Consider the following 56,526-nt stretch of genomic DNA (forward strand, 5'->3'; position numbering starts at 1 on the left):
GGCCCCGCACAGCGCCCGTACGCCGTCCATGGGGTCGGCATCGCCGGCCGCCACCTGCTCGACCGCCAACGCGCCCCCGCCCGCCGAGGCCCGCCACGCCCCGCACACGAACCCGCCGTCCCCGTCGGCGACCACCTCGGGCTGGCCCGTGAGCAGCCCCCGCAGATCGGCCGCCACATAGGTCGGCCGGTGCTCGGGCGCGGCCGCGAGCAGCTGCGGCACGTCCGTCACCCCGGTCAGGACGAGCAGCGAGTCGACACCGCCGTTGAACGCGCCCTCGATGTCCGTGTCGAGCCGGTCCCCCACCACGAGCGGCCGCTCCGCCCCGGTCCGCAGCACCGTCTCCCGGTGCATCGGCGGCAGCGGCTTTCCCGCCACCTTCGGCGCGAAGCGCCCGCCGGTGGCGATCCGCACGACCTCCACGGCCGCCCCGTTCCCCGGCCCGATCCCGCGCGCCCCCGGAATCGTCAGGTCCGTGTTGGAGGCGTACCACGGCACGCCCCGCCCGACCGCGTACGCGGCCTCGGCGAACCGCTTCCACGGCAGCTCCGGCCCCCCGTACCCCTGCACGACCGCCACCGGGTCGTCGTCCGCCGACTCCACCGGCACCAGGCCCCGCTCGCGCAGCGCCACCGCGAGCCCCTCGCCGCCGACGAGCAGCACCCGGGACCCGGCCGGCACCTCGTCCGCGATCAGCCGGGCGACGGCCTGCGCCGAGGTGACCACGTCCCCGGCCTCCGCCGGCACCCCGAGCTCCGTGAGGTGCTCCGCGACCGCCTCCGGCGTCCGCAGCGCGTTGTTGGTGACGTACGCGAGGCGCATCCCGCCGTCCCGGGCCGCCCCGAGCGACTCGACGGCGTACGGGACGGCGAGCCCTCCCGCGTACACGACCCCGTCCAGATCGAGGAGGGCCGTGTCGTACGCCCCGCTCAGCGGCTCCGCGCTGCCCTCCGGCCGCGTCCTGCCGCCGTCCTGCCGTCCCCGGCCACCGTGCACCGTCACGCTCGCTCCTCGCCTCACCGGTCGTGGTCCCCCGCTCCCCGATCATCGCTCATGCCCCGGCCCACATACGATGTCGAGATGAACACCTCAGGTCACGCGGCCACCGACGTCCGCGACGACACCGCCGGGCTGCGTCTGGTCCCGTTCCGCGGGCTCCGGTACGTCCCCGAGCGGGTCGGCAGCCTCGCCGCCGTGACGTCCCCTCCCTACGACGTCGTCGTACGACCTGACGGACTCCTCCACCTGGAGTCGGCGGACCCGCACAACATCGTCCGGTTGATCCTCCCGCAGGCGATCACCGCCGGCACCCGCCACCGCAAGGCCGCCGTCACCCTCGACCGCTGGCTCGCGGACGGCGTCCTGGCCCCCGACCCGGTGCCCGCGCTCTACGTGTACGAACAGCGGGGCGACGGGATCCTCCAGCGCGGGATCATCGGGGCCCTGGAGCTCTCCGCCCCCGAGGCGGGCGTCGTCCTCCCCCACGAGGACGTGATGCCGCACGTGGTCGAGGACCGCGCCGCCCTGATGCGGACGACCGCGGCCAACCTCGAACCGCTGCTCCTCACCTACGTCGGGGAGGAGGACGGCGGGGGCGCGGACGCGGTGATCGAGCGGGCCACGGAGCGCGAGCCGCTCCTCTCCACCACCACCGAGGACGGCTTCTGCCACCGCCTGTGGGCGGTGACCGACCCGGCCGAGCAGGCCGCCGTCGCCGCGGACCTCGGCCGCCACCAGGCCCTCATCGCCGACGGGCACCACCGCTGGGCGACGTACCTGCGCCTGCGCGAGGAGCACGTCGCGCCGGGCCCCTGGAACTACGGCCTGGTCCTCCTGGTCGACACCGCCCGCCATCCGCTGCGGGTCCGCGCCATCCACCGCCTCCTCAACCGCCTGCCGGTCGCCGACGCCCTCGCGGCCGTCGAGGGCTCCTTCCGGGTGCGCCGCCTCGGCGGGTCCCTCCCGGAGGCCCTGGAGGCCCTCGCGTCGGCCGCGGCCGACGGCAACGCCTTCCTCCTCGCGGGCGACGGCGCCTTCCACCTCCTGGACCGCCCGGATCCGGCCCTCCTGGACCGCACGATCCGCGCGGACCGCCCCGAGGCCTGGCGCACGCTGGACGCGACCGTCCTGCACTCCACTCTCCTGGAGCACGTCTGGCACGTCCCGGACGCCCCCGAGGACATCGCCTACATCCACGACACCGAGGCCGCCGTGGACCAGGCGGAGCGCCGCGGCGGTACGGCGGTCCTCATGCACCCGGTACGCGAGGAGGTCGTCCGGGACCTGGCCCGCCAGGGCGTCACGATGCCCCGCAAGTCGACCTCCTTCGGCCCTAAGCCGGCGACGGGCCTGGTCCTGAGAAGCCTCGCGCTGGACTGAGGAACACCGCGGACGCAGAAGGGCGGCACCCCTTGAGGGGTGCCGCCCTTCTCACTCACCGACCGGGATCAGCCCTTGTCACGGTCCTCGCGGTCGAGCGCGACGTCACCGCCGCCGTCCGTCTCCTCTCCGGAGTCCTCGTCGGAGTCGTCGAACGCGTCGACGAACTCGATGCCGTCCAGCTCGGCGAGCCGGTCGGAGGCGTCCGTGGCGCCGTCCTTGTCGGCCTCCAGGGCCTTCCCGAACCAGTCCCGGGCCTCCTGCTCACGCCCGGCGGCGAGGAGCGCGTCGGCGTACGCGTAGCGCAGGCGCGCGGTCCACGGGTGAACGGCGCCGGAGGCGAGCTCGGGGCTCTGCAGCGTCACGATGGCCGCGTCGAGCTGCCCCATGTCCCGGCGGGCGCCGGCGGCCACGAGCCGCATCTCGACCTGACCGGCCTTGTCGAGCTTCTGCACCTCGGGCTCACCGGCCATCGCGAGCGCCCGCTCGGGCCGGCCGAGGCCGCGCTCGCAGTCGGCCATGACGGGCCACAGCTCGACACCGCCGCTCATCCGCCGCGCGGCCCGGAACTCGGCCAGCGCCTCGGAGTACTTCTGCGTGGCGTACGCGGCGAAGCCGGCGGCCTCGCGGACGGCGGCGACGCGGGAGGCGAGCCGCAGGGCGACCCTGGAGTACCCGTACGCCTTCTCCGGGTCCTCGTCGATCAGCTGGGCGACCATGACGAGGTTGCGCGAGACGTCCTCGGCGAGCCCCTTGGGCAGGCTCATCAGCTCCTGGCGCACGTCCGGGTCGATCTCCTCGCCGGTGACCTCCGGCGGGATCGGCAGCCGCTTGATGGGCGCGCGGTCACCACGGTCCCGGTCGCGGTCCCGACCGCCCCGGTCGTCACGGCGCCCGTACCCGCCACGGCTGTCACCACCCCGGTCGTCCCGCCCACGGAACCCGCCACGGTTGTCGTCCCGCCCACGGAACCCGCCGCCGCCCCGGTTGTCGTCACGCCGGAACCCACCGCCACGGTTGTCCCCGCCACGGTCGTCGCGCCGGAACCCACCACCACGGTTGTCGTCACGACGGTCATCGCGCCGGTCGTCACGCTGGTACGAGGGCCGGTCATCGCGCCGGAACGACGGACGCTCGTCACGCCGATCGTCCCGACGGAACGGGGGCCGGTCGTCCCGGCGCTCGTCACGCCGATCGTCCCGGCGGAAACCGCCACCCCGGTTGTCATCGCGCCGGTCATCGCGCCGGTCGTCACGCTGGTACGAGGGCCGGTCGTCCCGCCGGAACGACGGACGCTCGTCACGCCGATCGTCCCGACGGAAGCCGCCGCCGCCCCGGTTGTCATCACGCCGGAACCCACCGCCACGGTTGTCCCCGCCACGGTCGTCACGCCGGAACCCACCACCGCGGTTGTCGTCGCGCCGGTCGTCACGCTGGTACGAGGGCCGGTCGTCCCGCCGGAACGACGGACGGTCATCGCGCCGGTCGTCGCGACGGAACCCGCCGCCACGGTTGTCCCCACCGCGATCGTCGCGACGGAAGCCACCACCACGGTTGTCGTCACGACGGTCGTCCCGGCGGAAACCACCACCACGGTTGTCGTCACGACGGTCGTCCCGCTGGTACGAGGGCCGGTCGTCGCGCCGGAACGACGGACGCTCGTCACGCCGATCGTCCCGACGGAAGCCGCCGCCGCCCCGGTTGTCGTCACGACGGAAACCGCCGCCACGGTTGTCCCCGCCACGGTCGTCACGACGGAAACCACCACCGCGGTTGTCACCGCCCCGGTCGTCCCGGCGGTCGTCACGCCGGTCATCGCGGCGGAAGCCGCCACCGCCGCGGTGGTCGCCACCACGGTCGTCACGGCGCGGGCCGCGGAAGCCGCCCCGGTCGCCACCAGCACCGTCCCTGCGACGCGGCTCGCGCTCCGGACGGTCGTCGGGAGAGTTGGTGGGCATGGTCGTGACTCCTGTCTTCGGGTACTGCAGTCATTCTCGCGCAGCCGGCACCCCGCCGCGCAGTGGAGAAAAATCAAGGAAAAACAAAAGGACCCCTGGTCCCAGCATGAACGCTGGGACCAGGGGTCCTGAAGAATTGTTCGGCGGTGTCCTACTCTCCCACAGGGTCCCCCCTGCAGTACCATCGGCGCTGAAAGGCTTAGCTTCCGGGTTCGGAATGTAACCGGGCGTTTCCCTAACGCTATGACCACCGAAACCCTATCGGTTTCGAGCGAACAAGCACACTCTGTAGTTGTGTTCTAGCTCAAGAAACCAGCAACTGTTCGTTGCTTCAGAACTAACACAGTGGACGCGAGCAACTGAGGACAAGCCCTCGGCCTATTAGTACCGGTCAGCTCCACCCCTTACGGGGCTTCCACATCCGGCCTATCAACCCAGTCGTCTACTGGGAGCCTTACCCTCTCAAGGAGGTGGGAATACTCATCTCGAAGCAGGCTTCCCGCTTAGATGCTTTCAGCGGTTATCCCTCCCGAACGTAGCCAACCAGCCATGCCCTTGGCAGGACAACTGGCACACCAGAGGTTCGTCCGTCCCGGTCCTCTCGTACTAGGGACAGCCCTTCTCAATATTCCTACGCGCACAGCGGATAGGGACCGAACTGTCTCACGACGTTCTAAACCCAGCTCGCGTACCGCTTTAATGGGCGAACAGCCCAACCCTTGGGACCGACTCCAGCCCCAGGATGCGACGAGCCGACATCGAGGTGCCAAACCATCCCGTCGATATGGACTCTTGGGGAAGATCAGCCTGTTATCCCCGGGGTACCTTTTATCCGTTGAGCGACGGCGCTTCCACAAGCCACCGCCGGATCACTAGTCCCGACTTTCGTCCCTGCTCGACCCGTCGGTCTCACAGTCAAGCTCCCTTGTGCACTTACACTCAACACCTGATTGCCAACCAGGCTGAGGGAACCTTTGGGCGCCTCCGTTACCCTTTGGGAGGCAACCGCCCCAGTTAAACTACCCATCAGACACTGTCCCTGATCCGGATCACGGACCGAGGTTAGACATCCAGCACGACCAGAGTGGTATTTCAACGACGACTCCACCATGACTGGCGTCACGGTTTCACAGTCTCCCACCTATCCTACACAAGCCGAACCGAACACCAATATCAAACTGTAGTAAAGGTCCCGGGGTCTTTCCGTCCTGCTGCGCGAAACGAGCATCTTTACTCGTAGTGCAATTTCACCGGGCCTATGGTTGAGACAGTCGAGAAGTCGTTACGCCATTCGTGCAGGTCGGAACTTACCCGACAAGGAATTTCGCTACCTTAGGATGGTTATAGTTACCACCGCCGTTTACTGGCGCTTAAGTTCTCAGCTTCGCAACCCCGAAAGGTCACTAACCGGTCCCCTTAACGTTCCAGCACCGGGCAGGCGTCAGTCCGTATACATCGCCTTACGGCTTCGCACGGACCTGTGTTTTTAGTAAACAGTCGCTTCTCGCTGGTCTCTGCGGCCACCCCCAGCTCAGGAAGCAAGTTCCTTCACCAGTGATGGCCCCCCTTCTCCCGAAGTTACGGGGGCATTTTGCCGAGTTCCTTAACCATAGTTCACCCGAACGCCTCGGTATTCTCTACCTGACCACCTGAGTCGGTTTAGGGTACGGGCCGCCATGAAACTCGCTAGAGGCTTTTCTCGACAGCATAGGATCATCCACTTCACCACAATCGGCTCGGCATCAGGTCTCAGCCTTGATGTGTGACGGATTTGCCTATCACACGGCCTACACCCTTACCCCGGGACAACCACCGCCCGGGCTGGACTACCTTCCTGCGTCACCCCATCGCTTACCTACTACCACCTTGGGTCAGCGGCTCCACCACTCCCCTTTGCCCGAAGGCTCCGGGGCGGCTTCACGGCCTTAGCATTAATGGGCTCGATATTGGGCGTTTCAAAGCGGGTACCGGAATATCAACCGGTTGTCCATCGACTACGCCTGTCGGCCTCGCCTTAGGTCCCGACTTACCCTGGGCAGATCAGCTTGACCCAGGAACCCTTAGTCAATCGGCGCACACGTTTCTCACGTGTGTATCGCTACTCATGCCTGCATTCTCACTCGTGAACCGTCCACAACTCGCTTCCGCGGCTGCTTCACCCGGCACACGACGCTCCCCTACCCATCACAGCCTCCGTTGGGAGTACATGCTGCAATGACACGACTTCGGCGGTACGCTTGAGCCCCGCTACATTGTCGGCGCGGAATCACTTGACCAGTGAGCTATTACGCACTCTTTCAAGGGTGGCTGCTTCTAAGCCAACCTCCTGGTTGTCTCTGCGACTCCACATCCTTTCCCACTTAGCGTACGCTTAGGGGCCTTAGTCGATGCTCTGGGCTGTTTCCCTCTCGACCATGGAGCTTATCCCCCACAGTCTCACTGCCGTGCTCTCACTTACCGGCATTCGGAGTTTGGCTAAGGTCAGTAACCCGGTAGGGCCCATCGCCTATCCAGTGCTCTACCTCCGGCAAGAAACACACGACGCTGCACCTAAATGCATTTCGGGGAGAACCAGCTATCACGGAGTTTGATTGGCCTTTCACCCCTAACCACAGGTCATCCCCCAGGTTTTCAACCCTGGTGGGTTCGGTCCTCCACGAAGTCTTACCTCCGCTTCAACCTGCCCATGGCTAGATCACTCCGCTTCGGGTCTTGAGCGTGCTACTAAAATCGCCCTGTTCGGACTCGCTTTCGCTACGGCTTCCCCACACGGGTTAACCTCGCAACACACCGCAAACTCGCAGGCTCATTCTTCAAAAGGCACGCAGTCACGAGACACAAGCAAGCTTGTGTCCGACGCTCCCACGGCTTGTAGGCACACGGTTTCAGGTACTATTTCACTCCGCTCCCGCGGTACTTTTCACCATTCCCTCACGGTACTATCCGCTATCGGTCACCAGGGAATATTTAGGCTTAGCGGGTGGTCCCGCCAGATTCACACGGGATTTCTCGGGCCCCGTGCTACTTGGGTGTCTCTCAAACGAGCCGCATGAATTTCAGCTACGGGGGTCTTACCCTCTACGCCGGACCTTTCGCATGTCCTTCGCCTATCCATACGGTTTCTGACTCGCCTCACAGCCGGCAGACTGTGAAAGAGAGATCCCACAACCCCGCATGCGCAACCCCTGCCGGGTCTCACACGCATACGGTTTGGCCTCATCCGGTTTCGCTCGCCACTACTCCCGGAATCACGGTTGTTTTCTCTTCCTGAGGGTACTGAGATGTTTCACTTCCCCTCGTTCCCTCCACATGCCCTATGTGTTCAGGCATGGGTGACAGCCCATGACGACTGCCGGGTTTCCCCATTCGGAAACCCCCGGATCAAAGCCTGGTTGACGGCTCCCCGGGGACTATCGTGGCCTCCCACGTCCTTCATCGGTTCCTGGTGCCAAGGCATCCACCGTGCGCCCTTAAAAACTTGGCCACAGATGCTCGCGTCCACTGTGTAGTTCTCAAACAACGACCAGCCACCCACCACCTCACCGCACGCGGTGAGTTCACTGGGGCCGGCATCCACGAAGGTGACGACCAGACGGCCGTACCCTCAGACACCCAACAACGTGCCAGGCACAGTCCGTTCCTCGAATCCCGTGTTCCACGCCGAAGCAGTACTAGCGGTTTCTCGTCCCTGACTGTGCCAACTAATCAACGTTCCACCCATGAGCTGACCGTGCAGAACGTTCGTCTGCATCCGGTGCTGTGCTCCTTAGAAAGGAGGTGATCCAGCCGCACCTTCCGGTACGGCTACCTTGTTACGACTTCGTCCCAATCGCCAGTCCCACCTTCGACAGCTCCCTCCCACAAGGGGTTGGGCCACCGGCTTCGGGTGTTACCGACTTTCGTGACGTGACGGGCGGTGTGTACAAGGCCCGGGAACGTATTCACCGCAGCAATGCTGATCTGCGATTACTAGCAACTCCGACTTCATGGGGTCGAGTTGCAGACCCCAATCCGAACTGAGACCGGCTTTTTGAGATTCGCTCCGCCTCGCGGCATCGCAGCTCTTTGTACCGGCCATTGTAGCACGTGTGCAGCCCAAGACATAAGGGGCATGATGACTTGACGTCGTCCCCACCTTCCTCCGAGTTGACCCCGGCGGTCTCCTGTGAGTCCCCATCACCCCGAAGGGCATGCTGGCAACACAGGACAAGGGTTGCGCTCGTTGCGGGACTTAACCCAACATCTCACGACACGAGCTGACGACAGCCATGCACCACCTGTATACCGACCACAAGGGGGGCACCATCTCTGATGCTTTCCGGTATATGTCAAGCCTTGGTAAGGTTCTTCGCGTTGCGTCGAATTAAGCCACATGCTCCGCTGCTTGTGCGGGCCCCCGTCAATTCCTTTGAGTTTTAGCCTTGCGGCCGTACTCCCCAGGCGGGGAACTTAATGCGTTAGCTGCGGCACCGACGACGTGGAATGTCGCCAACACCTAGTTCCCAACGTTTACGGCGTGGACTACCAGGGTATCTAATCCTGTTCGCTCCCCACGCTTTCGCTCCTCAGCGTCAGTAATGGCCCAGAGATCCGCCTTCGCCACCGGTGTTCCTCCTGATATCTGCGCATTTCACCGCTACACCAGGAATTCCGATCTCCCCTACCACACTCTAGCCTGCCCGTATCGGATGCAGACCCGGGGTTAAGCCCCGGGCTTTCACACCCGACGTGACAAGCCGCCTACGAGCTCTTTACGCCCAATAATTCCGGACAACGCTTGCGCCCTACGTATTACCGCGGCTGCTGGCACGTAGTTAGCCGGCGCTTCTTCTGCAGGTACCGTCACTTTCGCTTCTTCCCTGCTGAAAGAGGTTTACAACCCGAAGGCCGTCATCCCTCACGCGGCGTCGCTGCATCAGGCTTGCGCCCATTGTGCAATATTCCCCACTGCTGCCTCCCGTAGGAGTCTGGGCCGTGTCTCAGTCCCAGTGTGGCCGGTCGCCCTCTCAGGCCGGCTACCCGTCGTCGCCTTGGTAGGCCATTACCCCACCAACAAGCTGATAGGCCGCGGGCTCATCCTTCACCGCCGGAGCTTTCCACCCGCCGAGATGCCTCGGCAGGTCGTATCCGGTATTAGACCCCGTTTCCAGGGCTTGTCCCAGAGTGAAGGGCAGATTGCCCACGTGTTACTCACCCGTTCGCCACTAATCCACCCCGAAGGGCTTCATCGTTCGACTTGCATGTGTTAAGCACGCCGCCAGCGTTCGTCCTGAGCCAGGATCAAACTCTCCGTGAATGTTTACCCGTAATCGGGTGAGACACTCGCGTTGAGCGGGACAGCCAGACCGGAATAAGGCCGGCTGTCCACAGCGTCCTCGCTGTGTGTGCCACCCCGAAGGGGTGGACTTTTTCAAAGGAACCTCGACCAACCGGAACCGGCTGGACGGGGTATCAACTAATCTGGCGTTGATTTTTGGCACGCTGTTGAGTTCTCAAGGAACGGACGCTTCCTTCGTACTCACCCTCTCGGGCTTTCCTCCGGGCTTTTCCCTTCGGTCTTGCGTTTCCGACTCTATCAGATCTTTCCGACCCGATTTCCTCGGTGCTTTCCAGTCCCTTTCGCTTTCGCTCCGGGCCCTTCCGGCGTGGTCACTACTTTAGCGGATTTCCCCGGTGACTCATAATCGAGTCATTCGAAACGCATTACGGCACGCCGAAATACGCCCTCGCCGAGGGGATCTTCTTGAGTAGTGGGTGGCCACTGCAGGGGGTGCTCGAACAAGCAGGCCCTGATCCAGCGGCTCGGGCCACATTACGCACTTCGTCGGCCCGAGTCAAGGCCCCCCTTGTTCCTCTTGCGGGGGGTGTGGGCGCGGTACGGGCTCACCGTCGGGTCGCCGTCGATCCAGAAGCGCCAGGGGTGCGGGGCGCCCTCGCCACCGACGCCCGTGCGGGGGCCGCTGCGGATCAGGGCCGGGGCCGGCGGGGTGCCGGTGAGGACGGCGAGCGGGGCGGCCGGGCCGGCGCAGGCGTCCTCGCCGTTCAGGGAGAGTGCGACGTCGAGGGCGGTGGCCAGGCGCGCCGGGCCCTTGGCCAGCTCGTCGTCCTTGCGGGCCGAGCGGCGGCGGGGGCGGGCCTGCTCCGCGCCGCTGACGACCTCGCCCGCGCGCAGCAGGACCCCGCTCGCGCTGCCCACGGGGCCGCACACCAGGTTGAGGCAGTGCCACATGCCGTACGTGAAGTACACGTAAGCGTGCCCGGGCGGGCCGAACATGACGGCATTGCGTGCCGTCTGCCCCCGGAAGGCGTGCGAGCCCGGGTCGATCGCGCCGGCGTACGCCTCCACCTCCGTGAGGCGCAGTTCGATCCGTCCTTCCTCCGTGGTGCGGACGAGGGTGCGCCCGAGGAGGTCCGGGGCCACCTCCAGGACGGGGCGGTCGAAGAAGGACCGCGGGAGCGGCGTACGGTCGGGGCTCTCGTTCATGGCGTCCGAGCCTAGTGGGGACCCGGTCCGGAACCGGTTACCGTCTTCGCGCGTATGTAGGGGTCAGGACCAGAAGGAGTGAAAGCCATGGGATTCAAGAAGCTGCTCGCGAGCCTGGGTGCCGGCGGGGCCAGCGTGGAGACGGTGCTCACCGAGGAGAACGTCGTCCCCGGTGGGGTCGTCCAGGGTGAGGTGCGGATCCAGGGCGGAAGCGTCGACCAGCAGATCGAGGGGCTGTCCGTCGGGCTCCAGGCGCGCGTGGAGGTCGAGGGCGGCGACCAGGAGCACAAGCAGGACATCGAGTTCGTGAAGTCGCGCCTCGGCGGGGCCTTCCAGGTGCAGGCCGGCGCGGTGCACGTGGTGCCGTTCGGGCTGGAGATCCCGTGGGAGACGCCGATCACCGCCGTGTCGGGGCAGCAGCTGCGCGGCATGTACATCGGCGTGACCACGGAGCTGGAGATCGCGCGCGCCGTGGACTCCGGTGACCTGGACCCGATCAACGTGCACCCGCTGCCGGCGCAGCAGGCGATCCTGGACGCCTTCCTCCAGCTGGGCTTCCGCTTCAAGAGCGCGGACATGGAGCGGGGGCACATCCGGGGGACGCGGCAGAAGCTGCCCTTCTACCAGGAGATCGAGTTCTTCGCGCCGCAGCAGTACCACGGCCTGAACCAGGTCGAGGTCAGCTTCGTCGCCGACGACCGCGAGATGGACGTCGTCCTGGAGATGGACAAGAAGCCGGGTCTGTTCACCGAGGGCAGCGACTCCTACCGGTCCTTCAAGGTGGGTCTGCACGACTTCCACACCACCGATTGGGCGGCTTACCTGAACCAGTGGCTCGCCGAGGTCGGCGGCCGTCGCAACTGGCTCTAGGCTCGGGTCCGTAAGGCCGCCGGGGCGATCGGGCCGCGAGGCAGGACCCGTCCCGGCGGCGACGGGCGATACGGAGGGTTTCTACGTGTCCGAGGGCAAGAGGGCGCCGCTCCCCCACGACTTCCATCCGCCGGTGGCGGCGTTCACGGTGGTGAGCGACGACATCGCGCCGGGCGGGGTCCTGAAGGACGCTCAGGTGTACGCGGAGGGGAACACCTCGCCGCAGCTGCGGTGGGAGGGTTTCCCGGCGGAGACCAGGAGCTTCGCCGTCACCTGCTTCGACCCGGACGCCCCGACGGGCAGCGGGTTCTGGCACTGGGTGCTGTTCGACATCCCGGCGTCGGTGACGGAGCTGCCGGCCGGGGCCGGGTCGGGTGCGTTCGAGGGGCTGCCGGCCGGTGCCGTGCACGCCCGGAACGACTACGGCGCGCAGGAGTTCGGCGGTGCGGCTCCCCCGGCCGGGGACCCGGCGCACCGGTACGTCTTCACGGTGTACGCGGTGGACAGCGAGAAGCTGGGGCCGGACGCCGACGCCTCGCCGGCGGCGGTCGGGTTCAACCTGCGGTTCCACACGCTGGGCCGTGCGCAGTTGATCGGTGAGTACGCGGCTCCCGCGGCAGGCTGATCGTTCGTTTGTTGTTTGCCCGCTTCTGGTCTTGGAGAGATCAGAAGCGGGCACCTTTTGTTTCGCGGGAAATTGCGTTGTCCGACCCGGCCGGCCCGGCCATCGTTGATCCAAGCCCGCCAGGGGGCGGGCCGGCATACGGGAGGTGGGCAGCATGCGGGACACGCTGGTACTCAATGCGAGCTTCGAGCCGCTTTCGACGGTCACTCTGAACCGTGCGGTGGTGCTCGTGCTGCAGGCCAAGGCCGTCGTCGAGCAGGCCCATCCCGAGCTGCGGGTGCGCGGTGCCGCCGTCGATCTGCCGGTGCCCCGGGTGATCAGACTCTGCCGGTACGTCCGGGTGCCCTTCCGAAGACAGGCTCCGTGGTCGAGACGGGGGGTGCTGGTACGGGACCAGCACCGGTGCGCGTACTGCGGGAAGCGGGCGACGACGGTGGACCACGTCGTGCCGCGGGCGCAGGGCGGCCAGGACACCTGGCTGAACACGGTGGCGTCCTGTGCCGAGGACAATCACCGCAAGGCCGACCGGACGCCGGAGCAGGCGGGGATGCCGCTGCTGCACCAGCCGTTCGAGCCGACCCCGGCGGACGCGATGCTGCTCACGCTGCGGGCGAGCGAGCGGTCCGCGCTGCCGGAGTGGCTGGCGAACTCGGCCGCGTAGTCCGCGTACCCGCGGATGCCGCGTGTATGCGAAGGGTCCGCCTCCCGGTGGGGGGCGGACCCTTCCGCGTCATTTGAGGGTCAGTTGGAGGATGGCGACGACGCCGACGGCGATGATCACCCCGCGCAGGACGGCGGGTGAGAGCTTGCGGCCGACCTTGGCGCCGAGCTGGCCGCCGATCGTGGAGCCGACGGCGATGAGCAGGACGGCCGTCCAGTCGAAGTCCGCGACGAAGAGGAAGAAGACGGCGGCGACGCCGTTGACGAGGGCTCCGAGGATGTTCTTGACGGCGTTGATGCGCTGGAGGTCGTCGTGGAGCAGCAGGCCCATGAGGGAGAGGTAGAGCACGCCCTGGGCGGCGCCGAAGTATCCGCCGTACATGCTGGCGAGGAGGAGGCCGACGAGGAGGGCGGGGCCGCCGTCGGGGTGCGCCTCGGACCCGGTCTGCTCGCGCCGGCGCTTCACGGCCGCCGCGATGCGGGGCTGGAGGAGGACCAGGACGAGGGCGAGTCCGATGAGGACGGGGACGATCGCGTCGAAGGCGTCGGACGGGAGGGCGAGGAGCAGGATCGCGCCGACGAGACCGCCGACGAGGGCGGCGGCGCCGAGGCGGAGGACGCGCTTCTTCTGGCCCTTGAGTTCGCGGCGGTAGCCGATGGCGCCGCTGACGGAGCCGGGCACGAGGCCGAGGGCGTTGGAGACGTTGGCGGTGATCGGTGGCAGTCCGGTCGCGAGGAGGACCGGGAACGTGATCAGCGTCCCCGATCCCACGATCGTGTTGATGGTGCCGGCGCCGATGCCGGCGGCGAAGACCGCCAGGGCTTCCCAGAGGGACAACGCCTTCTCCTTACAGGGTCGGTGAGTCGCCTCCCCGCTCCGGGACCGCCGGGGTCGAGGGGCTCGTACCGATCATGCACGAGAATTACGTGTACGTGTCAGTCAACCGACGGTTCGTCTCGCCTTTCGGGCGCTCCGGTCTTGGTGTTGAAACCGGGGGCGCCGGAGCCGATGTTGCCGAAGGCGCCGGAGAGGCCCTTGAGGGCGTCGCCGATCTCGCTGGGCACGATCCAGAGCTTGTTGGCGTCGCCCTCGGCGATCTTCGGGAGCATCTGGAGGTACTGGTAGGAGAGGAGCTTCTGGTCGGGATCGCCGGCGTGGATGGCCTCGAAGACCGTGCGGACGGCCTGGGCCTCGCCCTCGGCGCGCAGAGCGGCGGCCTTGGCCTCGCCCTCGGCGCGGAGGATCTGCGACTGCTTCTCGCCCTCGGCGGTGAGGATCGCGGACTGGCGGGTGCCCTCGGCGGTGAGGATGGCGGCGCGCTTGTCGCGCTCGGCGCGCATCTGCTTCTCCATCGAGTCCTGGATGGAGGTCGGGGGCTCGATCGCCTTGAGCTCGACGCGGTTGACGCGGATGCCCCACTTGCCGGTGGCCTCGTCGAGGACGCCGCGCAGGGCCGCGTTGATCTCCTCGCGGGAGGTGAGGGTCCGCTCCAGGTCCATGCCGCCGATGATGTTGCGGAGGGTGGTGACGGTGAGCTGCTCGATGGCCTGGATGTAGCTGGCGACCTCGTAGGTGGCGGCCCGGGCGTCGGTGACCTGGTAGTAGATGACCGTGTCGATGTTCACGACCAGGTTGTCCTGGGTGATGACCGGCTGCGGCGGGAAGGGGACGACCTGTTCGCGCAGGTCGATCCGGTTGCGGATGGAGTCGATGAACGGGACGACGATGTTCAGTCCGGCGTTGAGCGTGCGGGTGTAGCGGCCGAAGCGCTCGACGATCGCCGCGCTCGCCTGCGGGATGACCTGGATCGTCTTGATCAGGGCGATGAAGACGAGCACCACCAGAATGATCAGGACGATGATGACTGCTGACATCGTGTTCCCCGTGCCCTTCGCTGCCGGTTGACTGCCGGTTTGCTTTCGATGATCGAGTCTCGCAGACGCCGGAACGTCATGGGCGAGGTTCGGTCACATGACCACGGCTGTAGCGCCGTCGATCTCGACGACGTCGACCTGTTCGCCCGGTTCGAAGGTCTGTCCGGCGTCGAGCGCGCGGGCGGACCAGATCTCTCCGGCGAGTTTGATGCGGCCCCCGCCGGTGCCGTCGATCCGTTCCAGGACGACGGCCTGACGTCCCTTCAGGGCGTCGACCCCGCTGGAGAGTCCGGGTCCGTCACCCCGGTGGCGGGCGGCGAGGGGGCGTACCACCGCGATGAGCGCCACGGAGACGGCGGCGAAGACGAGTACTTGGGGAACGATGCCGAAGCCGAGGGCGGCGGTCACCGCTCCCGCGACCGCCCCCACGGAGAACATGCCGAACTCCGGCATCGCGGTGAGGACCAGGGGAATGCCGAGTCCCACCGCGACGATCAGCCACCACACCCACGCGTCGATGTCCACCCGTTCATGGTAGGGCGGCGGGTGCTTCCGGGACAGGGCGCGGTGCTGTGCGGTCACGGCGCCCGGCCGGTCTACTTCAGCGGCAGGCCGCGGGCGGTCCAGCGGTCCTCCAGGCGCTCGACGACGAGCGGGAGGCCGAAGCAGAGGGAGAGGTTGCGGGAGGTGAGCTCGGTCTCGACGGGTCCGGCGGCGAGGACCTTGCCCTGACGGATCATCAGGACGTGGGTGAAGCCGGGGGCGATCTCCTCGACGTGGTGGGTGACCATGATCATGGAGGGGGCGTACGGGTCGCGGGCGAGGCGGCCGAGGCGGCGGACCAGGTCCTCGCGGCCGCCGAGGTCGAGGCCGGCGGCGGGCTCGTCGAGGAGGAGGAGCTCGGGGTCGGTCATCATGGCGCGGGCGATCAGGGTGCGCTTGCGCTCGCCCTCGGAGAGGGTGCCGAACCGGCGGTCCAGGTAGTCGTTCATGCCGAGGCGGTCGAGGAAGGCCTTGGCGCGGTCCTCGTCGACCGGGTCGTAGTCCTCGTTCCAGGTGGCCGTCATGCCGTACGCGGCGGTGAGGACGGTCTGGAGGACGGTCTGGCGCTTGGGCAGCTTCTCGGCCATGGCGATGCCGGCCATGCCGATGCGGGGGCGGAGTTCGAAGACGTCGGTGCCGACGCCGCCGAGCTGCTCGCCCAGGATGCGGGCGGTGCCCTTGGTGGGGAAGAGGTAGCTGGAGGCGACGTTCAGGAGGGTGGTCTTGCCGGCGCCGTTGGGGCCGAGGATCACCCAGCGTTCGCCCTCCTTGACCGACCAGGAGACGTCGTCCACCAGAGCCCGTCCGTCGCGGACCACGGATACGTCCACCAGCTCCAGTACATCGCTCATGAGCGCGTTGTCTCCCCTTGCGGTCGAGTGTCGTCGCCTTGCGCCGGCGGGCGCGGCGTCCAGGGGAAAACCTACGTTATCGCCGGAGCGGGCCGGACAGGCCCTGCTGTTTCCCCCGAGTCCTTAGTCTGGGGGGATGCTTTCGGAACCACGCTCAGGACGTCTGGCCGCCTGGGGCAATGCCCTGCTGGCCGGGGCGGTGTCGCCGGACGAGGCGGCCATGGCCATTGTCGGGGAGGACGCGGTGCACCGCGTGGAGGGGCTGCCGGGTGAGGCGGGTCCGGTGGGGCTGACGCTGGCCCTGGGGCGGCTGCGGCGGCTCGGGGTGACCGGGTGGCGGGTGGCGCTGCCCGCGCCGGGTCATCCGCTGGGGCTGAGCGGGCCGCCGGACTTCAACGCGCGCGCGTTGGAGGCGGAGGAGGCGGTGGTGGGCTTCGGCGCGCCGTACGGCCTGGTGCCGGAGGTCTCGGAGGCGGGTCCGGCGGGGGACGTGCACGTGGAGGTGGTGTGGCGCTGCCTCGCGGTGCGGGAGGCGCCGCCGGCGGACGTGCCGTCGCTCGGCGAGGCGGAACGGGAGCTGGCGGAGGCGCTGCGGGACGCGACGACGGTGCTGACCCGGCTCGACGTGGCGGCCTCGGGCCCGGCGGCGGAGGTGGCGCGTGAGGCGTACCGGGCGCGGGCGGAGGTCGGCCGCGAGGTCCTGGCCCCGGGCTATCCGCCGCGCGCGGTGCGGGTCCTGGAACTGGCGCAGCGGATCGGCCTCCTCGTGGACCTGGCGTACGACCACGGCCACGGGGGCGCGGTGAGCGCGTCGGAAATGGCGGCGCGGGGGGAGGCGCTGCGGCCGGTGGAGCGGGTGGCACGGCGGGCGCAGGTCGCCGCGTACAACGCGTACGTGGAGGAGAGGGAGCGGGAGCGGGGGTTCTGAGGGTCGGGGTGGAACGTGCGGCAAAGGGAAACCCCCGGCCCCCGGGGGGATCGTCCGGGGGTCGGGGGCGTGCGGTGGCGGGTCAGTCGTTGACGGCGCCGTTGCCGAAGGCCGGGTTGAGCAGGCCGATCACGTTGACCGTGTTGCCGGAGACGTTCACGGGGACGTGGACCGGGACCTGCACCGCGTTGCCGGAGGCGACACCCGGGGAGTGGACGGCCGCGGCCTCGGCACCGGCGTCGGCGGAGGCGACGCCCGCGCCGGCGGCGACGATGCCACCGGCGACCATGGTGAGGGCAGCGGCCTTCTTGAACTTGTTCACTTGGTGATTCCTCCTGGTCGTCGCTGCGGCCGGTCCGCCGCAGCACGCCCTGGAGAACGCCCCGCCGCCCGGGAGGTTGCGCCGAACGGGGGACGTACACACGACGGTATGAACGGGTGAACGGTCGTGCGCCCGGCGCGCGCGGGGGGCGCGTCAGCGGGTGAGGCCGTGGCGCACCGCCCAGAGGGCCGCCTGGGTTCGGTCCGCGAGGTCGAGCTTCATCAGGATGTTCGAGACGTGCGTCTTGACCGTCTTCTCGGAGAGGACCAGGGCGCGGGCGATCTCGCGGTTGGACCGCCCGTCCGCGATCAGGCCGAGGACCTCCCGCTCCCGTTCGGTGAGGGACGGTCCCCGGCCCGTACCGCCGGGGGCGTCGTCCTGGGAGAGGAGCGCACCGGCGACCTCGGGCTGGAGCAGGACGTGTCCGGCGTGGACGGAGCGGATCGCGCCGGCCAGGGCGTCGGGGTCGATGTCCTTGTAGACGTATCCGGAGGCGCCGGCGCGGAGCGCGGGGACGACCGTGCGCTGCTCGGTGAAGCTGGTGACGATCAGGACCCTGGCGGGGTTGGCGAGCTCGCGGAGCCGCTTCAGGGCCTCGATCCCGTCCGTACCGGGCATCTTCACGTCCATGAGGACGACGTCGGGGCGGAGCTCCTCGGCGCGGGCGACGCCCTCGTCGCCGTCGGAGGCCTCCCCCACGACCTCTATGTCGTCCTGCACCTCCAGGAAGGTGCGCAGGCCTCGGCGGACGACCTGGTGGTCGTCGACCAGCAGGACGCGGATGGGCTTGTCAGCCACCGGGAACCTCCATCTCGATCGTGGTGCCCTCGCCGGGGGCCGAGGTCACGGTGAGCCGTCCGCCGACGCCGCCCGCCCGGTCCCGCATGGAGACCAGGCCGAGGTGGCGTCCGGCGCTGCGGACCGTACGCGGGTCGAAGCCCTTGCCGTCGTCGGCGACGGTGAGCCGGGCGCCCCGGCCGTCGCGGATGAGGGAGACCCGGACCCGTTCCGCGTCCGCGTGCCGCAGGGCGTTGTGCAGGGCCTCCTGGGCGACCCGGAGGACGGCCTCCTCCTGGGCGGCCGGCAGGGCGCGGACGCCGGGGCTCTCGAAGGTGACCCGGGCGGAGTGGGCGCGGTCCAGGACCTGGATCTGGGTGCGCAGGGTGTGGACGAGGCCGTCCTCGTCCAGGGCGGCGGGGCGCAGCTCCACGACGGCGGCGCGCAGTTCGTCGGCGGCCTCGGCGGCGAGCGCGGCGACCTGCTGGAGCTCGCCCTTGGCGCGGACCGGGTCGCGGTCCACGAGGGCGGCGGCGGCCTGGGCGGTCAGCCGGAGCGAGAACAGCTTCTGGCTGACGGCGTCGTGCAGCTCGTGGGCGAGGCGGGAGCGCTCCTCGGCGATGGTGAGCTCGCGGCTGCGCTCGTACAGGCGCGCGTTGGTGAGGGCGATGGCGGCGTGCTGGGCGAGGATCGAGAGCAGGGCCTCGTCGTCGGCGGTGAAGCCGCAGCGGCCGTCCTCCTTGGGGCAGCGCTTGTTGGCGAGGAAGAGGGCGCCGATGATCTCGTCGCCGTCCCGCACGGGCAGGCCGATGAAGTCGGACATCTCGGGGTGGGCGGCGGGCCAGCCCTCGAAGCGGGGGTCCTTGCGGACGTCGGCGAGCCGCTCGGGCTCGGCCTTGTGGAGCATCGAGGCGAGGATGCCGTGCTGGCGGGGCAGCGGGCCGATCGCCCGCCACTGCTCGTCGCTGACGCCGTCGACCACGAACTGGGCGAAGCCGCCGTGGTCGTCGGGGACGCCCAGGGCCGCGTACTCGGCGTCGAGGAGCTCGCGGGCCGAGGCCACGATCGTCTTGAGGACGTCGCGGACCTCCAGGTGGCGGCTCATCGCCAGGAGGGCGGTGCTCACGGCGGCCAGGCCGGAGCTCGGTCGATGGCTCATGCGTTCACCGTACCGGCGGGGCGTGACCGTCCGTATCCGTCCGGGGACGAGGCCGGGGCCGGTCCCGGGACCTAGGTCGAAGTGCCCTCGGCGGTCCGGGCGCGGGGACGAGGCGGCGGGCGGGGGCCGCGCCGGAGGGTGGAGCCGTCGGTGTCCGAGCGGATGGACGGAAAGGGGCGGTGGCCATGGCTGTCGCGATCGTGACGGGGGCGTCGAAGGGGCTGGGCCTGGCCCTGGCCCACGGGCTTGCGGGGCGGGGCTGGGACCTCGTCCTCGACGCCCGGACGGCGGACGTGTTGGAGGAGGGCGCGGCGGCGGTCCGCGCGGCGCACGGGACGCGGGTGGTGGCGCTGCCCGGGGACGTCCGGGACGCGGGGCACCGGCGGGAGCTGGTGTCGGCGGCGCGGGGGCTCGGCGGGCTCGACCTGCTGGTGAACAACGCGAGCGCGCTGGGGGCGGCGCCGCTGGTGCGCCTGGAGGAGCAGCCGCTGGAGGGCCTGCGGGAGGCCCTGGAGACGAACGTGGTGGCGGTCCTCGGCCTCGTGCGGGAGGGGCTGCCGTCGCTGCGGGAGAGCGGGGCGGGGACGGTGGTCGTGGTCAGCTCGGACGCGGCGGTGGAGGCGTACGCGACGTGGGGCGGGTACGGGGCGTCGAAGGCGGCGGCGGACCACTTGGCGGCGGTGCTCGCGGTGGAGGAGCCGGGGCTGCGGGTGTGGGCGGTGGATCCGGGGGACATGGAGACGGACCTGTACGCGGCGGCGGACCCGTCGGGGGTCGGCGGGCGGCCGAGTCCGGAGTCCGTGGTGCCGGGGCTCCTCTCCCTCCTCGACCGGCGTCCGGCGAGCGGGCGGTACGGGGTGGCGGGGGCGGCGTCGCCGGAGGCGGTGGCGCCCGCGTCTGGTTCTGCTGGTTCCGCTGGTTCTGCGCCCGCGCACGCGCACGCGAGGACCGCGGGGTCGGGCCGGTGAGCGTCGTGGTGGACGGGCTCGAAGGGCTGCGCGTGCCGGAGGAGCTGTCGGCCCGGGTGCCGGCCGAGCAGCGGGGGCCGGGGCGCGGCCGGGACGACGTGCGGCTGCTGGTGTCGCGGGGCGAGGCGGTGTCGCACCACGCCTTCCGGGAGCTGCCGGCGCTGCTGCGGGCCGGGGACGTGCTCGTCGTCAACACCTCGCCGACGCTGGCGGCGGCAGTGGACGGGCGGCTCGGGCCCGAGCCGGGCGGGGAGCCGGTGGTGGTGCACTTCTCGACGCGGGGCGACGACGGGCGGTGGGCGGTGGAGCTGCGGTCGCCGGAGCCGTCCGGCAGTACGCGCCCGCGTGCGGGCGGCCCGGCGGGGGCGGTCGTACGGCTGCCGGGCGGGGGCCGCCTCGCACTGGCGGGGCCGCTGACGCCGGGGAGCGGGCGGCTGTGGTGGGCGCGGGCGTACGGGGACGTGCCGGGGCTGCTCGGGCGGTACGGGCGGCCGATCCGGTACGGGTACACGGAGCGGGACCAGCCGCTGTCCGCGTACCAGACGGTCTTCGCCCGCCCCTCCCCCGACGGCGGGGGCTCGGCGGAGATGCCGAGCGCGGGGCGGCCCTTCACGGCGGGGCTCGTGGCGGAGCTGGCGGCGCGGGGCGTGTGGATCGCCCCGCTCTCCCTCCATACGGGGGTGGCGTCGGCGGAGGCGCACGAGCCGCCGTACCCGGAGCGCTTCGAGGTCCCGGCGGCGACGGCGGCCCTGGTGAACGCGGCGCGGGCGACCGGCGGGCGGGTGATCGCGGTGGGGACGACGGTGGTGCGGGCCCTGGAGTCGGCGGCGGTGGCAGGGCCGGTCGGGGCGGGGGCTTCGGCGCGGGCCGGCCGGGGCTGGACCGATCTGGTCGTGACGCCCGCGCGGGGCGTGCGGGTGGTGGACGGGCTGCTCACCGGGCTGCACGAGCCCGAGGCCTCGCACCTGCTGATGCTGGAGGCCGTCGCCGGGCGGGCGGCGCTGCGGAGCGCGTACGCCGCGGCGGTGAGGGACCGCTACCTCTGGCACGAGTTCGGGGACGTCCATCTCCTCCTCCCGGAGGAGAAGGGTCACCGTGCGCGTTGCGGAAGCAACTCGGGGTGAGTTCACGGCCTCCCCCGTGTGAGGCCGGGCATAGGACCCACGTCACTTACGAAGCCGCTTAGTGGAGACCTCAAGGTCGGATAAGGACGGAGAAAAACGGGCACACAGGACGTCCTTCGACCCCCTCCCGGCCCCCCGGTCCACTATCCGGCTTCGTAGGTCACACCTTTGCCAGCAGATTTTGCCGCCGCTAAGAATTGCATCCGTCGCCGCCGAGTGAGGCGTGTGCCGCCCCCGGCCGGAGCGACCCCCAGCGATTCGAAGAGGTAGTCCTGCATGTCTGCGAACACCTTTGGCCACAGTCGTCGTGGTCTGAAGAAGACCCACAAGGCCACGATCGCCGGCGTCGCCGCTCTGGGCGCCGCGGCTCTCACGCTCTCCCTGGTGCCCGGCAACGGTTCCACCGAGACCGAGCCCCAGGCTCTCTCCACCGGTACGCAGAAGGTCGCCTGGTCCTACGACGCGAACAGCGCCCAGGCCAAGGCGCTGGCCGCCGGCCTCAACGAGCAGCAGACCGCCCTCGGTCTGAAGGCTCAGCAGGAGGCCAAGGCCAAGGCGAACCTCGCCGCCCAGGCGAAGGCCGCCGCCGAGGCCAAGGCCGCGAAGGCGAAGGCCGCCTCCCAGGCGAAGGCCGCCGCGAAGGCCAAGGCCGCCGCCAAGGTCAAGGCCGCCGCCAAGGTCAAGGCCCAGGCCGCCGCGAAGAAGCGCGCCGCCGAGAAGGCCGCCGCCAACCGCTCCGTCACCCGCACCCCGGTCTTCGCGAACAACCTCGACGGCTGGATCCGCGAGGCGCTGTTCATCATGGACAAGCACGACATCCCGGGCAGCTACTCGGGCATCCACCGCAACATCATGCGCGAGTCCTCCGGCAACCCGCGCGCCATCAACAACTGGGACATCAACGCCATCAACGGCATCCCCTCGAAGGGTCTGCTCCAGGTCATCCAGCCGACCTTCGAGCGGTACCACGTCAAGGGCACCAAGTTCGACCTGTACGACCCGGTCGCCAACATCGTCGCGGCCTGCAACTACGCCGCCGACCGCTACGGCTCGATGGACAACGTCAACAGCGCGTACTGATCGCGCGCCGGTACGCCGAAGGGCGGCACCCCGTACGGGATGCCGCCCTCGGACGCGTCCGTCCCCGGGTTACTTGCGCATGACCTCGGGCTCGTGGCGGCGCAGCAGCCGCGCCACGACGACGCAGAAGACTGCCGCCATCAGGAGCTGGACGCCGAGGTTCATGCCCCACTGGGCCGCCGTGTGCTCCCACAGGGGGTCGGTGTCCGTGGGGTTCTTCGGGTCCCACGGCGGCATGAGGCGGGCCAGGTCGAGGGTGGTGCCGGCGCCGGCGATTCCCCAGCGGGACGGCATCAGCCAGGCGAACTGCTCCAGGCCGGGCGAGCCGTACACCTGGAACAGGATGCCGGTGAAGACGACCTGGACGATCGCGAACATCACCAGGAGCGGCATGGTCTTCTCGGCGGTCTTCACGAGCGCGGAGATGACCAGGCCGAACATCATCGAGGTGAGGCCCAGGGCGATGACCTGGACGCACAGCTCGACGGCCGGCGGCATGAAGAGGCCCTCCTCGGGCAGCGCCCGGGTGGAGAAGCCGATGCCGCAGATGATGACGCCCTGGAAGGCCGTGATCAGGCCGAGGACGATGACCTTGGACATCAGGTACGCGGAGCGGGAGAGGCCGGTGGCGCGCTCCCGTTCGTAGATGACCCGTTCCTTGATCAGTTCGCGGACCGAGTTGGCGGCGCCGCTGAAGCACATGCCGACCGCGAGGATCAGCATGATCGTGCCGGCGTCGCCGTTGAAGCGGGACGGCGGGGTCGGCGAGCCGAGGCCGAAGTCGGCCGGGATGACGACCGAGACCGCGCCGAGGACGGCCGGCAGGATCACCATCAGGCCCAGGAAGCCCTTGTCGGACGCGATCACCGAGACGTAGCGGCGGATCAGGGTCCACAGCTGGGAGCCCCAGCTCTGCGGCTTCGGCGGGCGGGACATCGCCTGCTGCGGCACCTGGACGGGCTGGGCGGCGACGGCGTCGATGTCCGCGGCGTACAGCTGGTAGTGCTGCGAGCCCTTCCAGCGGCCGGCCCAGTCGTAGTCGCGGTAGTTCTCGAAGGCGGAGAAGACGTCGGCCCAGGTGGAGTAGCCGAAGAAGTTCAGCGCCTCCTCCGGCGGGCCGAAGTACGCCACCGAGCCGCCGGGCGCCATCACGAGGAGCTTGTCGCACAGGCCCAGCTCGGCCACCGAGTGGGTGACGACGAGGACCGTGCGCCCGTCGTCGGCGAGGCCGCGGAGCAGCTGCATGACGTCGCGGTCCATGCCCGGGTCGAGGCCGGAGGTCGGCTCGTCCAGGAAGATCAGCGAGGGCTTGGTGAGGAGCTCCAGGGCCACGGAGACGCGCTTGCGCTGGCCGCCGGAGAGGGAGGTGACCTTCTTCTCCTTGTGGATGTCGAGCTTGAGCTCGCGCAGCACCTCGTCGATGCGGGCCTCGCGCTCGGCGGTCGCGGTGTCGCCGGGGAAGCGGAGCTTGGCCGCGTAGCGCAGCGCCTTCTGGACGGTCAGCTCCTTGTGCAGGATGTCGTCCTGCGGGACCAGGCCGATGCGCTGGCGCAGCTCGGCGAACTGCTTGTAGAGGCTCCGGTTGTCGTAGAGGACGTCGCCCTCGTTGGCCGGGCGGTAGCCGGTGAGCGCCTTGAGGAGCGTGGACTTGCCGGAGCCGGACGGGCCGATGACGCCGATCAGCGACTTCTCCGGGACGCCGAAGGTGACGTCCTTGAGGATCTGCTTGCCGCCGTCGACCGTGACCGTGAGGTGGCGGGCCGAGAAGGAGACCGAGCCGGTGTCGACGAACTCTTCCAGCTGGCCGCCGACGATGCGGAAGGTCGAGTGGCCGACGCCGACGATGTCCTGCGGGCCGAGGAGGGCGGTGCCGCCCTTGGCGATCGGCTGGCCGTTGACGTACGTGCCGTTGTGCGAGCCGAGGTCGCGGATCTCGAAGCGCCCGTCGGGCGTCGCGTGGAACTCGGCGTGGTGCCGCGAGACCTGGAGGTCGGAGACGACCAGCTCGTTCTCCAGGGCACGGCCGATGCGCATGACGCGGCCGAGCGACAGCTCGTGGAACGTGGTGGGGCTGCGGTCGGAGTAGGCCGACGACGCCCCCGCGCCGACGCCGGGACCCCCGCGTCCGGGCCCCTGCTGGTGCGGGACCTGCGGCTGCTGCCAGCCGGGCTGCTGCGGGGCCTGGTGGGGCTGCTGCGGGGCCTGGTGTTGCGGCGGTGCCTGGTGGGTGGCCCACTCGGCCTGCTCCGCGGCCTGGTGGGCCGGGACGGGCTGGGCCACCGGCGGCTGCTGGTGCGGCGCGGGCTGCCCGGCCTGGTGCCCGGTCTGGGCTCCGGCGGCGAGATTCAGCCGCGGGCCGTCGGTCGCGTTGCCCAGGTGGACGGCCGAGCCGGGCCCGATCTCCATCTGGTGGATCCGCTGGCCCCGGACGAACGTGCCGTTCGTGGAGCCGTGGTCCTCGATGACCCAGCTCCGGCCGCCCCAGCTGATCGTGGCGTGGCGCCACGAGACCCTGGCATCGTCGATGACCAGGTCACCCTGCGGGTCCCGGCCCACGGTGTACGACCTGGACGGATCGAGGGTCCAGGTCCTTCCATTCAATTCCAGTACGAGTTCTGGCACTCCACGCCCCACTACTTGTCCCCCGATGTACCCCCGTCGCTGGGAGTCCAGGGATGGCGAACATCCGGGGGGAACTATTTCAGGCCCGGTCCCCTCTCCGAAAGTCGGGGCGCGGGCCCGGCGGGCGGGCGGGGCGCCGGAGGGCCGCCCGGGGGCCGGTGTCCGGTACGCGGGACGGGGGGTCGGGGGGCGCGCGGTGCCGGATACGGTGGGAACCACCATGAGCGCATCGCAGACCTCAGACGTTTCCCCCTCGGACGTTCCCACCCTTCTCGTCAAGATCTTCGGGAAGGACCGTCCCGGGATCACCGCGGGACTCTTCGACACCCTCGCCGCCTACTCCGTCGACGTCGTGGACATCGAGCAGGTCGTCTCGCGCGGCCGCCTCGTCCTGTGCGCGCTCGTCACCGAGCCGACCGTCGCGTCGCAGGGCGAGCTCCGGGCGACCGTGCACAGCTGGGCCGAGTCGCTGAAGCTCCAGGCCGAGATCATCTCCGGCACGGGCGACAACCGCCCCCGGGGCGAGGGGCGCTCGCACGTCACCGTGCTCGGCAACCCCCTCACGGCGGAGCAGACGGCGGCCATAGCGGCCAGGATCGCGGAGGCCGGCGGCAACATCGACCGGGTCTTCCGCCTCGCGAAGTACCCGGTGACGGCGGTCGAGTTCGCGGTCTCGGGCTGTGAGACCGAGCCGCTGCGGACCGCGCTCGCCGTCGAGGCGCACACCATCGGGGTCGACGTGGCCGTGGTCTCCGCCGGTCTGCACCGGCGCGCCCAGCGGCTCGTCGTCATGGACGTGGACTCGACCCTGATCCAGGACGAGGTGATCGAGCTCTTCGCGGCGCACGCGGGCTGCGAGGACAAGGTCGCCGAGGTGACGGAGGCCGCGATGCGCGGCGAGCTGGACTTCGAGCAGTCCCTGCACGCGCGGGTGGCGCTGCTCGCCGGCCTGGACGCCTCGGTGGTGGACAAGGTGCGCGCCGAGGTGCGGCTGACGCCCGGGGCCCGGACCCTGATCCGTACGCTCAAGCGGCTCGGCTACCAGGTGGGCGTGGTCTCCGGCGGGTTCACCCAGGTCACCGACGACCTGAAGGAGCGCCTGGGGCTGGACTTCGCCTCGGCCAACACCCTGGAGATCGTGGACGGGAAGCTCACCGGGCGGGTCACCGGGGAGATCGTGGACCGGGCGGGCAAGGCGCGGCTGCTGCGCCGGTTCGCCTCGGAGGCGGGGGTGCCGCTGGCGCAGACCGTGGCGATCGGCGACGGGGCCAACGACCTGGACATGCTGAACGCGGCCGGGCTCGGGGTGGCGTTCAACGCCAAGCCGGTGGTGCGGAAGGCCGCCGACACGGCGGTGAACGTGCCGTTCCTGGACACCGTGCTCTATCTGCTCGGGATCACCCGCGAGGAGGTCGAGGCGGCGGACGGCGGCGAGGAGCTGCTGCACTGAGCCGCCGCCGCGATCGGCGGGTCGCGACGAGGAGGGCCCGGTCGTCCTGGGGACGGCCGGGCCCTCGCGCGTACGGGGACGGGGGCGCGGGGCCTCGTCGGCCGTACGGGACCCGTCAGTCGTGCGGGGTCCAGAAGTCGACGAGGGTGCCGACGCCGTGCTCGACCGACTTCCAGGAGCCGTCGAAGGCGAGGACGGCGAAGGCGGAGGTCGGGAAGCCGCTGCGGTTCATCCGGGTCGCGGTGTCGCCCTCGGCCCGGCCCGCGAGGGCGTCGGCGAGGGCGTGCATGCCGGGGTTGTGGCCGATGACCAGGAGGTCGGAGACCTCGTCCGGGACGTCGTTGAGCAGGGCGATGAGCTCGCCGAGCGAGGCCTCGTACAGCCGGTCCTCGTACACGGTCCTGGGGCGCTCCGGCAGTTCGTGCACGGCGAGCTTCCAGGTCTCCCTGGTTCTGACGGCGGTCGAGCAGAGGGCCAGGTCGAAGCCGATGCCGGTCTCGGCGAGCCTGCGGCCCGCGACGGGGGCGTCCGAGCGGCCTCGTTCGGCGAGGGGCCGCTCGTGGTCGGACACCTGGGGCCAGTCTGCCTTCGCGTGCCGGAGCAGCACGATCCTGCGGGGTGTATCGACGCTCATGGTCCACAGCTTCGCACGAAACGGGCCTCTCCGACTCAGAGAGGGAGCGTTTGCCGGACCTGCTCCAGGAACCGTCCGACCTTCGGGTCTCCCCCGGTCGCGTGTGCCTCTCCCGGCCCGGTCATGAGCAGCAGGAGGGCGGTGAAGGCGGCCACCGGGAGGGCGAGGACCCACCAGGGCAGCCTGATGTCGGCGCCGGTCGCCGTGGTCCCGGTACCGCTGCGCGTACGGACCGACATGGCCGCCTCCGTGGGTGGGTCTCCGCTTTCGCCGTCGTCTCCCAACGTACGGAGCGCGGGGGCCGCGGCCCATCCGGTGATCCACCCACTAGACCCTGAGACCCGCCCCCTAGGGGATGCGGGGGCCACCCCCCGGCCGGAGGGTCACGGGGCGGCGATGGAGGCGATGACGCCGATGACGACGGTGATGGCGATCATCGCGCCGAAGACGGCGAGCAGCTTCTTCTGGCCGTTCGGCGGATTGGGTTCGAGAACTGGCATGGGAACAGTCTCGCACCTCAGCATTCGTCCTCGACCGTCCGGTCCCTGCCCGCCAGGATTCCGACGATCATCTGAGGCACCATCAGGCCTCCCATGAGCGCGATGGGCAGTCCCCAGCCGCCGCTGTGCTGGTAGAGCACGCCGACGAGGAGGGGTCCGGGGATCGAGATGAGGTAGCCGACGCTCTGGGCGAAGGCGGAGAGGCGGACGACGCCGGCGCCGGTGCGCGAGCGCAGGCCGATCATGGTGAGGGCGAGCGGGAAGGCGCAGTTGGAGACGCCGAGCAGCACCGCCCAGATCCAGGCTCCGGCGGCCGGGGCGAGGAAGAGGCCGGTGTAGCCGCCGAGGCCGCACAGGGCGAGGGCGACGACGATCGGGCCCTGGGTCTTCATGCGGGTGGCGAGCCGGGGAATGACGAAGGCGAGCGGGACGCCCATGACCATGGTGACGGCGAGGAGCACGCCCGCGGTGGAGGCGGGGACGCCGGCGTCGCGGAAGATCTGCGGCATCCAGCCCATGGTGATGTACGCGCCGGTGGCCTGGAGCCCGAAGAACGCGCCGAGGGCCCAGGCCGTGCGGCTGCGGGTGACGCGCGGCGCGGCGGCCTGCGCCGGGGCCTTCGCTTCCGTACGGGGAGCGCCGGTATCCATACGGGGGGAGCCGGCTCCCGTACGGGAAGCGCCGTTGTCCGTACGGGAGGCGCCGGCCCGGCCGCCGTCGCGGTCGCGCAGGAGCGGGAGCCAGGGCAGGACGGCGAGGGCGGCGAGGACCGCCCAGACGCCGAGGCCGAGGCGCCAGTCCCCGCCGAGGGCGTCGGTCATCGGGACGGTCGCGGCGGCGGCGACGGAGGTGCCGAGGGCGAGCGCCATGGAGTAGAGGCCGGTCATGGTGCCGACGCGGTCGGGGAAGTACCGCTTGACGATGACGGGCATCAGGACGTTGCTGACGGCGATGCCCATCAGGGCGAGGGCGCTGGCGGCGAGGAAGGCGGCGGTGCCGCCGGCGAGGGGCCGCAGGACGAGGCCGGCGAAGATCGCGGCCATGCCCGCGCAGACGACGGCGGCGGGGCCGAAGCGGCGGGCGAGGCGCGGGGCGGTGATGCCGAAGACCGCGAAGCAGAGCGGCGGCACGGAGGTGAGGACGCCGGCGACGCTGCCGCTCATGTGGAGGCCTTCGCTGACCTCTTCGAGGAGGGCGCCGAGGCTGGTGATGGCGGGGCGCAGGTTGAGCGCGGCCAGGACGAGACCGAGGACGACCGGGACGAGGACCCGGCGGTGGACCGGGACGGCCGGTGCCGCCGGGACGGCCGGTGCCGCCGGGGTGCCCGGTGCCGCCGATGCCCCCGGGGTGGCCGGCGTGGTCGGGGTGGCCTGGGTGACCTTGGTGGCCTCGGTGTCCCGGGGCGCCGTGCCGGCGGGGCGGTCGCGGTCCGGTGCGGGAGAATCCCCGACGGTGGTGGCCGGTCGTGCGGCGGGGTCGAGGGTCTTCGGCTCGTCAGGCATGGAGCCATCATAGAATCATGGGATGATTGGTTGTCCAATCTCGAACATCCCGAAGCAAGTCTCGAACGAACGGGAAGGTGCCTCCATGGCCCTCGGCCATCCCCGGCGCGCAGGTCTCTCCGACCAGGTGATCGCCGAGCTGCGGAACCAGATCACCTCCGGCGAGTGGCCGGTGGGCTCGCGCATCCCGACCGAGCCCGAGCTGGTCGAGCAGCTGGGCGTGGCCCGCAACACCGTGCGCGAGGCGGTCCGCGCGCTCGCGCACAACGGCCTGCTCGACATCCGGCAGGGCTCGGGGACGTACGTGGCCGCCACCAGCGAGCTGGCGGGCGTCATGCACCGGCGGTTCGCGGGCTCCGACCCCCGGCACGTCGCCGAGCTGCGCTCGACCCTGGAGTCCGCCGCCGCGCGGTTCGCGGCGCAGCGGCGCACGGAGCGGGACCTGAAGCAGCTCGACGCCCTGCTCGTACGGCGCGAGGAGGCGTGGGGGACGGGGGACGCGGAGCGGTTCGTGACCGCCGACGCGGCCTTCCACCACGCGGTCGTCGCCGCCTCGGGCAACGAGGTCCTCACGGAGCTCTACGCGGACCTGGGCGACCTGCTGCGGCAGTGGCTACGGGACGACGTGGGGCGGGAGCTGCGGCCGGAGAACCACATGGACCACGCGCGCCTGGTGGACGCGATCCGGGACGGCGACGCCGAGCGGGCGGGCACGGAGGCGGCGGGCTACCCCTTCATGTGCCTGCGGAGCGCCGTACGGGACGCACCGGATTCACGGTCCTGAGGAGTCCGGCGCGGGCTCCGGGTCCGCCGGCTGGTGGGTGATCCAGGCGGCCCGGACCTCCTTCCAGCAGCGGCCGGTGAGCTGGGCGTAGTCGGCGGGGCCGACGTCCACGGGGGCGCTGTCGGTGTCGAGGTCCCACCACCGCTCGCACTCGACGTGGAGGCGGACCCGGTCGGTGCGCGGGTACGGGTTCTGGCAGTGGGCGGTGACGCGGGAGCCCTCGATGTCGGTGCGGCAGGAGGCGCCGAAGTTCTCCGGCTCCCCGGGCGCCGGGGCCGCGAGGGGGACCTCCTCGGCCGGGGCGGGGGCCGCGCGCACCTCGGTGGCGAGGGCGACCCCGGTCAGCAGCACGGCGACCGAGGCGAACGCCCCGAATCCGTGACGTGTCACGTGCATGCCCGTACCTCCTCCCCGTCAGCAGCAGACCTTCACGCTCTGCCTCAGTCTGGGGCCGTCCGGGCTACTTTTCGAGTCGAGTGTTCGATTTCGGCGTTCGGGCCCCGGTGGCCGGAAAGCGGCGAAGGGCCGTGCGCACCGCCCCGAGGGGCGGGCACACGGCCCTCGTCGTACGTGCAGGAGGCGTCAGGCGCCGATCGCGTGCAGACCGCCGTCGACGTGGACGATCTCGCCCGTCGTCTTCGGGAACCAGTCGGAGAGCAGCGCGACGACACCGCGGCCGGCCGGCTCCGGGTCGCTGAGGTCCCACTCCAGCGGGGAGCGGCTGTCCCAGACGGAGGCCAGCTCGCCGAAGCCCGGGATGGACTTGGCGGCCATCGAGCCCAGCGGGCCCGCCGAGACCAGGTTGCAGCGGATGTTCTGCTTGCCCAGGTCGCGGGCGATGTAGCGGCTGGTGGCCTCCAGGGCGGCCTTGGCCGGGCCCATCCAGTCGTACTGCGGCCAGGCGAACTTCGCGTCGAAGGTGAGGCCGACGACGGAGCCGCCCTCGCTCATCAGCGGCAGCAGCGCCATCGTCAGGGACTTCAGGGAGAAGGCCGAGACGTGCATGGCGGTGGCGACGGACTCGAACGGCGTGTTGAGGAAGTTGCCGCCGAGCGCGTCCTGGGGGGCGAAGCCGATGGAGTGCACGACGCCGTCGAGGCGGTCGCCGAGGTGCTCGCGGACCTGGCCCTCCAGGCGCGCGAGGTGCTCGTCGTTGGAGACGTCGAGCTCCAGGACCTTGACGTTCTCGGGCCGGGGCAGCTTCTTGGCGATGCGCTCGGTCAGCGTCGGCCGGGGCCAGGCGGTGAGGATGATCTCCGCGCCCTGCTCCTGGGCCAGCTTCGCGGTGTGGAAGGCGATGGAGGACTCCATCAGCACACCGGTGATGAGGATGCGCTTGCCCTCGAGGATTCCACTCATGGTGATCAGTGACCCATGCCCAATCCGCCGTCAACCGGGATGACGGCTCCAGTGATGTACGCGGCGTCGTCGGAGGCGAGGAACTTCACCGCGGCGGCGATCTCCCCGGGCTGCGCGTAGCGGCCCAGCGGCACCTGGGACACGATGCCCGCGCGCTGTTCGTCGGTGAGCACCGCGGTCATGTCCGTGTCGACGAAGCCGGGCGCGACGACGTTGAAGGTGATGTTGCGGGAGCCCAGCTCGCGCGCGAGGGAGCGGGCGAAACCGACCAGACCGGCCTTGGAGGCGGCGTAGTTGGCCTGGCCCGCGGAGCCGAGGAGGCCGACGACCGACGAGATCAGGACGACGCGGCCCTTCTTGGCGCGCAGCATCCCGCGGTTGGCCCGCTTGACGACCCGGAAGGTGCCGGTCAGGTTGGTGTCGACGACGGAGGTGAAGTCCTCCTCGGACATGCGCATGAGGAGCTGGTCCTTCGTCACGCCGGCGTTGGCCACGAGGACCTCCACCGGACCGTGCTTCTCCTCGATCTCCTTGTACGCCTGCTCCACCTGCTCGCCGTCGGTGATGTCGCACTTCACGGCCAGGCAGCCCAGCTCGGCCAGGGCGGCCGGCGGCTCGCCGGAGCGGTACGTGAACGCGACCTTGTCGCCGGCCTCGGCGAACGCGCGGGCGATGGCGAGGCCGATGCCCCGGTTTCCTCCGGTGACGAGAACCGAGCGGCTCAACGGATCACCCTTTCGATAGCGGTCTGGTAGCCGAAAACCTATCTGCATCGCTCCCGACATGAGGAATCGACCTCCCACAGTGGCGCCCGGGCCGCACTGTCGGGTCCCTACAGCTCGGGGGTGCCGGAAGACGACCGCCCGGCGGCCCGCGACCGGGCCCGACAGGGGCGGTCCGGGGCCCGGGGACACGGCCCGGTGGACGTCCGGGCCGCCCGCCGGACACCGGCGGGCCTTGTGCCGTTGCCCCAAGACCCGGCGCGCGGTGGCCGGTTGGGGACGGTTCCGCCGAGGGCGCACGCCAATGCGCAGCCCCGGCCGCCCCTCCCGTGATTGACTTCCCGGGCAGTTCCATGACCTCCATGACCGTCTTCCGAGCCTTCCGATCACCGAGAGCGAGGCCGCTCGTGGTCCATCAGATCGACCCTTCGTTCGTCGCGCTGCCCCTTCGGGCACTCGCCGACGCGGCGCTCGCCCGAGCGCGCGCGCTGGGTGCCGAGCACGCCGACTTCCGCCTGGAGCGGGTGCGCAGCGCCGCGTGGCGGCTGCGCGACGCCAAACCGTCCGGTTCCTCCGACACCACGGACCTCGGCTACGCGGTGCGGGTGGTGCACGGCGGGGCCTGGGGATTCGCCTCCGGCGTCGACCTGACCATGGACGGGGCGGCCCGGGTCGCCTCGCAGGCGGTCGCCATGGCCAAGCTGTCGGCGCAGGTGATCGCGGCGGCCGGCTCCGAGGAGCGCGTCGAGCTGGCGGCGGAGCCGGTGCACGAGGACAAGGTGTGGATCTCCTCGTACGAGATCGACCCCTTCTCCGTGCCCTCCGAGGAGAAGAGCGCGCTGCTCGCCGACTGGAGCGCGCGGCTGCTGCGGGCGGACGGCGTGGCGCACGTGGACGCCTCGCTGCTCACCGTCCACGAGAACAAGTTCTACGCGGACACGGCCGGGACCGTGACCACCCAGCAGCGCGTGCGGCTGCACCCGCAGCTCACGGCGGTGGCCGTGGACGGGACGACCGGCGAGTTCGACTCGATGCGGACGATCGCGCCGCCGGTCGGGCGCGGCTGGGAGTACCTGACCGGCACGGGCTGGGACTGGGACAAGGAGCTGGACGAGATCCCGGAGCTGCTCGCCGAGAAGATGCGGGCGCCGAGCGTAGAGGCCGGGCGGTACGACCTGGTCGTGGATCCGTCGAACCTGTGGCTGACCATCCACGAGTCGATCGGGCACGCCACCGAGCTGGACCGTGCGCTCGGCTACGAGGCGGCCTACGCGGGCACCTCCTTCGCCACCTTCGACCAGCTGAACAAGCTGACGTACGGTTCCTCGGTCATGAACGTGACGGGCGACCGGACCGCCGAGCACGGGCTCGCCACCGTCGGCTACGACGACGAGGGCGTCGAGGCGCAGTCCTGGGACCTGGTGAAGGACGGCACGCTCGTCGGCTACCAGCTGGACCGGCGGATCGCGAAGCTCACCGGCCTCGGGCGGTCGAACGGCTGCGCCTTCGCGGACTCCCCCGCGCACGTGCCGGTGCAGCGGATGGCGAACGTCTCGCTGCGGCCGGACCCGGGCGGCCTGTCCACGGAGGACCTGATCGGGGGCGTGGAGCGGGGCATCTACGTGGTCGGCGACCGGTCCTGGTCGATCGACATGCAGCGGTACAACTTCCAGTTCACCGGGCAGCGCTTCTTCCGCATCGAGAACGGGCGGCTCGCCGGGCAGCTGCGGGACGTCGCGTACCAGGCGACGACCACGGACTTCTGGGGCTCGATGGAGCAGGTCGGCGGCCCGCAGACGTACGTCCTCGGCGGCGCCTTCAACTGCGGAAAGGCCCAGCCGGGCCAGGTCGCCGCCGTCTCCCACGGCTGCCCCTCCGCCCTCTTCCGGGGCGTCAACATCCTCAACACGACGCAGGAGGCGGGACGATGAGCCGCGTCAGCAAGCCGTACGAGATCGTCGAGCGGGCCCTGGAGCTGTCCCGGGCCGACGGGTGCGTGGTCATCGCGGACGAGGAGTCCTCGGCCAATCTGCGCTGGGCGGGGAACGCCCTCACGACGAACGGCGTGACCCGGGGCCGTACGCTCACGGTGATCGCGACCGTCGACGGCGCGCAGGGCACCGCCTCCGGTGTCGTCTCCCGGTCCGCCGTGACCGTGGACGACCTGGAGCCGCTGGTGCGGGCCGCCGAGGAGGCCGCCCGGTCCGCCGGGCCCGCCGAGGACGCGCAGCCGCTGGTGGAGGGCGTGCCCGCCTCCCCCGACTTCACGGACGCCCCGGCGGAGACCTCCTCCGCCGTCTTCGGGGACTTCGCGCCCGCCCTCGGCGAGGCCTTCGCCCGGGCCCGGGCCGGCGGCCGCGAGCTGTACGGCTTCGCCAGCCACGAGCTGACCTCCACCTACCTGGGCACGTCGACCGGGCTGCGGCTCCGGCACGACCAGCCGAACGGGACCCTGGAGCTGAACGCCAAGTCCCCCGACCGCTCGCGCTCCGCCTGGGCCGGGCGCGCGACGCGGGACTTCAAGGACGTCGACCCGGCGGCGCTCGACGCCGACCTGGCGGTGCGGCTCGGCTGGGCGGAGCGGCGGATCGAGCTGCCCGCCGGGCGGTACGAGACGCTGCTGCCGCCGACCGCCGTGGCCGACCTGCTGATCTACCAGCAGTGGAACGCCGCCGCCCGGGACGCGGTGGAGGGCCGTACGGTCTTCTCCAAGCCCGGCGGCGGCACCCGGCTCGGCGAGACGCTCTCGCGGCTGCCGCTGACGCTGCGCAGCGACCCGAACGAGCCGGGTCTGGAGTCCGCGCCGTTCGTGATCGCGCACTCCTCCGGCGACGACTCGTCCGTCTTCGACAACGGCCTGCCGGTGGGTCCGGTCGACTGGGTGCGGGACGGGAAGCTGGAGCGGCTCGTCACCACCCGGCACTCGGCGGGGCTTACTCGGTTGCCCGTGGCCCCGGGAGCGGGGAACCTGATCCTGGACGGCGGCGGGGAGCGTTCGCTGGAGGAGATGGTGGCCTCCACCGAGCGCGGTCTGCTGCTGACCTGCCTCTGGTACATCCGCGAGGTCGATCCGGCGACGCTGCTGCTCACCGGACTGACCCGGGACGGCGTCTACCTGGTCGAGAACGGCGAGGTGGTCGGCGAGGTGAACAACTTCCGGTTCAACGAGTCGCCGGTGGACCTGCTGTCGCGGGCCTCGGAGGCGGGCCGTACGGAGAAGACGCTGCCGCGCGAGTGGAGCGACTGGTTCACCCGGGCCGCGATGCCCGCCCTGCGGGTGCCGGACTTCAACATGAGCTCGGTCAGCAAGGGGGTCTGACCCACCTAGACTGGGCCCCGGCATCACCCCGATCAATCAAGGAGACGGACGACCGTGACGGACATCGTCGACGAGCTGAAGTGGCGCGGGCTCTTCGCCCAGTCCACCGATGAGGACGCACTGCGCAAGGCTCTCTCGGACGGTCCCGTCACGTTCTATTGCGGTTTCGACCCGACCGCGGCCAGTCTCCACGTCGGCCACCTGGTCCAGGTCCTCACCGTCCGCCGGCTCCAGCGGGCCGGGCACCGGCCGCTGGCGCTGGTCGGCGGGGCCACCGGGCAGATCGGCGACCCGCGGCCGACGGCCGAGCGCACCCTGAACGACCCCGAGACGGTCGCGAACTGGGTGAACCGGCTGCGGACCCAGATCGAGCCGTTCCTCTCCTTCGAGGGGGAGAACGCGGCGGTCATGGTGAACAACCTGGACTGGACCGCCGGGCTCTCGGCGATCGAGTTCCTGCGGGACATCGGCAAGCACTTCCGGGTCAACAAGATGCTGACCAAGGACTCCGTGGCCCGGCGCCTGGAGTCCGAGCAGGGCATCAGCTACACGGAGTTCAGCTACCAGCTCCTCCAGGGCATGGACTTCCTGGAGCTGTACCGCCGCTACGGCTGCACGCTCCAGCAGGGCGGCTCGGACCAGTGGGGCAACCTGGTGGCCGGGCTGGACCTGATCCACCGCCTGGAGCCGGGGGCCGAGGTCCACGCGCTCGCGACCCCGCTGATGGTCAAGGCGGACGGCACCAAGTTCGGCAAGACCGAGGGCGGGGCCGTCTGGCTGGACCCGGAGATGACCACGCCGTACGCGTTCTACCAGTTCTGGCTGAACGTGGACGACCGGGACATCTCCACGTACATGCGGATCCTCTCCTTCAAGTCCCGTGAGGAGCTGGAGGAGCTGGAGGCGCAGACCGCCGAGCGGCCGCAGGCCCGGGCGGCCCAGCGGGCGCTGGCCGAGGAGCTGACGACCCTGGTGCACGGCGCCGAGCAGTGCGCGGCCGTCATCGCCGCCTCCAAGGCGCTGTTCGGCCAGGGCGACCTGGCCGGGCTGGACGACGCGACGCTGGCCGCGGCCCTGTCCGAGCTGCCGCACGCGCGCGTGTCGGAGCTCGGCCAGGTCGTGGACCTGTTCGCCGAGGTCGGTCTGGTGGCGAGCAAGTCGGCGGCGCGCCGCACGGTGAAGGAGGGCGGGGCGTACGTGAACAACGCGAAGGTCACCGCCGAGGACGCCGAGGTGTCGGCGGACGACCTGCTGCACGGGCGCTGGCTGGTGCTGCGGCGCGGCAAGAAGAACCTGGCGGCGATCGAGTTCACCGGCGCCTGACGGGTCCGCCCGTACGACACGACCGGGGGCCCGGTACGGCACGTGGTGTGCCGTACCGGGCCCCCGGTCGTGTCCCGCCGTCAGGCCCGTCGTCTGTCGCCCTTGATCGAGGCCCAGAGCATGTCGCCCAGGCCGACGACGACGACCGCGCCGATCAGCTGGAGCAGATGGCGGATCCAGTCGATGCCCTTGGTGTCGTTGACGCCGATCCAGGTCGCGACCGCGTTTCCGAGGACGCTGCCGAGGATGCCGAACACGACCGTCAGCCAGAGCGGGATCTGCTGCTTGCCCGGCAGGATCGCCTTCGCGATCAGACCGAGGACGAGTCCCACGATGATCGCCCACAACCAACCCATTGTCGCCTCCTTGTACGCATGTGGGCCCAGTCTCGGCTTTCCGGACGTACGCTGCATGTCGGACACCGCCATACGTGCCCCGGTCTCGTGGGCGCGGAGGGGCGGGCGTACCGTGGAACGAGGACCGGACCGGGGTGGGTCCGGCGCGACCGGCGGGTGGTGAAGGGCGATGCCGAAGCGTGGTGGAACCGAGGTCTTCCGGATCACGGGGGCCCGGCAGGGGCTCGCCGACGACGTCCGGGGACGGCAGCGGAGGTACGTCATCTCGATGACGGTCCGGACGCTCTCCGTGATCGCCGCCGCGGTGCTGTGGAACGTCGAGCGGCACGTGGCGATCGTGGCCCTCGCCCTGGGCATCCTCCTGCCGTACGTCGCCGTGGTGATCGCGAACGCGGGACGCGAGTCGGCCCCGTCCCTTCCCTCCACGTTCGTACCGACTCCGGCGCGGCCCGCGCTCGGTGCGGGAGAGCCGACGGAGGAGCCGGCGGAAGAGGCCGGGGCGCCCCCGGGGACGGGCCGCCCGTACGGCCGGAACTGATCACCGAGCGTGGCCGGAAACCTCAAGAAAAGCTCAGATCAATCATGAAGTTCCAGTGCACCACACCCCGTGTGCCGTGACATACTGCCTACGCGCTCCGCATCCCCCGTCGGAGCGACGGACCGATGCCGGGCAGCTCCCCCCGTGGCTGCTCGGCATCGCCCTTGTTGGACAATGATCGGGTGATCATGGGTCCAGTGAGCGAAGAGAAGCCGATCTGTTCGGCCAAGGGGTGCCGCGCCGACGCCGTCTGGGTGCTCGCGTGGAACAACCCCAAGCTGCACACGCCGGAGCGGCGCAAGACCTGGCTCGCGTGCGAGGAGCACCGCGAACACCTCTCGCAGTTCCTGGGCGTACGGGGCTTCCTCAAGGACGTCGTGCCGCTGGCCGACTGGGAGTCCGAGGCCCCTTGAGACAGGGCTCCAAGACGGGGGTCAGCCGCCGATCGCGGACATCGGGCGGTCGGGCTGGAGGAAGCTCGGGTCGTCGAGGCCGGAGCCGGCCTTCTTGCCCCACATGGCCTTCTTCCAGATCTCCGCGACCTCGGCGTCCCCCGCGTCCGAGCGGAGCGCGGCCCGCAGGTCGGTCTCCTCGGTGGCGAAGAGGCAGGTGCGGACCTGTCCGTCGGCGGTGAGCCGGGTGCGGTCGCAGGCCCGGCAGAACGGGCGGGTGACGGAGGCGATGACGCCGACCGTATGCGGTCCGCCGTCCACGACCCAGCGCTCGGCGGGGGCGGAGCCGCGCTCGTCGGCGCCCTCCGGGGTCAGGGTGAAGCGGGTGCGCAGGGACTCCAGGATGTCCCCGGCGGTGATCATGCCGTCGCGTTTCCAGCCGTGCTGGGCGTCGAGGGGCATCTGCTCGATGAAGCGGAGCTCGTACCCCTCCTCGATCGCCCAGGCGAGCAGGTCGGGGGCCTCGTCGTCGTTGAGCCCGGGCATCAGGACGGCGTTGACCTTGACCGGGACGAGGCCGGCGTCGCGGGCGGCGGCCATGCCGTCGAGGACGTCGCGGTGCCGGTCGCGGCGGGTGAGGGTCTTGAAGACGTCCGGGCGCAGGGTGTCCAGGGAGACGTTGACCCGGTCGAGGCCCGCGGCCTTCAGGGCGGTCGCGGTGCGCTTGAGCCCGATGCCGTTGGTGGTGAGGGACATCCGGGGGCGGGGCTCCAGGGCCGCGCAGCGCTCGACGATCCCGACGAGGCCGGGGCGGAGCAGGGGCTCGCCGCCGGTGAAGCGGACCTCGGTGACGCCGAGGTCGGTGACGGCGATGCGGATGAGGCGGACGATCTCGTCGTCCGTGAGCAGGTCCGGCTTGGCGAGCCACTGGAGGCCCTCTTCCGGCATGCAGTAGGTGCAGCGCAGGTTGCACCGGTCCGTGAGCGAGACGCGCAGGTCGGTGGCGACCCGGCCGAAGGTGTCGATGAGCACGGTGGGCCCCCTCCCCGTCTGTGGATCGGTTCGTTTCGATCGCCTTGTTCCGAGCCTACGCGAGCGGTCCGACATCCAGCAGGGCAGATTGTCACGAGGACCGGCGCGGCCGCGTCGTAGAACTCTACGACGCGGCCGTCCGTGCGTGGCGGAACGTATACGGTTCAGTGCGCTCCGACACCGGTGAGGGACTTGACCTCCAGCTCCGCGTACTTGCCCTTGTCCGGCTCCTCCTTGGAGAGGATCGAGCCGAGCCAGCCGAGCAGGAAGCCGAGCGGGATGGAGACGAGGCCGGGGTTCTCCAGCGGGAACCAGTAGAAGTCGACGTCCTTGAACATCGAGGTGGGCTTGCCGGAGACGACCGGCGAGAACAGCACCAGGACGACGGCGGAGACCAGGCCGCCGTAGATCGACCACAGGGCGCCCTGCGTGGTGAACCGCTTCCAGAAGAGGGAGTACAGGATCGTCGGCAGGTTGGCGGAGGCGGCGACCGCGAAGGCGAGGGCGACCAGGCCGGCGACGTTGAGGTCGCGGGCGAGGGCGCCGAGCGCGATGGAGACGACGCCGATGAGGACGGTCGCCCAGCGGGCGGCCCGCACCTCCTCCTTCTCCGTGGCCTTCCCACGCCGGATGACGTTGGCGTAGATGTCGTGCGCGAAGGACGACGAGGAGGCCAGGGTCAGTCCGGCGACGACGGCGAGGATGGTCGCGAAGGCGACGGCGGAGATGACGGCGAGGAGGATCGCGCCGCCGGTGGAGCCGGCTCCGCCGCCGACCTCCAGGGCCGCGAGCGGGGCGGCGGTGTTGCCGGCCTTGTTGGAGGCGACGATGTCGCTGTTCTTGAGCAGGGCGGCGGCGCCGAAGCCGAGGACGATCGTCATCAGGTAGAAGGCGCCGATGATGCCGATGGCCCAGTTGACGGACTTCCGGGCGGCCTTGGCGGTCGGGACCGTGTAGAAGCGGATCAGGATGTGGGGCAGGCCGGCCGTGCCGAGGACGAGCGCGATGCCGAGCGAGAGGAAGTCCAGCTTCGAGGTGGCGCTGACGCCGTACTTGAGGCCGGGCTCCAGGAAGGCCTGGCCCTTGCCGCTGTTGGTGGCGGCCGCGCCGAGCAGGTCCGAGAGATTGAAGTCGAACTTCAGCAGGATGAGGAAGGTGATCAGGAGCGTGCCCGCGATGAGCAGCACGGCCTTGACCATCTGCACCCAGGTGGTGCCCTTCATGCCGCCGATGGTCACGTACACGATCATCAGGACGCCGACGAGGGCGACGATCGCGATCTTGCCGCCGTCGCTGGTGATGCCGAGGAGCAGCGAGACGAGGACGCCGGCGCCGGCCATCTGCGCGAGCAGGTAGAAGATCGAGACGACGATGGTGGAGGTGCCGGCGGCGGTGCGGACCGGGCGCTGGCGCATCCGGTAGGCGAGGACGTCGCCCATGGTGAAGCGGCCGGAGTTGCGCAGCGGTTCGGCGACCAGGAGCAGGGCGACGAGCCAGGCGACGAGGAAGCCGATCGAGTAGAGGAAGCCGTCGTAGCCGAAGAGGGCGATGGCGCCGGCGATGCCGAGGAAGGACGCGGCCGACATGTAGTCGCCGGAGATCGCCAGGCCGTTCTGGAAGCCGGTGAACTGGCGTCCGCCGGCGTAGAAGTCGGCGGCGCTGCGGGTCTGCCGGCCGGCCCACACGGTGATGACGAGGGTGGCGATCACGAAGGCGCCGAACAGGGCGATGATCAGGGGCCGGTGCTCGCTGGTGGCGTTGCCCGCCGCGAGCAGGACGGGGGTGCTCATGCGTCGCCCTCCATACGGGACTTGATGGCCTCGGCCTTCGGGTCGAGCCGGTTCGCCGCGTGCCGCGAGTAGAGCCAGGCGATGAGGAAGGTGGTGAGGAACTGGCCGAGGCCCAGGACCAGCGCCATGTTGATGTTGCCGAAGACCTTGGTCCCCATGAAGCCGCCCGCGTAGTTGGAGAGCAGCACGTACAGCAGGTACCAGGCGATGAAGGCGAGGGTGAGGGGGAAGGCGAACGAGCGGTAGGTGCGGCGCAGTTCGCCGAACTCCTCGCTCTCCTGCACCTCGGTGAACTGCTCCGTGGTGGGCGGCACGGGACTCCGATCGGTCTCCGTGCCGTTTCGGGCTGGCGGCGGTGCTTCGGTAGCCACGGACTCTCCTCGTGACGCGGGGGCGGACGGCTGGGTCAAAGGGGGCCTCACCGGGGTGCGGGAGCCGGGGCTCCGGGTGGAGCCCTCCCCTGCACAACGGCACGGAAGGGGAAGCGAAGCGGTTCACCCCGAGGAATTTCTCGGGCAGATCTTCATGAAGTCTTCTCAACTCATTGATGGGACAGGAAGATCAGCGATAGCTTCACTCGTCATGCACCTGCCCGTGCGCAAACCCGCGCGCGGACAGTACATACGGATGATGTGGAGAACCCATGGCTCATCTGGGATCGAGGCGCGGCCGAGCTCTCGCCCTGCCGGTCGGCCTCGCGCTCACGGCCTCGCTCGGCTTCCTTCCCTCCGGTGCCTCGGCCGCGGAGCTGAGCGACGCTCCGGCCGCCGCCGTGGCGTCGGACGGGCCGAAGCTGTCGTACGTCGTGAACGTCGACGGGGGCCGCTCGGCCGCCAAGTCGGTGAAGAAGGCGATAGCCGCCGCCGGCGGTACGATCGTCGTCGCGTACGACCAGATAGGCGTGATAGTCGTCCACTCGCAGAACCCGGACTTCGCGAAGAAGATCCGCAAGGCGCGCGGCGTGGTGTCGGCCGGCGCGACCCGCACCGCCCCGCTCTCCGTGCAGGGCGACAAGTCCGTCGGCGGCGGCACGCAGGCGCTGACCGAGGCCGAGGCCAAGGCCGCCGCGGCCCGCGCGACGGACGAGCAGGACGCCCTGGAGCCCCTGCAGTGGGACCTCCCGGCGATCAAGGCCGACAAGGCGCACCAGCGGACGCTGGGCAGCAAGCGCGTGACCGTCGGCGTCATCGACACGGGCGTGGACGACACCCACCCGGACCTGGCGCCGAACTTCAGCGCCGCGAAGTCCGCCAACTGCGTCTCCGGCAAGCCGGACACCACCGCCGGCTCGTGGCGTCCGAACCCGGGCGAGAGCGACCACGGCACGCACGTCGCCGGTACGATCGCCGCCGCCAAGAACGGCATCGGCGTCACCGGTGTCGCCCCGGGCGTGAAGCTCGCCGGCATCAAGGTGTCCACCCCGGACGGCTTCTTCTACACGGAGGCCGTGGTCTGCGGCTTCGTGTGGGCGGCCGAGCACGGCATCGACATCACGAACAACAGCTACTACACCGACCCGTGGATGTTCGCGTGCAAGAACGACGCGGACCAGAAGGCACTCATCGAGGCCGTCACCCGCGCCACCCGCTACGCGGAGCGCAAGGGCACGGTCAACGTGGCGGCGGCCGGCAACTCCAAGTTCGACCTGGCGGCCGACTCGATCGTCGACGACAGCAGCCCGAACGACTCCACGCCGGGCGGCCGGACCATCGACCCGAAGGAGTGCCTGGACTACCCGGCGATGCTCCCGGGCGTCGTCACGGTCTCCGCGACCGGCGCCAAGGGCCTGAAGGCGTCGTACTCCAACTACGGCCTCGGCGTGATCGACATCGCCGCGCCCGGTGGCGACCGCACCGCGTACCAGACGCCGGACGCCCCGGCGGTGAACGGCCTGATCCTGTCGACCACGGTCAACGGCGGCTACAACTACAAGGGCGGCACGTCGATGGCCTCGCCGCACGCGGCGGGCGTCCTGGCGCTCATCAAGTCGAAGCACCCGACCGCGAGCCCGGCGGCGCTCAAGGCCCTGCTGTACGCGCAGGCCGACCGGCACGCCTGCACCAACCCGTACGACATCGACGCCGACGGCAAGGTCGACGCCGTCTGCGAGGGCGGCAAGAACAAGAACGGCTTCTACGGGGCCGGCATCGTCGACGCGCTCGACGCGGTCCGCTGGTAACCAGCGGTTCTCGGGGCCCCGGTGCGGTACGCCGCACCGGGGCCCTTCCGCGTCGCGCCGGATGCCATAGTCGGTGCATGGATCACCACACGGTACGCACGGGTACGGAGTCGCTGTGGTCGGCCCTCGGCGGTGACCCCGCCCTGGTCGACCGGGTGTCGTTCACGGGGCCCTCGGGGCTGCTGCCGGCCCGGCTGCCGGTGATGGACCTGGCGCGGGCGACGGTCGCGGTGGCCGGGCTCGCGGCGGTCGAACGGGCGGGGCTCCCGGGGCCCGTGCGGGTGGACGACGGGGCCGTGGCCACCGCCTTCACCAGCGAGCGGCACCTGCGGATCGACGGGCGGGCGCCGGTGAACTTCGCGCCGCTCTCCCGGTTCTGGCGGGCGGCGGACGGCTGGGTCCGCACCCACGCCAACTACCCGCACCACCGGGCGGCGCTGCTCACCGCCCTCGGCGTGCCGTCGGAGCCGGAAGCGGGGACGGCCGAGGCCGTGGCGGCGGCGATCGGGGAGCGGACGGCCGTCGAGGTCGAGACGGCGGTGTACGGGACCGGGGGCCTGGCCGTCGCCCTGCGCACGCCCGGGGAGTGGGCGGCGCACCCGCAGGGCCGGGAGGTGGCGGGGAGCCCACTGCTGTCCCGGGAGCGGCTGGACGAGGCCCCGCCCCGGCCGCGCTCGGGACCGCTGCGGGTCCTGGACCTGACCCGGGTGCTCGCGGGGCCGGTGGCGACCCGGACGCTCGCGCTGCTCGGCGCGGACGTGCTGCGGATCGACCCGCCGGGCAATCCGGAGCTGCCGGACCAGCACGCGGACACGGACGCCGGGAAGCGGACGGCCGCGCTCGACCTGGACCGGCCCTCGGACCGGCGCACCTTCGACGAACTCCTCGACGCGGCCGACGTGCTGGTGACCGGCTACCGGCCGGGCGCGCTCGACCGCTTCGACCTGCACCGGCCGGGGCTCGTCACGGCCCGGATCTCGGCCTGGGGCGACGGCGGGCCGTGGGGCGGGCGGCGCGGCTTCGACTCCCTGGTGCAGGCGGCGACCGGGATCGCCGTCGTGGAGGGCTCGGCGCAGGAGCCGGGCGCGCTGCCCGCGCAGGCCCTGGACCACGGCACCGGCTATCTGCTCGCGGCGGCGGTCCTGCGGTCGCTGACCGAGCGGGACCGGGACGGCGGCACCCGCCTCGTCCGCCTCTCCCTCGCGCGGACGGGCCACTGGCTGACGCACGCGCTGCCCGCGTACGAACCCGAGCGGTACCTCACCGAGTCGGACGGCCCGCTCGGCCGGCTGCGGCACGCGCTGTCGCCGGTCGCGTACGAGGGCGGCCCGACGGACTGGTCACGGCCGCCGGGCCTGCCGGGGGCGGACGCGCCGGTGTGGCTCTAGGAACCTTCTCGCTTCCCTCCTGACGACCGGAGCGTTCCGGTCGTCAGGAGGTACTGCGCCGCGATGTAGGTCAGCATGATCCAGAAGTCGGGCGCGGGCAGTTGGGGCCACTCGGCGACGCCGGTGGCGATGAGGGTGTCGGAGAGCAGGAAGAGCGCGCCGCCGAGGCCGGCGAGGAGGCCGAGGGAGCTCGCCCGGTAGGCCATGGCGGTGAGCAGCAGCGAGTATCCGGCGACCGGGATCCGCAGCTCGGCGGGGAGGTCGGGCCAGAGGAGCGCGACGGTGCCGGCGAGGGCGGCCGCGTACAGGACGCCGAGCGCCGGGGACGTACGACGGCGGCCGAAGAGCACCAGGTAGCAGACGTGTCCGGCGGCGAAGGAGCCCATGCCGACGAGGAAGGCCCAGTCGGCGTCGGAGAGCAGGAAGACGTCACCGCCCCAGCCGAACAGGAGCGCGGCGACCAGGAGTTTCGGGGCGCCCCTGGTGGCGGCGTACGCGGCCAGGAGGGGCATCAGGAGCGGCTTGGCGATCTGGTGGCCGAGCTCGGCGCCGGCGAGCAGGGAGACCAGGTCGGCGGCGGCCGCGAGCCCGAAGGCGGCGAGCAGCGCGCGGGAGACGGGGGTCGCGCGCACGGCGGGAGGCGCGGCGGCCGGGGCGGGGGTGGGGGACGCGGTCACGCGGCGGGCTCCGGGGCGGGACCGACCGTGGCGGGGCCGGGCGTGGCGGGCTCGGGCGCCACGGGGCCGACCGCGGCAGGACCGGCCGTGGCGGGACCGTTCTTCGGCGGCGGGGGCGGTCCGGGCTGCCAGCCGGGTCCGCGGAAGACCCTCCCGGCCCGCTCGCGCCAGCCGTCCGCGGCCCGCAGGTCGCGGGCGATGGCGGCGTACTCGTGAGTGGCGACCCGGAGCGGGTTGTACGTCTCGATGTTCTTGGTGAGGCCGTAGACGGGCCGCTCGGTCTCGCCGACCCAGGAGCCGAACATCCGGTCCCAGACGATGAGGATCCCGCCGAAGTTCCGGTCCAGGTAGCCGCCCTGGGAGGCGTGGTGGACGCGGTGGTGCGAGGGGGTGTTGAAGAGGTACTCGAAGGGGCGCGGCAGCTTGCCGACGCGCTCGGTGTGGATCCAGAACTGGTAGACGAGGTTGACCGAGTAGCAGAAGGCGACGGCCGCCGGGTGCACGCCGAGGGCGATCATCGGCAGGTAGAACGGCCAGGAGGTCACGCTGGTCCACGGCTGGCGCAGGGCGGTGGTGAGGTTGAACCTGCGGCTGCTGTGGTGGACGACGTGGCAGGCCCAGAGGATGCGGATCACGTGGTGCCCGCGGTGCTGCCAGTAGTAGAAGAAGTCCTGGGCGAGCAGCATCAGCGGGATCGTCCACCAGAGGACGGGCACCCGGAGCGGGGTCAGCTCGTAGACGGCGGTGTAGATCGCCACCACGGGGATCTTCCACAGGGCGTCGAAGGCCAGGCTCCCCAGGCCCATGCCGATGCTGGTGGCGGCGTCCTTGGTCTCGTACCCGGCGGCGTCCTCGTCGGGGTGGATCCGGTGGCTGACCATCTCCAGGACGGTGAGCAGGACGAACGCCGGTATGGACCAGAGCACGACATCGGGCAGGTTCGGCATGCCGTCGACGGTAGAGGCGGGGGTCGGGGCACGGCTAGACGTTGTTACCAACAAGTATGCGAGACGGCTTGTCAGCAGGCTTTGGCACCTTCCGACAAGACGTCCCCCTCACGGCGGAAGGCGCCGCTACGATCACGGGAACGGCGTCCGTCGGGGGAGGAACCGCCTTGCAGGGACTGGAGATCGCGCTGGCGCGGCTGGCGGGGACGGTGCTGGGCGCGGTCGCGCGGTCGGCCCTCGCACCCCGGAAGGGGGCGGGCCTCGTCCCCTCCCCCGTCCGCCCGCTCCCCCGCCCGGCGGGCCCCGACCGGCTGGTGAAGGTGCTCGGCGGGCGGCTCGCGGAGCGGTACGGGACGCTGCCGGAGCACGAGCGGCTCGCGGCGGTCGACGGGGTGCGGAACGCCTTCGCCGGGGCGGGGGCGGTCGACGCGGACCGGCTGTTCGCCGTGGACCTCGACCCGCTGCGGCTGGCCCGCGCCCTGCGCTCCCCCGACGCCGGGCTCTCCGGCCGGACCCTGGACCTCTACGACGAACTCCTCGGGCTCTGCTGCGCGCACCTGGTCGAACAGCTCACCGCCGAGGCGTCCTTCCCCGCGCGGGCGGCCGTGGAGCAGACGCGGACGGCCGGGCGGGTGAGGGACGCGGTGGAGGCCCTGGCCGCGGACCGGGCCCGGCCGGAGGCGGCGGCCCTCGCCTTCGAGGAGCGGTACGCGCGCTACGTGGCGGCGACCCACGGGCGGCTCGAACTCTTCGGCCTCACGCTCGGCCGGTCGGCCCGGGAGTGGCCGCTGGACACCGCGTACCTCACCCTGGCGGTGAGCGGGGGCCACGAGGACGGGGCCGTACACGGCCTCGCACGCCCGGGGCCGGCCGCCGTGAGCACGGACGCGGCGCTCGCGGCGGCGGACCGGCTGCTGCTGCGCGGCCCCGCCGGGTCCGGCAAGAGCACCCTCGTGCAGTGGCTGGCGCTGAACGCGGCCCGGCGCTCCTTCGAGGGCGACCTCGCCGACCTGAACCGCTGCGTGCCCTTCGTGCTGCGGCTGCGGGCCTTCACCTCGGCGGACGCGCTGCCCGTCCCCGAGGACTTCCTGCGGGCGGCGGGCGTGCCGCTGAGCGCGCCGGCGGGCTGGACCGAGGGCCTGCTCGCCGGCGGTCGCGCGCTCGTCCTGGTCGACGGCGTGGACGAGGTCCCGGTACGGCTCCGCCGGCGGACCGAGACCTGGCTCAAGGACCTCGTGACGGCCTTCCCCGAGGCCCGGTACGTGGTGACGACCCGGCCCTCGGCCGTCCCGGAGGAGTGGCTGTCCCGGCAGGGCTTCGTCCCGCACACCCTGCTGCCGCTGGACCGGAGCGGCATCCGCGCCTTCCTCGCGCACTGGCACGACGCGGCCCGTCTGGAGGACCCGGAGGACGAGGCGCTCGACGCCTACGAGGCGTCGCTGCGGCAGGCGGTCGGCACCCGCCGCGACCTCGGCAAGCTGGCCACCAACCCGCTGATGTGCGCCCTGCTGTGCGCGCTGAACCGGGACCGGCGGATGCAGCTGCCCCGGGCCCGCAAGGAGCTGTACGACGCCGCGCTCGACATGCTCCTCGTGCGCAGGGACACGGAGCGGGAGATCTGCGGGGTCGAGGGGGTCGACCTGACCCGCGAGGAGCAGACCGCGCTGCTCCAGCGGCTCGCGTACTGGCTGATCCGCAACGGGCAGGTCGAGGCGGACCGCGCGGAGGCCGCCGAGATGGTAGCGGAGTGGCTGGCCGCGATGCCGCAGGTGCGGGGGACGCCGGAGCAGGTCTTCGCCCATCTGATGATCCGCAGCGGTCTGCTGCGCGAGCCGGCGCCCGGCTCGGTGGGCTTCGTGCACCGCACCTTCCAGGACTACCTGGGCGCGAAGGCGGCGGTGGAGGCGCGGGACTTCGGCGTCCTGGTGAAGAACGCCCACGACGACACCTGGGACGACGTGGTGCAGATGGCCGTGGGCCACGCGCGCGTGGAGGAGCGCGCCCGGCTCCTGAAACAGCTCCTGCGCCGCGCGGACCGGGCGCCCCGGCTGCGCCACCGGCTCGTCCTCCTGGCGGCGGCCTGCCTGGAGCACGCGCCGGAACTGGACCCGGCGGTGAGGGAGCTGGTGCAGGCCGAGACCGAAGCGCTCCTCCCGCCGCGCTCGAAGGAGGACGCGGAGGAGCTGGCGAAGGTCGGGGAACTGGTCCTGGAGCTGCTTCCGGGGCCGGAGGAGCTGGACGAGAAGAGCGCGGCGGCGGTGGTCCGCACGGCGGAGCTGATCGCGGGGGACGCGGCGTTCGAGGTGGTGGCGCGGTTCCGGGAGGACGGGCGGTTCTCCGTCGCCTTCCAGGTGTCCGAGGCGTGGCAGGCGTTCGATACGGAGCGGTTCGCTCAGGAGGTACTGGCGGCGAGGAACTGGGACGGCGGACATTCGCCCTACCTCACGGTCCAGTCCTCCGAGCAGGTCGAAGCGCTCTCCCTCCTCCCGAAGACCCAGGCAGTCCGCCTCTGGTACCTGGACATCGGCCTGGACCGCCTGCACGTCCTGGGTGACCTGCGTCGGCTCTTCGTGTACGAGAACCCCTCGCTCACCGACCTCTCCCCCCTGTGGCACTTCTCCGAGCTGGAGGGCGTGGGACTCAGCAGGTGCAGGATGCTGCGGGACCTCTCTCCGCTGGCGCGGCCGGGCCTGAAGTCCCTAAGTCTGTACGACCTGCACCCGGAACTCTCCGTCGAGCCCCTGCGCGACATGCCGGACCTGGCTTTCTTCAGTCTCAACCATCCCCTACTGGTCGAGCGCCTGGACGAACTCCCCATCGACGCGGAACTCACCCAGCTCTTCCTGGGTTCGGAGGCTCGGTACATCAATCTGGACGGCATCGAGCGATGGCCCCTACTTACCTCACTCGCCCTTCATGGGCGCACCCAGACGAACCAGCTCCTCGCCCTACGGGAACCGCCCGCGCTCACAGCGCTCTACCTGACGGGACTCCAGGCCCCCGGACTCGACTTGCTCGGCGTGCTGCCCCGGCTGGAGCACCTCAGCCTGCTGAGCTGCGAGGTCCCCGACCTGACACCTCTGCGCGAGTTCCCCTCCCTGAAGCGGCTCTACCTCGGGCAGTGCACAGCGCGGGACGGCAGTCCAATCGACATCACACCCCTCGCCGACCGAAAGGGCCTGGACCTCACCGTGCCCAAGGACACGGTCCTGCTCGGCGAGGACCTGTTCGCACCCGAACGGATCACGCGCGTCTCCTGACCCCCTACCCCTCACACCCCCGCCGCCCCCAGCAACGACCCCGCCCCGTACGTCACCGCCATCGCCAGGGCCCCGCCCGCCATGTTGCGGAGGACCGCGCGGCCCGGTGGGGCGGCGCCCAGGCGGGCGCTGGACCAGCCGGTGAGGGCGAGGGCCGCCAGGACCGAGAGGACGGTGACCCAGAGGCGGGCGGAGGGCGGGGGCAGGACGATCGCGAGGAGCGGGAGCAGGGCCCCGGCGGTGAAGGCGAGGAAGCTGGCGCCGGCCGCGTGCCAGGGGTTGGTGAGGGCGTCCGGGTCGATGCCCAGCTCCACGCGCGCGTGGGCGCGCAGGGCGTCGCGGGCCGTGAGCTGCTCGGCGGCCTCGCGGGCGACGTCCGGGGAGAGGCCGCGGGCGGCCAGGAGGGCGGCGAGCTCGTCCAGCTCGGCCGCCGGCCGCTCGCGCAGTTCGCGCCTCTCCTGGGCGAGCGCGGCCTTCTCGGAGTCGCGCTGGGTGGAGACCGAGACGTACTCCCCCGCCGCCATCGACATCGAACCGGCCAGGAGCCCGGAGAGGCCGGCCGTGAGCAGCGCGGACCCGGACTCGGTGGCCCCGGCGACGCCGACGACGAGGCCCGCCGTGGAGACCACGCCGTCGTTGGCGCCGAGGACCGCGGCCCGGAGCCAGTTCAGCCGGGAGCCGAGGCCGCCGTGGGCCTCGTCGTGCGCGGCGGGCGCCGAGGGTGCGGAAGGCTCGGGGGGTTCGGTCACGTGAGGCAGGGTCGCACCCGGCCGGTCGCCGGTCCCGGAGCGACCCGCCCGGGTCTCCGTCCACCGGCCCCGGAGCACCGGGGAGGGAATTGTCGGTCGCGGCCCGTATCCTCAATGACCATGCTCGACGACCTCACGACCGCAGCAGCGTGGCCGACCGCCTACCCGCAGGGGTACGCGGTCGTCGACGTGGAGACCACCGGCCTCGCCCGCGACGACCGGATCGTGTCCGCCGCCGTCTACCGGCTGGACGCCCAGGGGAACGTCGAGGACCACTGGTACACCCTCGTCAACCCCGAGCGCGACCCCGGCCCGGTGTGGATCCACGGGCTGACCAGCGACGCCCTGGAGGGCGCTCCGCTCTTCCCGGAGATCGCGGCCGAGTTCGCGGCCCGGCTCGACGGGCGGGTGCTCGTCGCGCACAACGCGATCTTCGACTGGCAGATGATCGCCCGGGAGTACGCGCGCGCCGAGTCCGCCGCGCCCGTGCGGCAGCGCCTGTGCACGATCGCACTCGCCAAGCAGTTGGCGCTGCCGCTGCCCAACCACAAGCTGGAGTCGCTGGCCGCGCACTTCGGCGTCGAGCAGCGCCAGGCGCACAACGCGCTGGACGACGCGCGGGTGCTCGCCGAGGCGTTCCGGCCGAGCCTGCACGCGGCGGCCGAGCAGGGCGTGCGACTGCCGCTCCTGGAGTGCCGGCCGCTGACCGAGTGGGCCGCCTCCCCGGCCGCGTCCCCCTCTCCGTACCCCTCCTCGCCGTACCGGTCGAACAGCTGGCGCCCCTCGCGGAAGCGGCCGGCCTGCCCGTACCCCAATCCCGGCCGGTACGAGACGGACAAGCCGCTCAAGCAGGGGATGCGGGTGGCGTTCTCCGGGGACACCTCCGTCGACCGCGAGCTCCTGGAGGACCGGACCGTCGAGGCCGGGCTGCACGTGGCCACCAGCGTGTCGCGGCTGACGAGCCTGCTCGTCACCAACGACCCGGACGCCGCCACCTCCAAGACCCTCAAGGCCCGGTCCTTCGGCACGCCCGTCGTCGACGAGGCCGCCTACACCCAGCTGCTGCGGGACGTGGCCCCGGCAGACGGGTGACGTCCCCGGGCCCTCCGGGCGTGCCGGGCGGCGCGCGTCCGCGGGGAGCCCCACCCTGTGGCGCATGGCACGTTGTGAGGTCTGCGGAAACGATTACGGCATGTCGTTCGAGGTGCACGCGCAGGGCGCGGTGCACGTCTTCGACTGCTTCGCCTGCGCCATCCACCGCATGGCGCCCATCTGCGAGCACTGCCGGGTCCAGATCATCGGCCAGGGCGTCGAGGTCGAGGGCAGCTGGTACTGCGGCGGCCACTGCGCCCGCGCGGAGGGGAAGGTGGGCATCGTCGACAAGGTGTGAGGACGGAACCCGGAGAAACGATTCCGGAGGGCGCGTCGGCGCGCCCAACCCCCCTGCGTGCACCCCGTGGCCCCCGCTGTACGGTCATGGGGTGTACCGCTTCCTGTTGTCCCGGCAGTGGGTGATCCTCACCCTGATCGCCCTCGTCCTCGTCCCGACGATGATCGAGCTGGGCTTCTGGCAGTTCCACCGGCACGAGCGCCGGGTCGCCCAGAACGCCCTGATCGAGGACAGCATCAGCGCCCGGCCGGTGCCGGTCGAGCAGCTCACCTCCCCCGGCCACACCGTCCCGCGCGCCGACTACTGGCGGCCGGTCACCGCCACCGGCACCTTCGACACCGCCCACGAGGTGGTCGTCCGCCGCCGCACCTCCTCCGACGACCGGATCGGCGTGCACGTCCTGACCCCGCTGGTCCTGCGGGACGGGAAGATCGTGATCGTCAACCGGGGCTGGGTCCCGGCCGCCGCCGACCAGCACTCCTATCCGGCGGTGCCGCCCGTCCCCAAGGGCGAGGTCACCATCACCGGCCGGCTCAAGGCCGACGAGACGACCGGCGCCAGCGGCATCAAGGACCTCAAGGGCCTGCCCGACCGCCAGGTCATGCTGATCAACAGCCGGCAGCAGGCCGAGCTCATCGGCCGCGAGGTCCTCGGCGGCTACGTCGAGCAGACCGCGCCCGACCCGGCCGACGGCACCATCGAACAGATCCCCGAGCCCGACCACGACTCGATCGGCGCCCACATGGCGTACGCCGTGCAGTGGTGGCTCTTCACGGCCGGCGTGCCCGTCGGCTGGGTGATCCTGGTGCGCCGCGAGAAGCGCGACCGGGAGGCCGCCGCCGCGTCCGGGGCCGCCGGACCGCCGGAACCGGACACCGCGGAGACCCTGGCCACACCGTCCCGCTGATTGACCTGCGCCGCTTCCGGGAACAGCCCGAGCGTGACGCAACGCATCGACGACTACGCCATGATCGGCGATCTCCAGACCGCCGCGCTCGTCGGCCGCGACGGATCGGTCGACTGGCTGTGTCTGCCTCGGTTCGACTCGGCCGCCTGCTTCGCCGCCATCCTCGGCGACCGGGAGAACGGGCACTGGCGGATCGCCCCCAAGGGCGCCACGACCTGCACCTCCCGCCGCTACGCCGAGAACTCCCTCGTCCTGGAGACGTACTGGGAGACCCGGACCGGCACCGTCAAGGTCGTCGACTTCATGCCGCAGCGGGACGCGTACCCGGACGTGATGCGGATCGTCGAGGGGGTCAGCGGCAGCGTCGAGATGAGCGCCGTCCTGCGGCTGCGCTTCGACTACGGCTCGATCGTGCCCTGGATGCGCAGGTCGGACGGGCACCGGGTGGCGGTCGCCGGCCCGGACGCGGTCTGGCTGCGCAGCGAGCCGCACGTGAAGACCTGGGGCCAGCAGTTCTCCACCTGCTCCGCCTTCACGGTCGCCGCCGGCGAGAAGGTGGCCTTCGTACTGACCTGGCACCCCTCGCACGAGCCGCGCCCCGATCTGGTCGACCCCTTCGAGGCCCTGGAGCAGTCGCTCGCGGACTGGCGGGACTGGGCCGCCCGCTGCACCTACCGGGGACCCCACCGGGAGGCGGTGCTGCGCTCCCTGATCACCCTGAAGGCGCTCACGTACGCCCCCACCGGCGGGATCGTCGCCGCCCCCACCACCTCCCTGCCGGAGGAGGTCGGCGGCGTGCGGAACTGGGACTACCGCTCCTGCTGGCTGCGGGACTCCTCCCTGACCCTCGGCGCGCTGCTCGCCGCCGGGTACGTGGAGGAGGCCGCCGCCTGGCGGGACTGGCTGCTGCGCTCGGTAGCGGGCGACCCGGCCGACCTCCAGATCATGTACGGCCCGGCCGGGGAGCGGCGGCTGCCCGAGACGACCCTGCCGTGGCTGCGGGGGTACGCCGACTCGGCGCCGGTGCGGACCGGGAACGCGGCCGTGGACCAGTTCCAGCTGGACGTGTACGGCGAGGTCATGGACTCGCTCAACCGGGCGCGGGAGGCCGGGATCCCGGCGGAGCGGCACGCCTGGAACCTCCAGCTGAGCCTGCTGGGCTTCCTGGAGTCGACCTGGCGGGAGCCGGACGAGGGGCTGTGGGAGGTGCGCGGGCCGCGCCGGCACTTCACCCACTCGAAGGTGATGGCCTGGGTGGCCGCCGACCGGGCCGTGCGCACCCTGGAGGCCGACCCGTCGCTGCCGGGGGACGCGGCCCGCTGGCGGGCCATGCGGGACGACATCCACGCCCAGGTGTGCGACAGGGCGTACGACCCCGTGCGGAACACCTTCACCCAGTCGTACGGCTCGCGGGAGCTGGACGCCGCCACCCTGCTGATCCCCCAGGTGGGCTTCCTGCCGCCGGACGACCCCAGGGTGGTGGGCACGGTGGACGCGGTCATGACGGAGCTGATGCACGACGGCTACGTGCGCCGCTACAGCGCCGACTCGACGGCCCTCGACGGCCTGCCGGGGCAGGAGGGCACCTTCCTGGTCTGCTCGTTCTGGCTGGCGGACGCCCTGCGGATGACCGGGCGGTCCGAGGAGGCACGGGTGCTCTTCGAGCGGCTGGTCGCGCTCGGCAACGACGTGGGGCTGCTCGCGGAGGAGTACGACCCGGCGACCGGCCGCCAGCTGGGCAACTTCCCGCAGGCCTTCAGCCACATCGGCCTGGTGGGCACGGCGCTCGCGCTGGCAGCGGAGGAGCGGGACCCGGCAGGATAGGGCCATGGATCTTGGACTGAAGGACCGTGTGTACGTGGTGACCGGCGCGACGCGGGGGCTCGGCCGTGCCTCGGCGGAGGCGCTGCTCGCGGAGGGCGCCAAGGTGCTGGTGACCGGGCGCGAGGAGAAGACGGTCGCCGAGGCCGTGGAGGCGCTGGGGCCGGGCGCGGCCGGGATCGCGGCCGACAACGCCGACCCGGGGACCCCGGCCCGGCTGATCGCGGAGGCGCGGTCCCGGTTCGGCGGCTTCGACGGCATCCTGATCAGCGTCGGCGGCCCGGCGCCCGGCTTCGCGGCGGACAACGGCGACGAGCAGTGGTCGGCCGCCTTCGACACCGTCTTCCTGGGGGCGGTGCGGCTGGCCCGCGCGGCGGCCGAGACCCTCGGGGAGGGCGGGGTGATCGGCTTCGTCCTGTCCGCCTCGGTCCACGAGCCGATCCCGGGCCTGGCCATCTCCAACGGGCTGCGCCCGGGGCTCGCGGGCTTCGCCAAGTCCCTGGCCAACGACCTGGGGCCGCGCGGGGTGCGGGTCGTCGGGCTGCTGCCGAGCCGGATCGACACGGACCGGGTGCGCTCCCTGGACGCGCTCTCCGGGGACGCGGACGCGGCCCGCGCGGCGAACGAGGCGGCGATCCCGCTGCGCCGGTACGGCACGCCGGAGGAGTTCGGGCGGACGGCGGCCTTCCTGCTGTCGCCGGCCGCCTCGTACCTGACCGGTCTGATGCTGCCGGTGGACGGCGGGGCCCGCAGCGGCTTCTGAGCCGCCGTCCGGGGAGCGGCCCGCCGGTCAGGCCACCCGGCGGGCGCGGTGCTTCGCGGCGCGCAGGCGCGCCTCGGTGGGCAGCGCGGACAGGCCGGTCGAGGCGCGGGCGTTGGCGAGCGCCCGGGAGCCGAGGACGGCGAGGGCGTCGGCCGGGGCCGCGTACGGTTCGAGCCGGAGCTTCACGCGGGCGCGGGGGGCGGTGCGGCGGCCGGTGAGGGAGACCCGGGCCCGCTCCACGCCGTCCTGGGAGGCGGCTTCGGCCTCCAGGACGCCTTCCAGGGCCCGGCCGCGCAGGACGGCCTCGTCGCCGTCGCCGCTGTCGACGGCGACCTCGCCGAGCCGACCCCGCCGGAACTGGGCGATCAGCCACCACAGGGCGAGCAGGACGAGCACCCCGAGGACGGCGATGACCACCGGCCACCACCAGCCCTCGTCCCGCCAGCGCTGCCGGTCGGCGGTGGTGAGCAGGACGTCGGAGGGGCCCGACCAGGGCCACCAGGACGGTACGGAGAGGCCGGCCGCGGCGGCGAGGACGGAGCCGCCGAGGACGACGAGGACGAGCCCGGCCAGGCCGAGCAGGACGCGGTTGACGCGGCGCAGGACGACGGTCACCTGCGGGCTCCTTCCGGGGGCGCGGGGGTCTCGGCGCGGGGCGGGGTCTTCTCGTGGGGCGGCATCGGGCCGGTCATCCCTTCCGGGGCGGCCGGGCCACCCGTACCTTCGGCGCGGGCGGGCGGGCGAGGCCGAGTTCGTCGATGCCGGTGGCGATCGCGTGCTCCAGGTCGGCGCGGACCTCGTCGAGGTCCCGGAAGTGCGAGACGGCCCGGACGGCGGCCTTGGAGCGGCGGACGCGCACCTTCGCGGACTGCACGCCGGAGACCTCCATGGCGCGGTCCCGCAGGATGAGGGACGCGGCTCCGCGGTCGAGTCCGGCCCGTACGTCGGGGTGGTCCCGGCGCATGGGCAGGACGGAGCGCAGTCCGGGGGTGAGGGCCAGGAACAGGAGCCAGAGGCCGAGGGCGGCCGCGAGGGACGCGCCGACGAGGACCCAGGTGGAGTCGAGCGGCCGGGTCGCGAGGCCGTCGGCCACCTCCTTGCGCCAGGCCATGGCGGAGTGGTCGGCCCGTACGGCCGCCACGTCGTAGAGGAGCAGCCCGGCGCCGCCGAGGACGACGGCGGCGAGCAGGGCGGCGGGAACGCGGCGCACCGCCCAGAAGCGGCGGGCGGGGGCCGCGGGGGCGGTGTCGGGCTTCTTCTCCTCCTCGTCCCGGACGGGAGAGGGGTCCGGTGCCGGAGTGGTGGTCATGAGAGGCGGCCCCTCGGCGTGTCGTCGCGGGTGTGGGCGGAGTGGAGGCGTTCCACGTCGACGGTCACCTCGTGGACCTCCAGGCCCACGAGGTGTTCCACCCGGCTGCGGACCCGGCTGCGGACGGCGCCGCACTGGCGGCCGACGTCGGAGGGGTAGTCGAGTTCGAGGGTCACCGCGACGCGGGCGGCGTCGCGGTGGACGACGACC

General features: G+C 71.3%; 51 protein-coding genes, 3 rRNA genes and 1 pseudogene (2 of these 55 running past the window's edge). 23 read left to right on the top strand and 32 right to left on the bottom strand.

Features of this window, described 5'->3' with window-relative positions; all coding sequences use genetic code 11:
* A protein-coding gene (locus CP977_RS08020; protein ID WP_152369842.1) for an HAD hydrolase-like protein crosses the window boundary here: on the bottom strand, positions 1-1,002 show its 5' portion. Its footprint begins 72 nt before the window's first position; 1,002 of the gene's 1,074 nt are visible here — the first part of the coding sequence; its start codon is at positions 1,000-1,002; its stop codon lies off the left edge, out of view.
* A 78-nt stretch (positions 1,003-1,080) separates the two neighbouring features.
* On the opposite strand from CP977_RS08020, the gene CP977_RS08025 reads away from it, so the two are divergent.
* Positions 1,081-2,379, top strand: a complete 1,299-nt coding sequence (locus CP977_RS08025) for a DUF1015 domain-containing protein (RefSeq protein ID WP_152369843.1) — start codon at positions 1,081-1,083, stop codon at positions 2,377-2,379.
* 68 nt (positions 2,380-2,447) lie between these two features.
* Here CP977_RS08025 and CP977_RS34440 read toward each other — a convergent pair whose 3' ends face one another.
* The 6 genes and pseudogenes from CP977_RS34440 to CP977_RS08055 form a co-directional block, all read right to left on the bottom strand.
* Positions 2,448-3,206, bottom strand: coding sequence for a tetratricopeptide repeat protein (locus CP977_RS34440; protein ID WP_194497707.1), 759 nt, complete (start codon positions 3,204-3,206; stop codon positions 2,448-2,450).
* A 258-nt stretch (positions 3,207-3,464) separates the two neighbouring features.
* Positions 3,465-4,337, bottom strand: a pseudogene (locus CP977_RS35485) (hypothetical protein); the annotation flags it as partial.
* 138 nt (positions 4,338-4,475) lie between these two features.
* A 5S ribosomal RNA gene (rrf, locus tag CP977_RS08035) occupies positions 4,476-4,592 on the bottom strand.
* Between the two features lie 106 nt (positions 4,593-4,698).
* A 23S ribosomal RNA gene (locus CP977_RS08040) occupies positions 4,699-7,821 on the bottom strand.
* Between the two features lie 286 nt (positions 7,822-8,107).
* Positions 8,108-9,633, bottom strand: a 16S ribosomal RNA gene (locus CP977_RS08045).
* The 16S, 23S and 5S rRNA genes sit together here, the layout of an rRNA operon.
* A 516-nt stretch (positions 9,634-10,149) precedes the next feature.
* On the bottom strand, positions 10,150-10,821 hold the full coding sequence (locus tag CP977_RS08055; RefSeq protein ID WP_062756718.1) for a DNA-3-methyladenine glycosylase: 672 nt from the start codon (positions 10,819-10,821) through the stop codon (positions 10,150-10,152).
* Positions 10,822-10,908: 87 nt separating this feature from the next.
* Between CP977_RS08055 and CP977_RS08060 the strand changes: the two genes are divergently transcribed.
* The 3 genes from CP977_RS08060 to CP977_RS08070 all read left to right on the top strand — a co-directional run bounded on the left by CP977_RS08060 (position 10,909) and on the right by CP977_RS08070 (position 12,977).
* A complete protein-coding gene (locus CP977_RS08060) occupies positions 10,909-11,691 on the top strand; it encodes a sporulation protein (RefSeq protein ID WP_152369845.1) in 783 nt (260 codons plus the stop codon).
* A gap of 85 nt (positions 11,692-11,776) precedes the next feature.
* A complete protein-coding gene (locus CP977_RS08065) occupies positions 11,777-12,316 on the top strand; it encodes a YbhB/YbcL family Raf kinase inhibitor-like protein (RefSeq protein WP_062756716.1) in 540 nt (179 codons plus the stop codon).
* Positions 12,317-12,470: 154 nt separating this feature from the next.
* Positions 12,471-12,977, top strand: coding sequence for an HNH endonuclease (locus CP977_RS08070; protein WP_062756715.1), 507 nt, complete (start codon positions 12,471-12,473; stop codon positions 12,975-12,977).
* 69 nt (positions 12,978-13,046) lie between these two features.
* Here CP977_RS08070 and CP977_RS08075 read toward each other — a convergent pair whose 3' ends face one another.
* From CP977_RS08075 to CP977_RS08090, 4 genes are all read right to left on the bottom strand, one after another.
* On the bottom strand, positions 13,047-13,814 hold the full coding sequence (locus CP977_RS08075) for a sulfite exporter TauE/SafE family protein (RefSeq protein ID WP_062756714.1): 768 nt from the start codon (positions 13,812-13,814) through the stop codon (positions 13,047-13,049).
* A gap of 98 nt (positions 13,815-13,912) precedes the next feature.
* Positions 13,913-14,851 carry an SPFH domain-containing protein gene (locus tag CP977_RS08080; protein WP_062756713.1) on the bottom strand — a complete coding sequence of 313 codons (939 nt, stop codon included), beginning with the start codon at positions 14,849-14,851 and terminating at the stop codon, positions 13,913-13,915.
* Positions 14,852-14,944: 93 nt separating this feature from the next.
* Entirely contained in the window at positions 14,945-15,376 is a 432-nt protein-coding gene (locus CP977_RS08085) for an NfeD family protein (RefSeq protein ID WP_109185653.1), read from the bottom strand.
* Between the two features lie 71 nt (positions 15,377-15,447).
* Positions 15,448-16,245, bottom strand: a complete 798-nt coding sequence (locus tag CP977_RS08090) for an ABC transporter ATP-binding protein (protein ID WP_030204886.1) — start codon at positions 16,243-16,245, stop codon at positions 15,448-15,450.
* 136 nt (positions 16,246-16,381) lie between these two features.
* Between CP977_RS08090 and CP977_RS08095 the strand changes: the two genes are divergently transcribed.
* Positions 16,382-17,173: a hypothetical protein gene (locus CP977_RS08095; RefSeq protein WP_062756711.1), complete on the top strand. Its 792-nt coding sequence runs from the start codon at positions 16,382-16,384 to the stop codon at positions 17,171-17,173.
* Between the two features lie 82 nt (positions 17,174-17,255).
* On the opposite strand, the gene CP977_RS08100 is transcribed toward CP977_RS08095, so the two are convergent.
* From CP977_RS08100 to CP977_RS08110, 3 genes are all read right to left on the bottom strand, one after another.
* Positions 17,256-17,495 carry a chaplin gene (locus tag CP977_RS08100; RefSeq protein WP_062756710.1) on the bottom strand — a complete coding sequence of 80 codons (240 nt, stop codon included), beginning with the start codon at positions 17,493-17,495 and terminating at the stop codon, positions 17,256-17,258.
* Between the two features lie 153 nt (positions 17,496-17,648).
* Positions 17,649-18,293 (bottom strand): response regulator, encoded by a 645-nt coding sequence (locus CP977_RS08105; protein ID WP_062756709.1) that lies wholly within the window; start codon positions 18,291-18,293, stop codon positions 17,649-17,651.
* Positions 18,286-19,431: a GAF domain-containing sensor histidine kinase gene (locus CP977_RS08110; RefSeq protein WP_152369846.1), complete on the bottom strand. Its 1,146-nt coding sequence runs from the start codon at positions 19,429-19,431 to the stop codon at positions 18,286-18,288. Before CP977_RS08110 ends, CP977_RS08105 begins: the two co-directional genes overlap by 8 nt.
* 185 nt (positions 19,432-19,616) lie before the next feature.
* Between CP977_RS08110 and CP977_RS08115 the strand changes: the two genes are divergently transcribed.
* The 3 genes from CP977_RS08115 (at position 19,617) to CP977_RS08125 (ending at position 22,603) form a co-directional block, all read left to right on the top strand.
* Positions 19,617-20,399 (top strand): SDR family NAD(P)-dependent oxidoreductase, encoded by a 783-nt coding sequence (locus CP977_RS08115; RefSeq protein ID WP_152369847.1) that lies wholly within the window; start codon positions 19,617-19,619, stop codon positions 20,397-20,399.
* The gene (locus tag CP977_RS08120; RefSeq protein ID WP_079131259.1) at positions 20,396-21,523 is read left to right on the top strand and encodes an S-adenosylmethionine:tRNA ribosyltransferase-isomerase; all 1,128 of its coding nucleotides are present in this window, start codon (positions 20,396-20,398) and stop codon (positions 21,521-21,523) included. The genes CP977_RS08115 and CP977_RS08120 overlap by 4 nt, the downstream gene beginning before the upstream one ends.
* Before the next feature lie 276 nt (positions 21,524-21,799).
* Positions 21,800-22,603, top strand: a complete 804-nt coding sequence (locus CP977_RS08125; protein ID WP_152369848.1) for a transglycosylase SLT domain-containing protein — start codon at positions 21,800-21,802, stop codon at positions 22,601-22,603.
* A 69-nt stretch (positions 22,604-22,672) separates the two neighbouring features.
* Here the strand turns inward: CP977_RS08125 and CP977_RS08130 are convergent, their stop codons facing one another.
* Positions 22,673-25,237 (bottom strand): ABC transporter ATP-binding protein/permease, encoded by a 2,565-nt coding sequence (locus tag CP977_RS08130; protein ID WP_152369849.1) that lies wholly within the window; start codon positions 25,235-25,237, stop codon positions 22,673-22,675.
* Positions 25,238-25,445: 208 nt separating this feature from the next.
* Between CP977_RS08130 and serB the strand changes: the two genes are divergently transcribed.
* Positions 25,446-26,675 (top strand): phosphoserine phosphatase SerB, encoded by a 1,230-nt coding sequence (gene serB / locus CP977_RS08135; protein WP_062756705.1) that lies wholly within the window; start codon positions 25,446-25,448, stop codon positions 26,673-26,675.
* Between the two features lie 115 nt (positions 26,676-26,790).
* On the opposite strand, the gene CP977_RS08140 is transcribed toward serB, so the two are convergent.
* From CP977_RS08140 to CP977_RS08150, 4 genes are all read right to left on the bottom strand, one after another.
* The gene (locus tag CP977_RS08140) at positions 26,791-27,309 is read right to left on the bottom strand and encodes a SixA phosphatase family protein (protein WP_062756704.1); all 519 of its coding nucleotides are present in this window, start codon (positions 27,307-27,309) and stop codon (positions 26,791-26,793) included.
* Between the two features lie 35 nt (positions 27,310-27,344).
* Positions 27,345-27,548, bottom strand: a complete 204-nt coding sequence (locus CP977_RS08145) for a hypothetical protein (RefSeq protein ID WP_062756703.1) — start codon at positions 27,546-27,548, stop codon at positions 27,345-27,347.
* A 144-nt stretch (positions 27,549-27,692) separates the two neighbouring features.
* A complete protein-coding gene (locus CP977_RS35185) occupies positions 27,693-27,809 on the bottom strand; it encodes an SGM_5486 family transporter-associated protein (protein WP_260321902.1) in 117 nt (38 codons plus the stop codon).
* Between the two features lie 17 nt (positions 27,810-27,826).
* Positions 27,827-29,311 carry a CynX/NimT family MFS transporter gene (locus tag CP977_RS08150; protein WP_152369850.1) on the bottom strand — a complete coding sequence of 495 codons (1,485 nt, stop codon included), beginning with the start codon at positions 29,309-29,311 and terminating at the stop codon, positions 27,827-27,829.
* Between the two features lie 85 nt (positions 29,312-29,396).
* On the opposite strand from CP977_RS08150, the gene CP977_RS08155 reads away from it, so the two are divergent.
* Positions 29,397-30,095 (top strand): FadR/GntR family transcriptional regulator, encoded by a 699-nt coding sequence (locus CP977_RS08155; RefSeq protein WP_062756701.1) that lies wholly within the window; start codon positions 29,397-29,399, stop codon positions 30,093-30,095.
* Here CP977_RS08155 and CP977_RS08160 read toward each other — a convergent pair.
* The 3 genes from CP977_RS08160 to fabG all read right to left on the bottom strand — a co-directional run bounded on the left by CP977_RS08160 (position 30,084) and on the right by fabG (position 32,179).
* On the bottom strand, positions 30,084-30,491 hold the full coding sequence (locus CP977_RS08160; protein WP_062756700.1) for a hypothetical protein: 408 nt from the start codon (positions 30,489-30,491) through the stop codon (positions 30,084-30,086). The two genes, CP977_RS08155 and CP977_RS08160, sit on opposite strands and share 12 nt — an antisense overlap.
* 186 nt (positions 30,492-30,677) lie before the next feature.
* Entirely contained in the window at positions 30,678-31,454 is a 777-nt protein-coding gene (gene fabI / locus CP977_RS08165; protein WP_062756699.1) for an enoyl-ACP reductase FabI, read from the bottom strand.
* Between the two features lie 5 nt (positions 31,455-31,459).
* Positions 31,460-32,179 carry a 3-oxoacyl-[acyl-carrier-protein] reductase gene (fabG, locus tag CP977_RS08170; protein ID WP_062756698.1) on the bottom strand — a complete coding sequence of 240 codons (720 nt, stop codon included), beginning with the start codon at positions 32,177-32,179 and terminating at the stop codon, positions 31,460-31,462.
* Positions 32,180-32,538: 359 nt separating this feature from the next.
* Between fabG and CP977_RS08175 the strand changes: the two genes are divergently transcribed.
* The 3 genes from CP977_RS08175 to tyrS are packed head-to-tail and all read left to right on the top strand — an operon-like array spanning position 32,539 to position 36,818.
* Positions 32,539-34,107: a TldD/PmbA family protein gene (locus CP977_RS08175; RefSeq protein ID WP_208421600.1), complete on the top strand. Its 1,569-nt coding sequence runs from the start codon at positions 32,539-32,541 to the stop codon at positions 34,105-34,107.
* On the top strand, positions 34,104-35,495 hold the full coding sequence (locus CP977_RS08180; protein WP_062756696.1) for a metallopeptidase TldD-related protein: 1,392 nt from the start codon (positions 34,104-34,106) through the stop codon (positions 35,493-35,495). The genes CP977_RS08175 and CP977_RS08180 overlap by 4 nt, the downstream gene beginning before the upstream one ends.
* A gap of 54 nt (positions 35,496-35,549) precedes the next feature.
* Entirely contained in the window at positions 35,550-36,818 is a 1,269-nt protein-coding gene (gene tyrS / locus CP977_RS08185) for a tyrosine--tRNA ligase (protein WP_062756695.1), read from the top strand.
* Between the two features lie 80 nt (positions 36,819-36,898).
* Here tyrS and CP977_RS08190 read toward each other — a convergent pair whose 3' ends face one another.
* Positions 36,899-37,174: a GlsB/YeaQ/YmgE family stress response membrane protein gene (locus tag CP977_RS08190; protein ID WP_062756694.1), complete on the bottom strand. Its 276-nt coding sequence runs from the start codon at positions 37,172-37,174 to the stop codon at positions 36,899-36,901.
* Positions 37,175-37,343: 169 nt separating this feature from the next.
* On the opposite strand from CP977_RS08190, the gene CP977_RS08195 reads away from it, so the two are divergent.
* Both CP977_RS08195 and CP977_RS08200 read left to right on the top strand, forming a co-directional pair.
* A complete protein-coding gene (locus tag CP977_RS08195) occupies positions 37,344-37,712 on the top strand; it encodes a DUF3099 domain-containing protein (RefSeq protein ID WP_062756693.1) in 369 nt (122 codons plus the stop codon).
* Between the two features lie 188 nt (positions 37,713-37,900).
* Positions 37,901-38,125, top strand: a complete 225-nt coding sequence (locus tag CP977_RS08200) for a hypothetical protein (protein ID WP_062756692.1) — start codon at positions 37,901-37,903, stop codon at positions 38,123-38,125.
* 21 nt (positions 38,126-38,146) lie between these two features.
* Here CP977_RS08200 and moaA read toward each other — a convergent pair whose 3' ends face one another.
* From moaA to CP977_RS08215, 3 genes are all read right to left on the bottom strand, one after another.
* The gene (moaA, locus tag CP977_RS08205) at positions 38,147-39,136 is read right to left on the bottom strand and encodes a GTP 3',8-cyclase MoaA (protein ID WP_062756691.1); all 990 of its coding nucleotides are present in this window, start codon (positions 39,134-39,136) and stop codon (positions 38,147-38,149) included.
* Positions 39,137-39,300: 164 nt separating this feature from the next.
* On the bottom strand, positions 39,301-40,926 hold the full coding sequence (locus CP977_RS08210; RefSeq protein WP_062756690.1) for a solute symporter family protein: 1,626 nt from the start codon (positions 40,924-40,926) through the stop codon (positions 39,301-39,303).
* A complete protein-coding gene (locus tag CP977_RS08215; RefSeq protein WP_062756689.1) occupies positions 40,923-41,297 on the bottom strand; it encodes a DUF485 domain-containing protein in 375 nt (124 codons plus the stop codon). The genes CP977_RS08210 and CP977_RS08215 overlap by 4 nt, the downstream gene beginning before the upstream one ends.
* Positions 41,298-41,569: 272 nt before the next feature.
* On the opposite strand from CP977_RS08215, the gene CP977_RS08220 reads away from it, so the two are divergent.
* Positions 41,570-43,105, top strand: coding sequence for a S8 family peptidase (locus CP977_RS08220; RefSeq protein ID WP_152369851.1), 1,536 nt, complete (start codon positions 41,570-41,572; stop codon positions 43,103-43,105).
* 77 nt (positions 43,106-43,182) lie between these two features.
* On the top strand, positions 43,183-44,493 hold the full coding sequence (locus CP977_RS08225) for a CoA transferase (RefSeq protein ID WP_109185660.1): 1,311 nt from the start codon (positions 43,183-43,185) through the stop codon (positions 44,491-44,493).
* Here the strand turns inward: CP977_RS08225 and CP977_RS08230 are convergent.
* Both CP977_RS08230 and CP977_RS08235 read right to left on the bottom strand, forming a co-directional pair.
* Complete coding sequence (locus tag CP977_RS08230) at positions 44,490-45,125, bottom strand: lysoplasmalogenase (RefSeq protein WP_229991581.1); 636 nt, start codon at positions 45,123-45,125, stop codon at positions 44,490-44,492. The two genes, CP977_RS08225 and CP977_RS08230, sit on opposite strands and share 4 nt — an antisense overlap.
* 41 nt (positions 45,126-45,166) lie before the next feature.
* Positions 45,167-46,117 (bottom strand): sterol desaturase family protein, encoded by a 951-nt coding sequence (locus CP977_RS08235; RefSeq protein WP_062756686.1) that lies wholly within the window; start codon positions 46,115-46,117, stop codon positions 45,167-45,169.
* A gap of 167 nt (positions 46,118-46,284) precedes the next feature.
* Between CP977_RS08235 and CP977_RS08240 the strand changes: the two genes are divergently transcribed.
* The gene (locus CP977_RS08240) at positions 46,285-49,377 is read left to right on the top strand and encodes an NACHT domain-containing protein (protein ID WP_183953386.1); all 3,093 of its coding nucleotides are present in this window, start codon (positions 46,285-46,287) and stop codon (positions 49,375-49,377) included.
* 11 nt (positions 49,378-49,388) lie between these two features.
* Here CP977_RS08240 and CP977_RS08245 read toward each other — a convergent pair whose 3' ends face one another.
* A complete protein-coding gene (locus tag CP977_RS08245) occupies positions 49,389-50,126 on the bottom strand; it encodes a VIT1/CCC1 transporter family protein (RefSeq protein WP_062757161.1) in 738 nt (245 codons plus the stop codon).
* A 114-nt stretch (positions 50,127-50,240) separates the two neighbouring features.
* Between CP977_RS08245 and CP977_RS08250 the strand changes: the two genes are divergently transcribed.
* The 5 genes from CP977_RS08250 (at position 50,241) to CP977_RS08270 (ending at position 55,007) form a co-directional block, all read left to right on the top strand.
* Positions 50,241-51,218 carry a DEDDh family exonuclease gene (locus CP977_RS08250; protein ID WP_062756685.1) on the top strand — a complete coding sequence of 326 codons (978 nt, stop codon included), beginning with the start codon at positions 50,241-50,243 and terminating at the stop codon, positions 51,216-51,218.
* 64 nt (positions 51,219-51,282) lie between these two features.
* Complete coding sequence (locus CP977_RS08255) at positions 51,283-51,516, top strand: hypothetical protein (protein ID WP_078489738.1); 234 nt, start codon at positions 51,283-51,285, stop codon at positions 51,514-51,516.
* Between the two features lie 91 nt (positions 51,517-51,607).
* Positions 51,608-52,423: an SURF1 family cytochrome oxidase biogenesis protein gene (locus tag CP977_RS08260; RefSeq protein WP_062756684.1), complete on the top strand. Its 816-nt coding sequence runs from the start codon at positions 51,608-51,610 to the stop codon at positions 52,421-52,423.
* Between the two features lie 33 nt (positions 52,424-52,456).
* Positions 52,457-54,247: a glycoside hydrolase family 15 protein gene (locus CP977_RS08265; RefSeq protein ID WP_152369852.1), complete on the top strand. Its 1,791-nt coding sequence runs from the start codon at positions 52,457-52,459 to the stop codon at positions 54,245-54,247.
* Positions 54,248-54,251: 4 nt separating this feature from the next.
* Entirely contained in the window at positions 54,252-55,007 is a 756-nt protein-coding gene (locus tag CP977_RS08270) for an SDR family oxidoreductase (RefSeq protein ID WP_062756682.1), read from the top strand.
* Between the two features lie 27 nt (positions 55,008-55,034).
* Here CP977_RS08270 and amaP read toward each other — a convergent pair whose 3' ends face one another.
* The 3 genes from amaP to CP977_RS08285 all read right to left on the bottom strand — a co-directional run.
* On the bottom strand, positions 55,035-55,622 hold the full coding sequence (gene amaP, locus CP977_RS08275) for an alkaline shock response membrane anchor protein AmaP (RefSeq protein WP_062756681.1): 588 nt from the start codon (positions 55,620-55,622) through the stop codon (positions 55,035-55,037).
* 73 nt (positions 55,623-55,695) lie between these two features.
* A complete protein-coding gene (locus CP977_RS08280) occupies positions 55,696-56,316 on the bottom strand; it encodes a DUF6286 domain-containing protein (protein ID WP_062756680.1) in 621 nt (206 codons plus the stop codon).
* Positions 56,313-56,526, bottom strand: partial view of an Asp23/Gls24 family envelope stress response protein gene (locus CP977_RS08285; protein WP_062756679.1) — the 3' portion only. The gene runs 167 nt beyond the window's last position; only the last 214 of its 381 coding nucleotides appear in the window; its start codon lies beyond the right edge, outside the window; its stop codon occupies positions 56,313-56,315. The genes CP977_RS08280 and CP977_RS08285 overlap by 4 nt, the downstream gene beginning before the upstream one ends.

It is taken from the genome of Streptomyces cinereoruber, from assembly GCF_009299385.1.
GTDB lineage: Bacteria > Actinomycetota > Actinomycetes > Streptomycetales > Streptomycetaceae > Streptomyces > Streptomyces bikiniensis.

Coding starts and splice junctions, on each gene's coding strand:
- CP977_RS08115 (WP_152369847.1), top strand. CDS start 19,617: ATGGCTGTCGCGATCGTGACGGGGGCGTCGAAGGGGCTGGGCCTGGCC.
- CP977_RS08110 (WP_152369846.1), bottom strand. CDS start 19,431: ATGAGCCATCGACCGAGCTCCGGCCTGGCCGCCGTGAGCACCGCCCTC.
- CP977_RS08255 (WP_078489738.1), top strand. CDS start 51,283: ATGGCACGTTGTGAGGTCTGCGGAAACGATTACGGCATGTCGTTCGAG.
- CP977_RS08280 (WP_062756680.1), bottom strand. CDS start 56,316: ATGACCACCACTCCGGCACCGGACCCCTCTCCCGTCCGGGACGAGGAG.
- serB (WP_062756705.1), top strand. CDS start 25,446: ATGAGCGCATCGCAGACCTCAGACGTTTCCCCCTCGGACGTTCCCACC.
- CP977_RS08175 (WP_208421600.1), top strand. CDS start 32,539: ATGACCGTCTTCCGAGCCTTCCGATCACCGAGAGCGAGGCCGCTCGTG.
- CP977_RS08160 (WP_062756700.1), bottom strand. CDS start 30,491: ATGCACGTGACACGTCACGGATTCGGGGCGTTCGCCTCGGTCGCCGTG.
- CP977_RS08140 (WP_062756704.1), bottom strand. CDS start 27,309: ATGAGCGTCGATACACCCCGCAGGATCGTGCTGCTCCGGCACGCGAAG.
- CP977_RS08055 (WP_062756718.1), bottom strand. CDS start 10,821: ATGAACGAGAGCCCCGACCGTACGCCGCTCCCGCGGTCCTTCTTCGAC.
- CP977_RS08095 (WP_062756711.1), top strand. CDS start 16,382: ATGCTTTCGGAACCACGCTCAGGACGTCTGGCCGCCTGGGGCAATGCC.
- CP977_RS08200 (WP_062756692.1), top strand. CDS start 37,901: ATGGGTCCAGTGAGCGAAGAGAAGCCGATCTGTTCGGCCAAGGGGTGC.
- CP977_RS08210 (WP_062756690.1), bottom strand. CDS start 40,926: ATGAGCACCCCCGTCCTGCTCGCGGCGGGCAACGCCACCAGCGAGCAC.
- CP977_RS08155 (WP_062756701.1), top strand. CDS start 29,397: ATGGCCCTCGGCCATCCCCGGCGCGCAGGTCTCTCCGACCAGGTGATC.
- CP977_RS08070 (WP_062756715.1), top strand. CDS start 12,471: ATGCGGGACACGCTGGTACTCAATGCGAGCTTCGAGCCGCTTTCGACG.
- CP977_RS35185 (WP_260321902.1), bottom strand. CDS start 27,809: ATGCCAGTTCTCGAACCCAATCCGCCGAACGGCCAGAAGAAGCTGCTC.
- CP977_RS08125 (WP_152369848.1), top strand. CDS start 21,800: ATGTCTGCGAACACCTTTGGCCACAGTCGTCGTGGTCTGAAGAAGACC.
- CP977_RS08270 (WP_062756682.1), top strand. CDS start 54,252: ATGGATCTTGGACTGAAGGACCGTGTGTACGTGGTGACCGGCGCGACG.
- CP977_RS08060 (WP_152369845.1), top strand. CDS start 10,909: ATGGGATTCAAGAAGCTGCTCGCGAGCCTGGGTGCCGGCGGGGCCAGC.
- CP977_RS08145 (WP_062756703.1), bottom strand. CDS start 27,548: ATGTCGGTCCGTACGCGCAGCGGTACCGGGACCACGGCGACCGGCGCC.
- CP977_RS08080 (WP_062756713.1), bottom strand. CDS start 14,851: ATGTCAGCAGTCATCATCGTCCTGATCATTCTGGTGGTGCTCGTCTTC.
- CP977_RS08235 (WP_062756686.1), bottom strand. CDS start 46,117: ATGCCGAACCTGCCCGATGTCGTGCTCTGGTCCATACCGGCGTTCGTC.
- CP977_RS08025 (WP_152369843.1), top strand. CDS start 1,081: ATGAACACCTCAGGTCACGCGGCCACCGACGTCCGCGACGACACCGCC.
- CP977_RS08250 (WP_062756685.1), top strand. CDS start 50,241: ATGACCATGCTCGACGACCTCACGACCGCAGCAGCGTGGCCGACCGCC.
- CP977_RS08190 (WP_062756694.1), bottom strand. CDS start 37,174: ATGGGTTGGTTGTGGGCGATCATCGTGGGACTCGTCCTCGGTCTGATC.
- CP977_RS08220 (WP_152369851.1), top strand. CDS start 41,570: ATGGCTCATCTGGGATCGAGGCGCGGCCGAGCTCTCGCCCTGCCGGTC.
- CP977_RS08180 (WP_062756696.1), top strand. CDS start 34,104: ATGAGCCGCGTCAGCAAGCCGTACGAGATCGTCGAGCGGGCCCTGGAG.
- CP977_RS08195 (WP_062756693.1), top strand. CDS start 37,344: ATGCCGAAGCGTGGTGGAACCGAGGTCTTCCGGATCACGGGGGCCCGG.
- CP977_RS08225 (WP_109185660.1), top strand. CDS start 43,183: ATGGATCACCACACGGTACGCACGGGTACGGAGTCGCTGTGGTCGGCC.
- CP977_RS08150 (WP_152369850.1), bottom strand. CDS start 29,311: ATGCCTGACGAGCCGAAGACCCTCGACCCCGCCGCACGACCGGCCACC.
- CP977_RS08090 (WP_030204886.1), bottom strand. CDS start 16,245: ATGAGCGATGTACTGGAGCTGGTGGACGTATCCGTGGTCCGCGACGGA.
- fabI (WP_062756699.1), bottom strand. CDS start 31,454: ATGAGTGGAATCCTCGAGGGCAAGCGCATCCTCATCACCGGTGTGCTG.